Below are 57,671 nucleotides of genomic sequence, written 5' to 3' on the forward strand. Positions count from 1 at the left end.
TCGATCAGAACCATTGCCGGCAGCTCACCGCCGGAAAGGACGTAATCCCCGATCGACCACTCTTCATCAACATGCGTTTCTATAAACCGCTCATCGATGCCTTCATATCGTCCGGCAATGAGGATCAAGGTCTCCTCTTTTGCCAGTTCTCGCACAGCTGACTGAGTCAACTGGCGGCCTTGCGGCGACAGGTAAATCACCTTCGCCTGCGCTCCGGCGGCCTGCTTGGCATCAGCCAAGGCGCCTTCCAGAGGCTTGATCTTCATCACCATGCCGGGGCCACCGCCGAAAGGCCGATCATCCACGGTTTGGTGGCGATCTTCGGTGTAGCTTCGTGGGTTCCAACAGGTGAGCTGTAAAAGCCCCTGTTTCACCGCTCGGCTGGTAATGCCGTATTCGCTGATGGCAGCAAACATTTCAGGGAACAAACTGATGACTTCAACACGCAGGCTAGCCATATCTCTACTAACCGTTGCTTAGAAGTCCGCATCCCAGTCAACCCGCATTTCACCGGCTGCCAAGTCGACCGAGAGAACGCAATGCGCCGTGTAAGGCAGCAAACGCTCGCGATCATCCAGGCTGCCCGCGCAGGGCTTGACCACCATCACATCGTTAGCACCGGTCTCAAGCAGGTGGTCGATAACACCGAGCAGTTGCCCGAGTTGGTCGATCACGTTCAAACCTTTGAGCTGGTACCAGTAGTACTCGCCATCGGTCAGATCTGGGAGCAGGCTGCGGGCAACACAAATGTCGAAACCCGCGAGAAGGCGAGCTTCTTCACGGTCGTCGAGACCCTTCAGCTTTGCTACGAGGACCTTGTTTTGCATGCGGCCCTGGGCTAACTCAACCTGTCGTACATCACCGTCGCGTTTGAGCGTCCAGTGTTTGTAGTCCAGCAGGTTGTCAATCGGATCGGTAAAGGAGAAGACCTTCACCTCGCCGCGAACACCATGCACCGAAACAATCTTACCAATGACGATCAGGTCATCAGCAGGAGCGGGCGTCGCGTTCATGCGGCTTAGGCTGCTGCCTTAGCGGCATCCTTGAGCAGCTGAGCAACGCGCTCAGACGGCTGTGCACCCTGGCCAAGCCAGTAAGTAGCACGCTCTTGGTCTACGGACAGACGAATCTCTGCACCGGAAGCGATTGGGTTGAAGAAACCAATACGCTCAACAAAACGACCGTCGCGCGCATTGCGGCTGTCGGTCACGGTGAGGTGGTAAAACGGGCGCTTCTTGGAGCCGCCACGGGCAAGACGGATGGTTACCATGTGAACATCGTTCCTGTAGTCGGTGCTGCAAAACTAAAATTACATGCCAGGCACTAGGCCCGAAAGGCCGCATATTCTAAGGATTATCGGGATTTTTGCAAATCTCTTTTTGCCCTGCCCCGATCACAACCGCTACGCCCCCCGCCCAATGTCGCTTTAGAGCGTAGCGAGCGAAGGACTGGCAAGGCAAAAACACGCGAAAAAGCGGAGTTGGCTTAAGGCCAATGAGCATTTTGAGCGTGTTTTTAAAGCCGCAAGACCGAGCGCAGTAGCTATAAAGCTACATCTTCGGCATACCACCGCCGCCGGGGAACATGCCGCCCATGCCGCGCATCATCTTCGCCATACCGCCTTTTGCAGTGACTTTTTTCATCATCTTCTGCATTTGCTTGTGCTGTTTGATCAGCCGGCCGATGTCTTGCACCTGAGTGCCGGAGCCCATGGCGATGCGACGTTTGCGCGAACCGCTGATTACGTCCGGGTCGCGGCGCTCTTGAGGCGTCATGGAATTGATGATCGCCTCCATCTGCTTGAACTGCTTCTCGGCCGCGCCCTGGGCGTTGCCCATCTGCGACAGGTTCATGCCGCCAATGTTGGGCAGTTTGTCCATCAAGCCGCCAAGGCCGCCCATGTTCTTCATCTGTTGCAGCTGATCTCGGAAGTCTTCGAGGTCGAAGCCCTTACCCTTTTTCAGCTTTTTCGCGAGCTTGTCGGCCTTGTCGCGGTCGAGGGTTTGCTCGGCCTGTTCGATCAGGCTGAGCACGTCGCCCATGCCCAGAATGCGCGAGGCGATGCGGTCCGGGTGGAACGGTTCGAGCGCTTCGCTCTTCTCGCCCATACCGATGAATTTGATCGGCTTGCCGGTAATGGCGCGCACCGACAGCGCCGCACCGCCACGAGCATCACCGTCAACTTTGGTCAACACAACGCCGGTAAGCGGCAGCGCATCGCCGAACGCTTTGGCGGTGTTGGCGGCGTCCTGACCGGTCATGGCGTCAACCACGAACAGCGTTTCCACCGGGTTGATAGCGGCGTGAACGGCCTTGATCTCGGCCATCATTTCTTCGTCGATGTGCAAACGACCGGCGGTGTCGACGATCACTACATCGATGAATTTGATCTTGGCTTCGCGGATAGCTGCGGTGGCGATATCCACCGGTTTTTGGCTGATATCCGATGGAAAGAACGTCACGCCAATGTCATTGGCCAACGTTTCCAACTGCTTGATTGCCGCCGGACGATAAACGTCGGCCGACACCACCATCACGGTTTTCTTTTTGCGTTCTTTCAGGAAGCGCGCCAGCTTGCCGGCCGTGGTGGTTTTACCCGCGCCCTGCAAGCCTGCCATCAGCACTACGGCCGGTGGTGTGGCGTTCAAGGCCAGGTCTTCGTTGGCGGCGCCCATCAACTCTTCGAGTTCGAGACGCACGATTTTCACGAACGCCTGACCCGGCGTCAGGCTTTTGGAAACCTCGGTGCCGACGGCGCGTTCTTTGACTTTATTGACAAAGTCTTTCACCACCGGCAGCGCGACGTCGGCTTCCAGCAAGGCCATGCGTACTTCGCGCAGGGTGTCCTTGATGTTGTCCTCGGTCAGCTTGGCCTTGCCGGTGACGTGGCGCAGGGTCTGCGAGAGGCGGTCGGTTAGATTTTCGAACATGCGCGTTCCTTTCAGGCGATCTGGCGCCGGGTTGAGCTTGCGGCAAGGGCGCGATTATAACCAAGACGCCTGGATGCCGACACCGCTGCCGGTCTTTCGTGAAACGCGCGTTTTATGCCACACTCTCGCCCTTTCGGGCTCGCCTTACACGGACTTATGCACCCTCTGCTGCCAAGCCTCGCCGCTGCCTTTCTTTATATAGGCGCTACTGCTTACCAAGGCCTGCGCCTTTCCCAGCGCGCACTGCCTTCCAAACGCGTGCTCGCCCCGCTGGTGTTGCTGGCGTTGTTCTTCCACGGCGGTACGCTGTTCGCGCAGCTGAATGCCGAAGCCGGCCTGGCGCTAGACTTCTTCAATGCCGCCAGCCTGATTGCCTACGCCGCCATCTTGCTGACCATCGTCGCCAGCGCGCGCATTCCGGTGCTCAACCTGCTGCTGCTGTTTTTGCCCCTGGGTTGCTTAACGGTGCTGCTCGCGCAATTCGTGCCCGCTGGCACCGTGCCGGTGATCAACGAAAAACCGGGCATTCTGGCGCACATTCTGTTGTCGATTCTGGCCTACGGCATGCTCACCATCGCCGCGTTCCAAGCGCTGCTGCTGTTGGTGCAAGACCACCAACTCAAGCACAAGCACCCGTCCGGTCTGATCAAGAATTTCCCGCCGCTGCAAACCATGGAAAGCCTGTTGTTCGGTTTTCTCTGGGCTGGCTGGGCGCTGTTAAGCCTGTCGTTGATTTCCGGCTGGCTGTTTCTCGACAACCTGTTCGCCCAACACCTGGTGCACAAAACCTTCCTGGCCTGCGTGGCCTGGCTGATTTTCGCCGTGCTGCTGTGGGGCCGCCATCAGCGTGGCTGGCGCGGACACAAGGCCATTCGCTGGACCCTGGCCGGCTTCTGCCTGCTGATGCTGGCGTACTTCGGCAGCAAACTGGTACGTGAATTCATCCTGCATATCTAGGCCGCGCCGTGTCTGAGTTGAATCCGCAGTACCTGCTGGGCTTGCTGGCGTTGCTGGTCGTTTTATCGGCGTTTTTTGCCAGCGCCGAAACCAGCCTGCTAAGCCTCAATCGCTACCGCCTGCGCTATTTGGCCAAACAAGGCCGCCGTGGCGCCAAGCGCGCCAGCACCCTGCTCAACCGCCCCCAGCTGCTGCTTGGCGTGCTGCACTTCTGCAACACGCTGGTGACGGTGCTCGCCGCCACCGTCGCCGCCCTGCTGGCCACGTCGTTGTGGGGCGATCTGGGCCTGATTCTCTCCACCCTCGGCCTCACCCTCGCGCTGCTGTTATTCGCCGACATCACGCCAAGAACCCTCGCCGTGCTGCGCCCCGAAGGCTTCGCGTTTCCCTTCAGCGCGCCGCTGCGTTTGTTGGTCGAACTGCTGGAGCCTCTGGTGTGGCTGCTTAATGCGGTAAGCAATGGCCTGCTGCGCCTGTGCGGCATCGACCCCACGCGCAAACGCAAAGACGGCCTGAGCCCGGAAGAATTGCGCAACGTGGTGCGCGAAGCGACGCACGAGCTGCCAGAGAATCGCCAGAGCATGCTGCTGAGCATTCTCGACCTGGAAACCGTGACCGTTAACGACATCATGATTCCGCGCAATGAGGTCACGGGCATCAACCTCGACGACCCGCTGGAAGACATCATTACCCAGCTGCGCACCACCTCGCACACGCGCCTGCCGGTGTTTCGTAGCGACCTCAATCAGGTTGAAGGCGTGGTGCATATGCGCCAGATCGCTCGTTTGCTGAGCCACGATCAACTGACCATCGAGGCACTCAGCGCAGCGGCGCACGAGCCTTACTTCGTGCCAGAAAGCACGCCACTGTCGACCCAGTTGCTGAACTTCCAGAAGCAGAAACGCCGCATCGGCATCGTCGTCGACGAGTACGGCGATGTGCAGGGCATCGTCACGTTGGAAGACATTCTTGAGGAAATCGTCGGCGACTTCAGTAATCAGGACGCCCTGCGCAGCCCCGACATTCACCCGCAGGAAGACGGCACCCAGGTGATCGACGGCGCCGCGTATATCCGCGAAGTGAACAAGGCGCTGGGCTGGAGCCTGCCGTGCGACGGACCGAAAACCCTCAACGGACTCATCACCGAAGCGCTGGAGAATATTCCCGACAGTGCCGTATGCCTGAAGATCGGCCCGTATCGCCTGGAAATTCTGCAATCCACCGATAACCGTGTGAAAAGCGTGCGCGTCTGGCGCCCTGCCCCGCGCGTGGCGCCGAGCGAAAACGCCCAATAGGCGCGCCACTGGCGAAAAGTGTAATTGTCAGCGCCTGCACCGCGCTTTTATAGTCGTCGTACCTCTCGCCCGCCTGCCATCCGCAGACCGGCCCGTGCCGCACCGAAGGCCCCACAAAGTCCCCTTCCCAAGCCGCACACCGCCAGCGTTTTACCCCCATGCGCTACCACAATAATTCGCTTCGGCCATGGCCTCGCCCATGGAACCGAGCCCTGCCCCGTGAAGGCTCAGCATGACCAGCGCTCTCGCAACTCCCGCCCGCGACGACAGCAAGCCGGTGAACTCCACCACGCGCGTCGCCACCGCCAGTTTTATTGGCACCGCCATCGAGTTTTATGATTTCTACGTGTACGCCACCGCCGCCGCGCTGGTGATCGGCCCGGTGTTTTTTCCTGCCGAATCGACCACGGCGCAAACCCTGGCGGCGTTTCTGAGTTTTGGCATCGCCTTCCTCGCCCGCCCACTCGGCTCGGCGCTGTTCGGCCATTTCGGCGACCGCGTCGGCCGCAAGTCCACACTGGTTGCCTCACTGTTGCTGATGGGCGTGTGCACCACGCTAATCGGCGTGCTGCCCGGCTACAGCAGCATCGGCGCCTGGGCGCCCATTCTGTTGTGCCTGCTGCGCTTTGGTCAGGGCTTAGGCCTTGGCGGCGAATGGGGTGGCGCCGCCTTGCTCGCCACCGAAAACGCACCGGCGGGCAAACGCGGCTGGTTTGGCATGTTCCCGCAGCTTGGCCCGTCGATCGGCTTCCTGGCCGCCAACGGATTGTTCCTCAGCCTCGCCATGACCTTGACCGACGAACAGTTCCGCGAATGGGGCTGGCGCATTCCGTTCCTGCTCAGCGCCGTGCTGGTGATGGTCGGCCTGTACGTTCGCCTGAAGCTGGAAGAAACCCCGGTATTCGCCAACGCCGTGGCCCGGCATGAACGGGTGAAAGTGCCGCTGTTCGAGCTCTTTGGCCAGTACTGGGCGCCGATGCTGCTGGGCGCTGGCGCGATGGTGGTGTGCTACGCGCTCTTCTACATCTCCACGGTGTTTTCTCTGAGCTATGGCGTGGCCAGCCTGGGTTACACGCGGGAAACCTTCCTCGGCCTGCTGTGTTTTGCCGTGGTGTTTATGGCATTGGCCACGCCGCTGTCGGCCTGGGCGAGCGACCGTTACGGGCGCAAACCGGTGCTGATCGTGGGTGGCGTGCTGGCCATTGTGTCGGGCTTCTTGATGGAACCGCTGCTCACCCATGGCTCAACCTGGGCGGTGGCGCTGTTCTTGAGCATCGAGCTGTTTCTGATGGGCGTGACCTTCGCCCCCATGGGCGCCCTGCTGCCGGAACTGTTCCCCACACGTGTGCGCTACACCGGCGCGTCGGCGGCCTACAACCTGGGCGGCATCGTCGGCGCCTCAGCGGCTCCGTTCTTCGCGCAGAAGTTAGTGGCGTTGGGCGGATTGAGCTGGGTGGGCGGGTATGTGTCGGCGGCAGCGTTGCTGAGCTTGCTGGCGGTGCTGTGCCTGAAAGAGACCAGTAAGGCGGACCTGCAGAAAATTGCGTAACGGTCTGCTGCGCGTCGGCCAGGCTGCGTTGAATCAGATGCCCGGAATGCTCATTGACTACAGTCAACTCCGCTTCCGGTCACCTGATTCGCCTGGCCTGGCTCTAGCTCGCGAGACCGCTTAGATACGTCCCTGTGGGAGCGAGCTTGCCCGCGAAAGCTCTTTAATCAAAAGCTTCGCGAGCAAGCTCGCTCCTACGGGTCACGCGTTAGAGCTCGACCACAACGGCCTGCGCTGCACGGGTGGCTTTAGCGCGGGCGGCATCGGTGGACTCATCACGCGCCAGGGCAACGCCCATGCGGCGTTGGCCGTTAACTTCCGGCTTGCCGAACAGACGCAGCGCGGTATCCGGCTCGCTCAAGGCGGCGCCCAGATTGCTGAATGCGGTTTGCGTGGAGCTGCCTTCTACCAGCACCACCGCCGAGGCCGATGGGCCGAGTTGGCGAATGGCCGGAATTGGCAGGCCGAGAATGGCGCGCGCATGCAGGGCGAATTCCGACAGGTCTTGGGAAATCAGGGTGACCAGACCGGTGTCATGCGGGCGCGGCGAAATTTCGCAGAACCACACCTGATCGCCCTTCACGAACAATTCCACGCCAAACAGACCACGACCACCCAGCGAACCGGTAACGGCCAGGGCGATGCGCTCGGCTTCGGCGCGGGCTTTGTCGCTCATCACCTGCGGCTGCCACGATTCCTGGTAATCGCCTTTGACCTGACGATGGCCGACCGGCTGGCAGAACGTGGTGCCGCCGACATGGCGCACGGTCAGCAGGGCGATTTCGTAGTCGAAGTCGATAAACCCTTCAACAATCACACGACCTTTGCCGGCACGGCCACCGGCTTGGGCGTAGTCCCAGGCGGTTTGCAGGTCGGCCGCGCTTTTCAGCACGGACTGGCCTTTGCCCGACGAACTCATGATCGGTTTGATCAGGCACGGAAAGCCCACGGCTTCGGTCGCCGCCTTGGCTTCTTCGAAGGTGTCGGCGAAGCGGTACGGCGAGGTTGGCAAGCCCAGCTCTTCGGCAGCCAGGCGGCGGATGCCTTCGCGGTTCATGGTCAATTGCGCCGCACGCGCAGTCGGAATCACGGTGAAGCCTTCGTTCTCCAGCTCGGCCAGGGTGGCGGTGGCGATGGCTTCGATTTCCGGCACGATGTAGTGCGGCTTTTCCAGTTCGATGACGGCGCGCAGGGCGGCGCCGTCAAGCATGTCAACCACGTGGCTGCGGTGCGCCACTTGCATCGCCGGGGCATTCGGGTAGCGGTCTACGGCAATCACTTCAACGCCCAGGCGCTGCAGTTCGATAACCACTTCTTTGCCCAACTCACCCGAGCCGCACAGCAAGACGCGCGTCGCGCTGGGCGACAAGGGGGTTCCGATACGAGGCATGAGGCTTTCCTTCACGTTGCAGTTTGAAAATAGAGGGTGATTAAACAGGTTTGCTGGTTTCAGTCAGCAGGCCGCTGGCGCGCGCGCGTTGCAGGCAATAACCGAGCACCAGGCGGCGCTCGGCATTGTCCATTCGGCCCCAGCGGGTAATTTCGTCGGCGGTGCGCTGACAGCCAGTGCAGACGTCATCGTCATCCAGCGCGCACACGCTCACACAGGGGGAGCGCACCGGGCGTTCGGCGTCCATCAGTCGTCCTGCTCCGCCAGGTCGCGGGCGTAGCGCTGCGAATTATGAACGTAGTGGGCGGCGCTGGCTTCGAGCATTTTCTTCTGCGCGTCGTTGAGTTCGCGCACCACTTTGCCGGGCGAGCCCATGACCAGCGAGCCATCGGGAATTTCCTTGCCTTCGCCAATCAGCGAGTTGGCGCCGATGATGCAGTACTTGCCGATTTTGGCGCCGTTGAGAATCACCGCGTTAATGCCGATCAGGCTGTAATCGCCCACGGTGCAGCCGTGCAACATGGCGTTGTGGCCGATGGTGACGCCGGTGCCGATGTTCAGCGGAAAACCCATATCGGTGTGCATCACGGTGCCGTCTTGCACGTTGCTGTTCTGGCCGATGTGAATCAACTCGTTGTCGCCGCGCAGCACGGCGTTGAACCACACGCTGGCGCCGGGCTCCAGTTTTACCTTGCCCACCAACGTTGCGTTGGGCGCAACCCAGCTTTCGGGGTGGGTTTCGACACTCGACTGTCCCAAGCGGTATTTCATAAACGGTTCCTCACGGCGGCTTGTATAACGAGCGGCTCAGCTCAGGCTGATGTAATGCTCTGGCGGTTGGTGCAGGGAAATATCGGCGTCGTACAGCAGGTTGACCAGCTCGACCACCATGATCGCCGTCAGCCCCCAGATTTTGTATTCGCCGTAGCGGTAGCTCGGCACGTACCAGTCCCGGCCGCGGTAGTCGATGCGGTGGGTGACTTCACGGGGATCGCTGCGGAAAAACTCCAACGGCACGCTAAACACCGAGGCGATTTCGCCATCGTTGGCCTGGTACTCGACGAAGTCCGGCACCACGCCCACATACGGCGTGACCTGAATGCCGTGGCGCGAAACCAGGCTACTCAGGGGGCCGATAATTTCGACCAGACCCGGCGGCAGGCCGATTTCCTCTTGCGCTTCGCGCAGGGCGGTGGCGACCAGGTCGGCGTCTTCAGGATCACGACGGCCGCCCGGAAAGGCCACTTCGCCGCCGTGGGTCGACAGCCCACTGGCGCGCAGGGTGAGCACCAATTCGGGGGCATCGCTGCGGGTGATCGGCACCAGAACGGCGGCTTCAGGAAAGCTTCGGTCGGTGCCCAGAACGACTGGCTGGTAGTCGCGAACGCGCTGGAGCAACTCATCGAGCATGGGGAATTCTCGGTCTTTTGTTCTGCGGGGCATGATGGCATGAAAGCGTAAAGCTGCCCAAGCCCCGCACCGCCGACTGCTTGGCTTTGGCGGCCATGCCTTGCTCCTGACTGCCGGGCACGCGAAGATGCGCGACACCGCCGCAACCACGCCCAGGAGCCGGGATGAAATTTTGCAGCCAGTGCGGCAACAGCGTGTCGCAACGAATTCCAGAGGGTGACGGCCGCATGCGTTACGTGTGCGACACCTGCAACACCATCCATTACCAAAACCCGCGCATCGTCGCCGGCTGCGTGCCGGTGTGGGGCGATCAGGTGTTGCTGTGCCGCCGCGCCATTGAGCCGCGCCGTGGCTTCTGGACGCTACCGGCCGGCTTTATGGAAAACAGCGAAACCATGGCCGAAGCCGCCATGCGCGAAACTGAAGAAGAAGCCTGCGCCCGCGTGCGCGACCTGCATTTGTATGCGCTGTACGACCTGCCGCACATCAGCCAGGTGTACGTTTTTTTCCGTGCCGAACTGGCCGATCTGGACTTCGCCGTGGGCGAGGAAAGCCTCGAAGTAAAACTGTTTGATGAGGCTGACATCCCTTGGTCCGAGCTGGCTTTCCCGACCGTAGGCCGTACCTTAGAATGCTTTTTCGCCGACCGGGTCGCCCAACACTTCCCGGTGCGCAATGAGCCACTAGAAGCTCTGCGCCCACACTTCGTCTCTGGTAAACAGAGCAGCGTCTGAACACACAACATCCGAGCCGCGCCACGCGGTTCAACACCTGGAAACTGCACCAATGCGCTGGTTGTTAGCTGCCGTCTGCCTGTCGTTTGCGATGCTCTCGCATGCCTCCACCACCGTAACCCTCGACGGTAAAACCGTGGACAAGGTGCTGGTGATGAAAGCCGAACACAAACTTGTATTGATGAACCGCGGCGAAACGCTGAAGAGCTACCGCATCTCGCTGGGGAAAGCGCCCAAAGGTGCGAAGCAACGCGAAGGCGACCACAAAACCCCCGAAGGCTATTACTGGATCGACTGGCGCAAGCCCAGCGACAAGTACAACCTCTCCATGCACATTTCCTACCCCAACATCAAAGACCAGGCCAACGCCCGGCAGGCAGGCGTAGCTCCTGGCGGCATGATCATGATTCATGGCACGCCCATCGATGACGAGTTTCCGGAGTGGTATTTCCATACCCTCGACTGGACCGAGGGCTGCATCGCCATGAAGAACGATGACATGCGTGAGGTGTGGAATCTGGTGAAAGACGGGACGTTAATCGAGATTCGACCCTAATTCGCTGTACTGCTTCCTGTAGGAGCGGCTTTAGCCGCGATGCTTGGGGGGATAAAAGCATCGCGGCTAGAGCCGCTCCTACAGGGTTAGGCCCCACACCAAGAACAAAAAGGCGCCCGAGGGCGCCTTTTTGTAGTTAGAAAACCAGGTCTGACAATCGCCACACCTCGAACGCCGGCGTCTCGTACGGATGCGCTTGGCGCAGTGCTTTCACCGCGTCGTGTATCAGCTCATCCGCCACCACCATCTCCACCTTCCATTCGGCCACGTGCTCCAGCACGCCGGTTTGCCCGATAAAGGCATTGCTGCCGGGCAGCGGGCGGAACTGTCCTTGGCCCAGGCCCTGCCAGCAGCAACTGTCGTAATTCCCTATGCGTCCTGCACCCGCTCCAAACACAGCATTCTTGACGACGTCCAGATGGCTTTCCGGAACGTAAAAACACAGCTTGTACATCGAGGTCTCCACGGAGCATTTACATGCTTTACCAATGCAGGAACCTGGCGCCAATTTCTCAACGCACAGTGATGGCATATTGCCTTATTCCCGCGTAAAGGTGCAATTTCGCAATGCTTGTTGGAGTGCCCAGAAGCGCCAAGTGTTCAGGCGGCGTGAGCCAACTCGTTCATAAACCCGACCAGAAGCGCCGCCATTTCGCTCGCCACGACGGCGCCGGCGGCGCATGACTGCCATCGCAAAACGGCAATTGACGGGACCGCCCGCAGCGGCAAAGCAGCAAGCGTTGCTCACGCTTGGCAGTGAAGACCAGCGCGCGTTCGCACGTGGAGGAGCACTCAGGAAGCTGGGCTGATTGGCCACAGGTGCACAACCGCAAGGTGGCGCCGGCCTGAACCAGGCGCACCTCGGGAAGGGACGGGGATTTTTCGTTAGTGCCGGAAGCAGGATTGCCCTGCTCCCGTTGTTCGCTCACGGCGGCGAACCTATCAGTTCACCCAGACGCGGGCGTTGCGGAACATGCGCATCCAGGCGCCGTCTTCGTCCCACTCTTCGGGCTTCCACGAGTTCTGCACCGCGCGGAACACGCGCTCCGGGTGCGGCATCATGATGGTCACGCGGCCGTCGCGGCTGGTGAGGCCGGTGATGCCACGCGGCGAACCGTTGGGGTTGGCCGGGTAGCTTTCGGTGACCTTGCCGTGGTTGTCGATAAAGCGCAGCGACACGCAGCCCGACAGATCCGATTCCAGCAACGCCTCTTCGCTTTCGAATTCGGCATGGCCTTCACCGTGGGCGATGGCGATTGGCATACGCGAACCGGCCATGTCACGCAGGAAGATGGAGGCCGAATCCTGCACCTGCACCATCGCCACGCGCGCTTCGAATTGCTCCGAGCGGTTGCGCACGAAGTGCGGCCAGAACTCGCTGCCGGGCACCAGTTCGCGCAGGTTGGACATCATCTGGCAACCGTTGCACACGCCGAGGGTGAAGCTGTCTTTGCGCTCGAAGAAGGCGCTGAAGGCATCACGGGCGCGGTTGTTGAACAGCACCGATTTGGCCCAGCCTTCGCCAGCACCCAGCACGTCGCCATAGGAGAAACCGCCGCAGGCCACCAGGCCTTTGAACTCTTCCAAGCTGACGCGACCGGCGAGAATATCGCTCATGTGTACGTCAATGGCATTGAAGCCGGCGCGGTCGAAGGCAGCCGCCATTTCAACCTGACCGTTAACGCCCTGCTCGCGCAGCACCGCCACTTGCGGACGCACATTCTTTTTGATGTACGGCGCGGCGATGTCCTGGTTCACGTCGAAGCCCAGCTTCACGCTCAGGCCCGGGTTGGCTTCGTCCAGCAGCACGTCGTATTCCTGCTCGGCGCATTCGACGTTGTCGCGCAGGCGCTGCACCTGATAACTGGTCGCTGCCCACTCACGCTGCAACATGCGGCGCTCGCCGGTGAACACCGACTCACCGTTAAAGCTGATGTTCACTTCGGCATTGTTCAACGGCTGACCGACCACGGCCACGCAGTCGCCCAAACCGGCAGCGCTGAATTGCGCCAGCACTTCCGGGGTGGCGTCCTGGCGAACCTGAATCACCGCACCCAGTTCTTCGTTGAACAGCACGGCGGCGAGTTCTTCGCGGTTGTGCGCCACGGTGTCGAGCACGATGTTCAAGCCGCAGTGCCCGGCGAAGGCCATTTCCAGCACGCTCACCAACAGACCACCGTCGGAACGGTCGTGGTAGGCGAGCAAGCTGCCGTCGGCGTTCAGGCCCTGGATCACGGCGAAGAAGGCTTTGAGGTCTTCGGCGTCATCCACATCCGGCGCCTGACGCGCCAATTGGCCGTATACCTGGGCAAGAATCGAGGCGCCCATGCGGTTCTGGCCGCGACCGAGGTCGATCAGAATCAGGTCGGTTTCGCCCTTGTCCATGCGCAGCTGCGGGGTCAGGGTTTTGCGAATATCCAGCACCGGCGCGAAGCCCGACACGATCAGCGACAGCGGCGAGGTCACGCTCTTGTCGGCGCCCTCTTCGCTCCAGCGGGTTTTCATCGACATCGAGTCTTTGCCCACCGGAATGGTGATGCCCAGCTCCGGGCACAACTCCATGCCGACCGCTTTCACGGTGTCGTACAGACGGGCGTCTTCGCCGGGGTGGCCGGCAGCGGACATCCAGTTGGCCGACAGTTTGATGTCGGACAGCTTACCGATGCGCGCGGCCGCCAGGTTGGTCAGGGTTTCACCAATGGCCATGCGGCCCGAGGCCGGCGCGTTGAGCAGGGCCAGCGGCGTGCGCTCGCCCATGGCCATGGCTTCACCGCTGTACACGTCGAAGCTAGTGGCGGTAACGGCGCAGTCGGCCACCGGCACTTGCCACGGGCCGACCATCTGGTCGCGGGCAACCAGACCGGTAATGGTGCGGTCGCCGATGGTGATCAGGAAGCTTTTGCTGGCAACGGCCGGGTGATGCAGCACGCGCTCCACGGCTTCGCTGAGCTTGAGGCGGGCGGCGTTGAAATCGTCGCCCAGCTCGGCTTCACGGGTGGCCGAACGGTGCATACGCGGGGCTTTGCCCAGCAGCACTTCGAGTGGCATGTCGACGGCGTTGTTGCCGAAGTGGCTGTCGGCAACGGTCAGTTGCGGTTCGGCCAGGGCCTCGCCGACTACGGCAAACGGGCAGCGCTCGCGCTCGCAGATGGCTTTGAAAGTTTCAAAGTCGGCGGCGTCAACGGCCAGCACGTAGCGTTCTTGCGATTCGTTGCACCAGATCTCGTGCGGGGCCATGCCCGGCTCGTCGTTCGGTACGGCGCGCAATTCGAATCGACCACCACGGCCGCCATCGTTCACCAGCTCGGGGAAGGCGTTGGACAAACCGCCCGCGCCCACGTCGTGAATAAAGCTGATGGGGTTCTTGTCGCCCAACTGCCAGCAGCGGTCGATCACTTCCTGGCAACGGCGCTCCATTTCCGGGTTTTCCCGTTGCACGGAGGCGAAGTCCAGGTCCGCCGAACTGGCGCCAGTGGCCATCGACGAAGCCGCGCCGCCGCCCAGACCGATCAGCATGGCGGGGCCGCCGAGCACGATCAGTTTCGAGCCAACGGTAATTTCAGCTTTCTGTACGTGTTCAGCACGGATATTGCCCATGCCGCCGGCAAGCATGATCGGCTTGTGATAGCCGCGCACTTCTTCGCCGCGTGGCGTGGTGATGCTTTGTTCGAAGGTACGGAAATAACCGGTGAGTGCCGGACGACCGAATTCGTTGTTGAATGCAGCGCCGCCCAGCGGGCCTTCGATCATGATGTCCAGCGCGGTAACGATGCGCTCAGGCTTGCCGTATGGGGCTTCCCACGGCTGCTCGAAACCTGGAATTTGCAGGTTGGACACGGTGAAACCGGTGAGGCCCGCTTTCGGTTTGGCGCCACGGCCGGTGGCGCCTTCGTCGCGAATTTCACCGCCCGAGCCGGTAGAGGCACCCGGGAACGGCGCGATGGCGGTCGGGTGGTTGTGGGTTTCCACCTTCATCAGAATATGCACCGGCTCCTGCACCGCGCCGTATTGGCGGGTTTCAGGATTCGGGAAGAAACGCCCGGCTACCGAGCCTTCGATAACGGCGGCGTTGTCTTTATAAGCAGAAAGAACGCCTTCGCCGTGCATCTGGAAGGTGTTTTTGATCATGCCGAACAGGCTTTTTTCCTGGCTTTCGCCGTCGATATCCCAACTGGCGTTGAAGATTTTGTGACGGCAATGTTCGGAGTTGGCCTGGGCAAACATCATCAGTTCGATGTCGTGCGGGTTGCGACCCAGCTTTACAAACGCGTCGACTAGATAGTCGATTTCGTCGTCGGCCAGGGCCAAACCGAGGTCACTGTTGGCTTTTTCCAGCGCGGCGCGGCCACCGTTCAAGATGTCGACGGCGGTGAGCGGCTTGGGCTCGGCGTGGCTGAACAGACCGGCGGCCTGTTCCAGATTGCCGAGTACCAGTTGGGTCATGCGGTCGTGCAAGGACGCGGCGATCAGCTCGGCTTCGGCGTCGCTGAATTGGCCGGCTACGTAGTAGGCGATGCCGCGTTCCAGGCGCTGGATTTTCGCCAGGCCGCAGTTGCGTGCGATGTCGCTGGCTTTACTGGACCACGGGGAAATGGTGCCGAAACGCGGCAGCACCAGGAACAGACGGCCGCTTGGCTCTTGCACCGGCACACTGGGTCCGTACTTGAGCAAGCGGGCGAGCACTTTCTCTTCGTCGCCGGTCAGCAGACCGGTCACCTCGGCAAAGTGGGCAAACTCGGCGTACACCGCAGTAACAGCGGGGACTTTGGCAGTCAGTTGGTCGAGTAACTTGCCGTGGCGGAAGGCAGAAAGGGCTGGAGCGCCGCGCAGGATCAACATCTCGGGGAAAGCCTCGGGAAGGGGGATGCTTTGAGGCCGTGCATTCTAACGCAAACCTCCCGCCAAGGCACTCGCGACGGGGACCCAGTCGACAGTTTTGCGCTAGCAGAAGAGCGGCCCGGCTGTCGAGATATGGCGTCTTCAGCGCTTTGCGTATACTCCGCCGATGCCTGCACACACCCCGCTGCACAAACGCCCCCATAAATGGTTGGCGGCAGCCACACTCCTGCTGTTGCTCTGCGGCTGCAGTGAGCCTCAGCCGACAGCCCTCGAGCGCATCCAAAAGGATGGCGTGCTGCGTGTGCTCACCCGTAACAGCCCCGCGACTTACTTTCAGGACCGCAACGGCGAGACCGGTTTCGAGTACGAACTGGTCAAGCGTTTCGCCGACGATCTGGGCGTTGAACTGAAGATCGAGACCGCCGACAACCTCGATGAAATCTTCACCCGCCTCAACCAGGAAAACGGTCCAGCACTGGCGGCGGCCGGTTTGGTCAGCAGCAAGGGCCGGATGAATCAGGCGCGCTTTTCTCAGTCGTACCTCGAAGTCACCCCGCAGATCATCTACCGCAACGGCGAGAACCGGCCGACCCGCCCGGAAGATTTACTCAACAAACGCATCATGGTGCTTAAAGGCAGCAGCCACGCCGAGCAGCTCGCCATCCTCAAAGGCCAGTACCCCGACCTGAACTACGAAGAGTCGGACGCCGTGGAAATTGTCGACCTGCTGCGCATGGTCGACGAAGGCCAAATCGACCTGACGCTGGTGGACTCCAACGAGCTGGCGATGAACCAGGTTTACTTCCCCAACGTGCGCGTGGCCTTCGATTTCGGCGATGCCAACACGTTGGGCTGGGCGTTACCGCCCGGCACCGACGACAGCTTGCTCAAGGAAGTGAATGCCTTTCTTGAACGGGTAAAAATCAACGGCGTGCTGCAGCGTTTGAAAGACCGCTACTACGGGCACGTGGATGTGCTGGGCTACGTCGGCGCCTATACCTTCGCCAAGCACCTGCAACAACGGTTACCGCGCTACGAGCAGCACTTCCGCCAGAACGGCAAAACTTATGAACTGGACTGGCGCTTGCTCGCCGCCATCGGCTATCAGGAATCGTTGTGGCAACCCAACGCGACCTCGAAAACCGGCGTGCGTGGCCTGATGATGCTGACGCAAAACACCGCCGAGGCCATGGGCGTGTCCAACCGCCTGGACCCGAAACAGAGCATCAACGGCGGCAGCAAATATTTTGCCTCGATTCTGGAAAACCTGGCGCCCGAACTGACCGAGCCGGACCGCACCTGGTTTGCCCTGGCGGCCTATAACATCGGCATTGCCCACCTCGGCGACGCGCGCAAGCTGGCCGAAGCCGAGGGGCTGGACCCGAATAAGTGGCTGAACGTGAAAACCATGCTGCCGCGTTTGTCGCAAAAGCAGTGGTACAGCAAAACCAAATACGGCTATGCCCGTGGCGGTGAGACGGTGCACTTCGTGCAGAACATTCGCCGCTACTACGACATCCTCACCTGGGTGACCCAACCGCAACTGGAAGGCGGGCAGATGGCCGAAGGCAATCTGCATATTCCCAGCATTGAAAAGCCCAAGCAGGACGGTAACGGGCCGGCGGCGCTATAAACATTGTGCTTCGGGAATGCCGTCATCCTCGCGAACGCGGGGATCCAGACTTTTCGTTATGACTCACATTCTGGATCCCCGCGTTCGCGAGGATGACGGACGACGGATGGTTGTTTTAAAGAGTTATTCGGCCTTCGCCCGCCGCTGTTTGAAAAACTCACTCAACACCGCACTGCACTCCTCCGCCAACACCCCGCCCTCCACCATCACCCGATGGTTCAGAAAGATCTGGTCGAAGAATTTGCCCCGGCTCTGCACGGCGCCGGCTTTCGGTTCGGTGGCGCCGAACACCACGCGGTGGATGCGCGCGTGCACCAGCAAACCCGCACACATGCTGCACGGCTCAAGGGTCACGTACAGCGTGCTGCCCGGCAGCCGGTAGTTTTCCACGGCGGCCGAGGCAGCGCGAATGGCGACCATTTCGGCATGGGCGCTGGGGTCATGGGTGGTGATCGGGCAGTTGAAGCCGCGCCCGATCACTTCACCGTCCTGCACCAGCACCGCGCCCACCGGCACCTCGCGAAGGCTCGCGCCCTGCGCGGCGAGCGCCAGGGCCTCGCGCATAAAATGCGTGTCCTGGCTGCGGTCGATGATTTGCACTTTTCTCATGCCGTACCTGATCCGTTTACTCGACGAGGATGGAAGCCATCAACCCGGTTTCCATATGGTCGATCACGTGACAGTGGAACATCCACACGCCTGGATTATCGGCGACCAACGCCACCCGCGCATTTTCGTTCTTGCCGAGCAGATAGGTGTCGGTGAAGTACGGGATAATTTTCTTGCGGTCCGAACTCAACACTTTGAAGCTCATGCCGTGCAGGTGAATCGGGTGCTGGTACTGGGCCATGTTGCGAAATTCGAGGATGTACGTCTGCCCCAGCTTCATTTTGGCGATGGGCCGGTCGGCGCAGGTTTTGTCGTTGATGTCCCAGGCCTTGCCGTTGATTTGCCAGAACGCCGGCGCGCGGCCGTTGGTGGTGACCGACACGGCGCCCACCCACTCGAACTTGAAGTCGAGCACTTCAGCGTTGTGCAAATCCGGTTCCGGAATCGGGTTGGCCGGCAGTTGCGGCGGCCAGTCGCCAGCCACTTCGTCGCTCGGCACCGAGCGGAACGTGGCCAGGCGCACCGGGCCGTTGCGCAGCGGCAACTCAACGCCCGCCTCGGGCACTTTCAACGCCAGGCATACGCGCATACCTGGGCCGATCCAGTATTCCTTGCCGAACGGGCGCGGCTCGATCGGGTTGCCGTCCAACGCATACAAACGTGCGTCGGCGCCTGGCAAGTTGAGGCGGTAGGTCACGGTGTTGTCGAGATTGAAAATGCGCAACCGCACGATCTGCCCAGCCGGCAAATCGATAGTCGGCAAGTGCTCGGCATTGATCGTCGAGTAGCTGCCCGCCGTACCGCCGCGCGCTGCTTCGCGGGGAATGCTGAACGGGGTGAACGCGCCTTCGGCATCGATGTGCCAGGTTTTCAGACTGAGCGAGCGTTCGTGCTTGAAGCCCGTCGGCTCGCGCTCTTCCACCACCAGCGGCCCGACCAGGCCGTGGCCCAATTGTTGGCTGCTTAGCACGTGGGGGTGGTACCAGAAATTGCCGGCGTCCTGGGTGCGGAATTGGTAGTCGAAGTACTCGCCCGGCAACACCGGCAATTGCGACACATAGGGCACGCCGTCCATTTCCAACGGCAAGCGGATGCCATGCCAGTGGATGGTGGTGGGTTCGCTGAGTTTGTTGATAAAGCGCACGCGCAACCAATCGCCCTGACGGCTGCGCAGCTCAACCCCAGGCGCCGAACCGTTATAGGCCCAAGCCGGGGTTTTGTGACCGGCCACCAGTTCCAGATCCATGGGCGCGGCGATCAATTCGTAATCATGGGTAGTGCTGCCCAGCGGCCGTCCAAGCCAATAACGAACTCCTCCGGCACCAAGGCCAACGGCGGTCAAACCGAGCAGGCCACCGAGAATTTGTCGACGTGTAAAAGACATGGGTACAGACACCTTTTGACGATAAGGGACTTCGCTGGCCCATCAGGAATTCAGGTAGTGGCCGGTCTCTGGTGGACCGGCTTCGAGAAGCGGATTGGCACGTAAGGCCGCCGCGCATTATGACGAACAGCCGTCCATCTTGCATGCCTGCGGTCAACCCGCAGCGGCCACGAGCGGCCGTTCAAAGATACGGCGGGCCAGCGAAGGCGCGCCGTACGTGAGGCGTGCCGGCAGCGACGCTGCCGACGAGGGCTTACCAGTTGTAGCTGAGCTTGGCCGTGATTTCGCGGCCTGGGTTGTAGTAGTTGGCGGTGCCGGAGCCGACGACGTGCTGCTCGTCTAGCAGGTTGCTTACGTTAAGCGCCAGGTCGGTGCCTTTGTAGAGTTTGTAGTTGAGGGCGGCGTCGAAGAGGGTTTCGCCGTCGCTTTTGCCGGTGTTGGCGGCATCGTAGTAGTACGAACCTACGTAACGCGCACCCAAGCCGACGCTTACGTCCGTCGCCGGAATGTCGTAGTAAGTCCATAGCGAAGCCGAGTGCTTGGGCGTGGCGACGAACTGGTTGCCCTTGATCGAGCTGCCGTCGTAGGAGGTGCCGCGAACCACTTCCGAATCTGTGTAGGAATAGCCGCCAAGCACGCTGACGTTTTCAGTGATTTCGGCTTTTGCTTCCAGGTCAACGCCGCGAGCGCGTGACTCCCCAATAACTCGTTGCTGAATACCCGCGCCCGGCACCACCACGGAGATGGTGACGTTTTCCTGGGTCAGGTCATAAACGGCTGCCGAGAAGATTGCGTTCATGCCCATCGGCGCGTACTTGGCGCCTACTTCGTACTGGTTACCGGTCTTCGGTGTAACGCCCACTTCAGGCGGCGCGACCGATTCCACATAGCTGATGTAGGTTGAAATTTCGTCCGTGACGATAAAAGTCAGCGCCCCGCGATACGACGTCTCAGCGAAGTTATCCGATTCTTTTGCATCGCTGATATCGGTCACCGACAAATCCATAAAGTCGCGACGGGCGCCGGCGGTGAGGATGACGCGCTCGTAAAACGACAGGTTCTGCTGAGCGAACAGCGACTTGTTTTTTGCGTCGGTCTTGTCGTCGGCATACGGGGCAACGCCCCGAGCCACGCCGGTGTAGACCGGACGGGAAAGATCAATCGGCGAGGCACCGGTGTACACCGACTTCTCCGTTTTCGAAGAGTCGAGGTACTCGATTCCGGCCACCGAGCTGCTGTCGATATTCTCGAAGCGGTGATCGTATTGCAGCATCACGTTGCCGTTGAACTGATGAGCCTCGGTGTCCGTGCCGAATTGATCGCGCGCCACAACGGAGCCGGTACGTGTGGACGAGTCGTTGACGTACACGTAGCCGAAGTCATCGTTCACTTCGCTGTAACGCAGATTGCTGCGCAGCGTGAAGCCGTTATCGAAGTCATGGGACACATTGCCGCTGAGACTGGTGCGCTCAACGTGGTGGAAGTTGTAGCTGGGCTCACCGTAAAAGTCGTCGCGGTCGTATTCCTTGTCCAACGGATAGCCGCCGCTGTTGGGCGTGCTGTCAGTTTTCAGGTAATCGAGAACCACGGTGGCTTTGGTGAAATCCGTGGGTGCCCAGGTCAAACCGCCCATGGCAAACCGGTTGTCGTCCTGCGAGTGGTCGTATTCGCGATCACTGTTTTGCATCTTGGCCGTAAAGCGGCCGGCGACGGTCTTTTGATCGTTCAACGCGTCGCCCACGTCAATGCCGGTTTCCTTATGGTTGTAAGAACCGTAGGTCACATAGCCTTGGCCGAAGCTGTTGAAGCGCGGCTGCTTGGTGACGAAGTTGACCGAACCACCTGGATCGGCCGGCCCAAACAGCGTGGAGTTGGCGCCACGCAGGATTTCGATACGCTCGTAGGCGAATGGTTCTTCACGAACGCCGCGCATGGAGCTCAGCGTCAAACCGTCCCGGTACGTGGTGGCCTGAAAGCCGCGAATCTGGAAGTAATCGTTACGGTCATCGGAGCCGTAATAGTCGGTAATCACACCCGGCGTGTACTGCAGCGCCTCTTCGGTGGTACTAACGCTGCGCTGTTCCATTTCCTTCTGCGTAACCACAGAAACAGAAGCCGGCGTGTTGAGGATACTGGTCGCAACTTTGCCCCCTACCCACAACTCTTGCGCCACCACGGTTTGGGAGTCGTCACCGCTGTCGGCACTGGCATCGACAATAATCGGCGCAAGACGGTAAGCGCCGTCTTCGGTCGCCGCCGCCTCTTCGGCTTTCACACCGATAGGCGCTCCGGCCAATGGCACACAGAGCATCACGGCAGCCGCCGTGCGCTGCTTGGCCGAACGGCCGTTAACAAACCCGGTTTTGTTTTTGCGCATGCTTGCGATCCTTGATCTTCAACAACGTCAGCCGTAGGAACCCACTGCACCGCCAGCGATGCGATGCCATCCCATTTCGGAAAAGATTGTATTCGAAAATAAGTCGCAATTGATAAAGCTACGCAAACACAAACGAGAAAATATTTTCGCCCGCGAATACCCGTTTCGCGCCCAAAAAAAAGCCCGCAGTTACGCGGGCCTTTCGCCGACCGTCCTTGGTCGGCACATAACCGAGGGAACCGTTATTCCCACTCAATCGTCGCAGGCGGCTTGCTCGACACGTCGTAGGTAACGCGCGAAATGCCTTCGATCTCGTTGATGATCCGGCCGCTCACCGTTTCAAGCAGTTCGTAGGGCAGGTGCGCCCAGCGGGCGGTCATGAAGTCGATGGTTTCCACAGCGCGCAACGCCACAACCCAGGCGTAACGGCGACCATCACCGACCACGCCGACCGATTTCACCGGCTGGAATACAACGAAGGCTTGGCTGACTTTGTGGTACCAGTCGGCTTTGCGCAGTTCTTCGATAAAGATGTGGTCGGCGCGGCGCAGCAGGTCGGCGTATTCCTTTTTCACTTCGCCGAGAATGCGCACGCCCAAACCCGGGCCAGGGAATGGGTGGCGGTAGACCATGTCGTAGGGCAGGCCGAGTTCCAGGCCCAGGCGACGCACTTCGTCTTTGAACAGCTCGCGCAGCGGCTCGACCAGTTTCAGGTTCATTTCTTCCGGCAGGCCGCCCACGTTGTGGTGCGACTTGATCACGTGGGCCTTGCCGCTTTTGGCGCCAGCCGATTCGATCACGTCCGGGTAAATGGTGCCCTGGGCGAGGTACTTGATGTTATCGAGCTTGTTGGACTCGGCATCGAATACGTCGATAAAGGTGCGGCCGATGATTTTGCGTTTTTTCTCGGGGTCCGCTTCGCCGGCCAGGTTGTTGAGGAACTGCTCTTCGGCGTTGGCGCGAATCACTTTGACGCCCATGTTTTCAGCAAACATGGCCATCACTTGCTCGCCTTCATGCAGACGCAGCAGACCGTTGTCGACAAATACGCACGTCAGCTGGTCGCCAATGGCTTTGTGCAGCAGGGCAGCTACAACCGACGAATCCACACCGCCAGACAAGCCGAGCAGCACGTTGTCGGTGCCGACCTGAGCACGAACCTGAGCGATGGCGTCTTCAGCGATTTTCGACGGCGTCCACAGCGCTTCGCACTCGCAGATGTCAAGGATAAAGCGCGACAGAATGCGGCCGCCTTGCTTGGTGTGGGTCACTTCCGGGTGGAACTGCACGCCGTAGTAACGGCGCTCGTCGCTGAACATGCCGGCAATCGGGCAGCTCGGGGTGCTGGCCAGGACGTGGAAGTCTTCGGGCATCTTGGTGACTTTGTCACCGTGGCTCATCCACACATCGAGACCGAACACGCCGTCGGCGTCCACATGGTCTTCGATTCCATCGAGCAGGCGGCTTTTGCCGACCACGTCGACACGGGCGTAACCGAATTCACGTAGCTCGGAACCTTCAACCTTGCCGCCCAACTGCTCGGCCATGGTTTGCATGCCGTAGCAAATACCGAAAACCGGCACGCCAAGATCGAACACCGCTTGCGGGCAACGTGGGCTGTTGGCGACGTGCACCGACTCCGGGCCGCCCGCGAGAATCACGCCCTTGGGCGCGAATTCGCGGATCGCGTCTTCGTCCATATCGAACGGGTGCAATTCGCAGTACACGCCAATCTCGCGCACACGGCGGGCGATCAGTTGGGTGTACTGAGAGCCGAAATCGAGGATCAGGATGCGGTGGGCGTGAATATCGAGGGCCATGATTCAGTCTCGTCTAATCAATCGGTAACAGTCGTGGTTCAGAAACAACTCGGGGCTGAATAGAACAGCCCCGGTTGCTTAACGATTTGCTTGAAGGCTCAACCTACGCGGTAGTTCGGCGCCTCTTTCGTGATCTGCACATCGTGCACGTGCGACTCGGCCATGCCCGCGCCGGTGATGCGCACAAACTCAGGCTCAGTACGCATCTGCTCGATGGTGGCGCAACCGGTGTAGCCCATGGAGGCGCGCAGCCCACCCATCAGTTGATGGATGATGGCGGCCAGCGGGCCTTTGTAAGGCACGCGGCCTTCGATGCCTTCAGGCACCAGCTTTTCAGCACCGGCAGCGGAGTCCTGGAAGTAGCGGTCAGACGAGCCCTGGGTCTGCGCCATGGCGCCCAACGAGCCCATGCCACGGTAGGCCTTGTAGGAACGACCCTGGAACAGTTCGACTTCGCCCGGCGCTTCTTCAGTACCGGCGAACATCGAGCCCATCATTACGCAGGAGGCACCAGCAACGATGGCCTTGGACAAGTCACCGGAGAAGCGGATGCCACCGTCGGCAATCAACGGCACGCCGGTGCCTTCAAGGGCAGCAGCAACGTTGGAGACGGCGGAAATTTGCGGAACGCCAACACCGGCGACGATGCGGGTGGTGCAGATCGAGCCTGGGCCAATACCGACTTTCACCGCATCAGCGCCGGCTTCAGCCAGGGCCTTGGCGGCGGCGCCGGTGGCGATGTTGCCGCCAATAACCTGCACGTCCGGGAAGTTCTGTTTAACCCAGCGCACGCGGTCGATCACACCTTTGGAGTGACCGTGGGCGGTGTCGACCACCACCACGTCAACACCGGCAGCGACCAGCGCGGTCACGCGGTCAGCGGTGTCGGCGCCAGTGCCGACCGCCGCGCCAACGCGCAGACGACCTTGGTCATCTTTGCTGGCGAAGGGGTAAGCCTTGGCTTTTTCGATGTCGTTGACGGTCATCATGCCTTTGAGGTTGAAGGCTTCGTCGACGATCAGAACGCGTTCGATGCGGTGCTTGTGCAGCAGCTCGCGCGCTTCCTGTTTGTCGGCGCCTTCACGCACGGTGACCAAACGCTCTTTGGGCGTCATCACGTCGCGGACCTTGGCGTCCAGACGGCTTTCGAAGCGCACGTCACGGGAGGTGACGATGCCGACCAAGTCGCCGTTGTGCAGCACGGGCACACCGGAGATGTTGTTCTGGCGGGTGAGGTCGAACAGATCACGCACGGTGGCGTCGGCTTCAATGGTGATTGGATCTTTCACCACGCCGCTTTCGAAGCGCTTCACTTTGCGCACTTCGGCAGCTTGCTGCTCGATGGTCATGTTCTTGTGGATGATGCCGATGCCGCCTTCCTGCGCCATGGCAATGGCCAGACGGGACTCGGTAACGGTATCCATCGCTGCGGAAATCAGCGGAATGTTCAGTTCAATACCACGGGTCAGTCGAGTTTTGAGGCTGACGTCTTTAGGCAGAACTTCGGAATAACCTGGAATAAGAAGGACGTCGTCGAAGGTTAGAGCTTCTTGACTGATACGCAGCATGGCGGGGGCTCCCGGACGGGAAAATGGAAGCGCGCCATTATACCCACGCGGGTAGCTTGGCTCAATGCAAAAGGTGAATTAGATGAAGTGGGCTTTTCCAAAACAAACTCAACTGCTCTGCTCCCCTCTCCCGCGTGCGGGAGAGGGGCCGGGGGTGAGGGCCAGCCGTCACGCAGATCAAAAACAAAAGCCCCTCACCCTCGCCCTCTCCCTAAGGGAGAGGGGACTGACCGAGTAAGCCTCGCTTACTCCCAATCAACCACCACTTCCCGCACCCCAAACCGCAACCGCTCGCCAAACTCTTCTATAAAGGAAGGCTTGAACCCCGCCTCGCCCCAGTTATTGAAAATAAACCCCAGGTTGGAAAACCCGCACGGCTGCAAAAACAAAAACCCATTGATGTCATCTTCGAACCCGCACAGCGGGCAGGTGAAGTTGTCGCTCAGCTTGGGCATCCACTCATCCAGGCTGTCGAACAGCGCTTCGCCCACTTCCTTGCGGCACTGCGGGCAGCCGGCCTCTTCGAGGAAATTCTTCGTCGGCGTATAGATGCAGCGCTTGGTCACCACCTCCAAGCCATTCACCGGCTGGCCAAACGGCAATCGCTCGGGATGCAAAACAATGCGCTTGGCGCCCGGGGCAATGGCATGGGCCATGCGATTGCCGCTGCGCCCGCAGGTGCTCAGTTCGGGCTCGACAATGTTGCGCTGCACCAGCCAACGCAGCATCAGCCGCGCCCGCGCCTCGTGGTTGGGAAAGGTGGAAATCTGTGGCACCAGAATGCGTTGTTGCTCAGCCATGCTCGGCCCCGAAATCAAAACAGCGCGCAGTTTAACAGCCCGCGCCTTTGGCTCACGGCGCGTAAGCCTCTATCATGCCCGCCATGATTAAAGACCCGTTCCAACGCCTCGGCCTTGACCGCGAAGTGCTCACCGTCAGCCAACTCAACGGCCGCGCCCGCGTGTTGCTGGAAGACGTGTTCAGCAATATCTGGGTTGAAGGTGAAATATCCAACCTGGCCAAGCCCGCCTCCGGCCATGTGTATTTCACCCTTAAAGACAGCAACGCCCAGGTGCGTTGCGCGCTGTTCCGGCAGAATGCCGCCCGCGTACGCCAGGCCTTACGCGACGGCTTGGCCGTCAAGGTACGCGGCAAGGTTTCGCTGTTCGAAGGCCGCGGTGATTACCAACTGATTCTCGACAGCGTAGAGCCGGCCGGCGACGGCGCGCTGCGTCTGGCCTTTGAGGCATTGAAAGAAAAGCTCAGCAGCGAAGGCCTGTTCTCCGCCGAGAACAAAGTGCCCCTGCCCGCTCACCCGCAACGCATCGGCATCGTCAGTTCGCCGACCGGCGCGGTTATCCGCGACATCATCAGCGTGTTCAGCCGCCGCGCGCCGCACATTCAACTGACGCTGATCCCCACCGCCGTGCAGGGCCGCGAAGCCACCGGGCAAATTGTTCGTGCCTTGCAGCTCGCCGACCGGCGCGGCTTCGACGCTTTGATCCTGGCCCGAGGCGGCGGCTCGCTCGAAGACCTCTGGTGCTTCAACGAAGAAGTGGTAGCCCGCGCCATTGCCGCCTGCGAAACGCCGATCATCAGCGCCGTTGGCCATGAAACGGATGTATCGATCAGCGACTTCGTCGCCGACGTTCGCGCGCCCACGCCATCGGCCGCTGCGGAATTGCTGGCGCCCGACGCCAACGAGTTGGTGCAACGGCTGACCAGCCTGCACCGCCGCCTGGTGATGCGCATGCACAACCGCATCGAGCGCGAACGCCTGCGCCTGGACGGCATCAGCCGCCGCCTGCGCCACCCCGGCGAGCGCCTGCGCCAGCAAGCACAACGGCTGGACGACCTGGACATGCGCCTGCGCCGAGCCTTCGTCACCCATCGGCAAAATTGCCAGGACCGCCTAATCCGCCTCGACATGCGCCTGGCCGCGCAGCACCCCGGCCGCGCCCTGGCCTTATTGCGCCAACGCCTCGACGGCCTCAACGAACGGTTGCCACGCGCCATGCGTGAGGCGCTGAAAGACCGGCGCCAGCAGTTGCGCAGCCAAGCGCAAACACTCAACGCCATCAGCCCGCTGGCAACACTCGGCCGTGGCTACAGCATTTTGCTCGACGACAAAGGCCACGCCATTCGCAACGCCGCACAAACCAAACCCGGCCAGCGCCTCAAGGCACGCCTGGGCGAAGGCGAACTGGACGTGCGCGTCGAAGACAACCATCTGACCCCGGTGACCCTGTCACTGCTGGACTGACTTCCCACTCTTTATTCAGGCTTGCCCATGCGCGCTGTGCTGTTCTGCTTGTTTTGCCTTGCCCTCCCCGCCCACGCCGACAGCTACATCACACGCCTGCTGAACAAGCCGGTGCCCGGCGGCGTGGCGGTTGTCGACCTGGGCGCTGGCAACGGCACGCGAAGCGCTACTTACCAAGGCAAGCCGGTGCTGGTGGTGAATGAACAAGGGCAGCGCTGGCTGGCCATTGTGGGCGTGCCGCTGACCAGCAAAGCCGGCGCGCAGAATGTGGTCGTCAAAGATGCCAGCGGCAGCCGCACGCTGAGTTTCAGCGTTGGCAGCAAGCGCTACGCCGAACAACGCATCACCTTGAAGAACCAGCGCCAGGTCAACCCGAACCCGGCGGACCTCAAGCGCATCGAGCTTGAACTGGCCGAACAAACCCGCGCCTACCAGACCTTCAGCCCCGGCACGCCCAGCAACCTGCTGCTCGACAAACCGGTCAATGGCCCGCTCTCGAGCCGCTTTGGCGTGCGGCGTTTCTTCAATGGCGAAGAACGCAACCCGCACTCCGGCCTCGACTTCGCGGTGGGCGCCGGCACGCCGATCAAAACCCCGGCGGCGGGCAAGGTCATTCTCATCGGCAACTATTTCTTTAACGGCAATACGGTATTTGTCGACCACGGCCAGGGCTTTATCAGCATGTTCTGCCATATGTCGAAAATCGACGTGAAGCTCGGCCAGGTGCTGGCGCGCGGCGGCGTGGTGGGCAAGGTCGGCGCCACCGGCCGGGCAACCGGGCCGCATATGCACTGGAATGTCAGCTTGAATGATGTACGCGTCGACCCCGCCATTTTCATCGGCAAGTTCGAGCCGTAAGCCCAACCCAACGCCTGCACAGGACGATGCACATGCAACAGCACTACGAAAACGCCGTGCAGTGGCTGGAACGCTTTCCCTATCTGTACAACCTGCTGGCCTTGGTGCTGCTGTTGTTTGCCGCCTGGTTCGCGAACTGGCTAATCAAACGCGTACTGGTGCGCGGCTTTTATCGAATGCTGCGCGCCACCCATTTGGGACAAGACAAAGCCCTGGCGCGCTCGCACATCATTTCCCGTCTGGCCAACGTGGTGCCGGCGCTGATTCTGGCCAGCGGCATTGAGCTGATTCCCGACTTGCCCAAAGGCGTCATCACCGTTACCCGCAACGTGTGCGGCGCTTTTATTGTGCTGACCCTGGCGCTGGCCGTGAGCGGCGCGCTGACGCTGGCCAACTCGTTTTACGAGCGCCGCCCGGACGCGCATTTGCGGCCGATCAAGGGTTACTTCCAGATCGTCAAAATCGCCATCTACGTGATCGCCACCGTGCTGATGATCGCCACGCTGGTCGACCGCTCGCCGCTGATTCTGCTCTCCGGCCTGGGCGCCATGGCCGCCGTGCTGATTCTGATATTCCAGGACACCCTGCTCTCGCTGGTGGCCAGCGTGCAGATTTCCTCGAACGACATCGTGCGCGTCGGCGACTGGATCGAGATGCCGCAACTGAACGCCGACGGCGACGTGATCGATATCGCCCTGCACACCATCAAGGTGCAGAACTGGGATAAAACCATCACCACGATTCCCACCAAACGCTTTATCACCGACTCGTTCAAAAACTGGCGCGGCATGCAGGAAGCCGGCGGCCGGCGGATTAAACGCAGCCTGCACTTGGACCAGAACAGCGTGCACTTCCTCAGCCCCGAGGAAATCGCCCATCTGCGTCAGTTCAAACTGCTCGCGCCGTACCTGAAGAGCAAAGAAAGCGAGCTGATGAGCTGGAACAGTCAGCTGGAGGAACCGCTGCGCGTGGCGGTGAACACCCGGCGCGTGACCAACATCGGCACCTTCCGTGCCTATGTGGAAAATTACCTGCGCCAGCACCAAGGCATCCGCCAGGACATGACCCTGTTGGTGCGTCAAATGGCTCCACTCGCCGACGGCCTGCCGCTGGAGCTTTATTGCTTCACCAACACGACCGCCTGGGTGGCGTACGAGGCGATTCAATCGGACATCTTCGACCACATGCTGGCGATCCTTCCGGAGTTTGGCTTACGCGTGTTCCAGCACCCGAGCGGCGCGGATATGCGCGCGTACCAGGCCACCATTAGCGAGCGGCCTGCGTCGTTGTAGCTGCCCTGGCCCGCGACCGTTAAGCCCCAGGCGAACGCGGCGATGTACTCGCGCAATATTTGCCAAACAAGGGTTCGTGTCGCACAACTTTATTTCGCCAATTGGCGCGCTGCGCTACAAATCACCAAATTTTTCGCACCGGTTGCCATATTCAACCTAAGTGAATAGGGTTAACGGCATGAAAACGCCCCATACCCTTATTCTGCTGCGCCAACACGCCTGCCTGTGCCTGGTCAGTCCGCGACTGCAAAGCTGACTGCTCGCCTCGCCGCGCTACGCTGTTATAGAAATCAACTATCCCGGTCGGCCACCTTCATCTGGCCACGCTTCATAAAGGAATTCGCCATGAGCATGCTCAAAGACCCGTCGCATAAATACCGTGCCTTCACACCGATCAACATTCCCGACCGTACCTGGCCGAGCAAAGTGATCGACAAGGCGCCGATCTGGCTGAGCACCGACCTGCGTGATGGCAACCAGTCGCTTATCGAGCCGATGGATGCCGACAAGAAAATGCGCTTCTTCAAAACCCTGCTGGCGGTGGGCTTGAAGGAGATTGAAGTGGGCTTTCCGTCCGCTTCGCAAACCGATTTCGACTTCGTGCGTGAGTTGATCGAAGGCGGCCACATTCCGGACGACGTGACCATTCAGGTACTGACCCAGGCCCGCGAAGACCTGATCGAACGCACCTTCGAATCGCTCAAAGGCGCCAAGAAAGCCATCGTTCACTACTACAACGCTTGCGCGCCGAGCTTTCGCCGCATCGTTTTCAACCAGGACAAGAACGGCGTAAAAGAAATTGCCGTGAACGCCGGCCAGATCATCAAGCGCCTGGCCGACGCAGCGCCTAAGACCCAGTGGGGTTTTGAGTACTCGCCGGAAGTGTTCAGCTCTACTGAAATCGATTTCTCGGTCGAGGTGTGCAACGCGGTAATCGCCGTGTTCCAGCCAACCCCGGCCAAGCCGCTGATTCTCAACCTGCCGGCAACCATCGAAAACGCCACGCCGAACAACTACGCCGACCAGATTGAATGGTTCTGCCGCCATGTGGATCGCCGCGACAGCGTGTTGATCAGCCTGCACACCCACAACGACCGTGGCACCGGCGTGGCCGCCACCGAGTTGGGCTTGATGGCTGGCGCCGACCGCGTGGAAGGCTGCCTGTTTGGCAACGGCGAGCGCACCGGCAACGTGTGCCTGGTGACTGTGGCGCTGAACCTCTACACCCAGGGCATCGATCCGCAGCTGGACTTCTCCGACATCGACACCGTGCGCAAGGTGGTTGAAGACTGCAACCAACTGCCCGTGCACCCGCGCCATCCGTACGTGGGCGACCTCGTGCACACTGCGTTCTCGGGCTCGCACCAGGACGCCATTCGTAAAGGTTTCGCCCAGCAGAAAGAAGACGGCGTGTGGGAAGTGCCGTACTTGCCAATCGACCCGGCCGACATCGGTCGCAGCTACGAAGCGGTGATTCGCGTCAACAGCCAGTCGGGCAAAGGCGGCATCACCTTCCTGCTCGAACAGGAATACGGCATCAGCTTGCCGCGCCGTATGCAGATTGAATTCAGCCAGGTTGTGCAGAAAGAAACCGACCGCCTCGGCCTGGAAATGACGGCCGAGCAGATTTACAGCCTGTTGCAGAACGAATACCTGCAAGCCGCCAGCCCGTACGCCCTGAAAAGCCATCGTTTGCAGGAAGAAAACGGCATCTGCAACGTCGATGTTGACGTCAGTGTCAGCGGCGAACTGCGCCGCAAACACGGCACCGGCAAAGGGCCGCTGGAAGCACTGGTCGCTGCCTTGCCGCAGAACCTGGAAATCATCGACTACCACGAACACGCCATCGGCGCGGGCGCCAACGCCAAAGCGGCGGCGTATATCGAAGTGCGACTGAACGGCGGGCGCCCGGTGTTTGGGGTTGGTATTGATGAGAACATCACCACGGCCAGTTTTCGGGCCTTATTTAGCGCGCTGAATCGGGCGTTGAAGCAGGCCGAGGAAAGTACGCAGGCGGCGTGAGTGGGTTGCGGTAGTAGGGAAAGGGGCGCCTGGTGGGCGCCCTTTTTTATGGCTGCAAGGAACCGCGGAAGTTTGGTTGGCGAAGGTGCTCCGCCCCACCACCGTCACCCCCGCGAAGGCGGCGGTCCGACGATTCGGGGTCCAGTATCGGTCAGGAGACCGGCGATCCATCCGAGAAACTGGATCCCCGCGTGCGCGAGGATGACGGTGGGTGCAGCCGGGAGGTGCGTCCCTGACTTGAGGAGCTCCTCGCCCACACCACCGTCACCCTCGCGAAAGCCGGGGTCCAGTATCGTTCAGGCGAACGGTGATCGATCCGAAAGCCTGGATCCCGAATCGTCGGACCGCCGCGTGCGCGAGGATGACGGTGGTTTGAGCCAGGTCTATCGCCAGCCAACAAAAAGCCCCGCATTCAGCGGGGCTCGTCTGATCCAGCAAAACGCCCTTACTGCCGCGCATTCAACTGCTGTTGCAGATTCTGCACCTGCGCCTGCAGCGTGCTGATGTTGCGGGTCATCTGCGCACGGAAGGCGTCGAACTCGCTGGTGTTGGCACTCGCCGCAGCCGGGCGGTTTTCCTGTTCACTTTTTAGCACCAGCAAATCCTGCTCAAGCCGGCCAATCGCGACATTCGGGTTGCCCTGTTTTTTCAACGCGTCGATGTCAGCGCCAAGGCTCTTAAGCTGGGCGTCGATCTTGCTGGTGTCGCCCTGCGCCGCTTTCAGCGCGGCCTGATCACTGGCCACGGTTTTCAGTTTGCTGTCGAACTGCGCGCTGGCGTCTTGTTGGGTTTTCAGGTCGGCGGCTACTTGCTCCACCCGTTTGCTCTGGTCGCCCTGCTTGCTGTTCAAAGTTTGCAGTTGTTTGGTCAGGTCGGCGACTTTGCTTTCCAGTCCTTTCACCTGCAAGCGCAAGGCTTCGCTGCCGCTGGTGACGTTGGATTCAGTGGCCACCACCTTGCCGGAAATATCCTGAATACGCCCGGCGGCATCTTCGCTGATGCGAGCGAAGCTTTCTTGCGTGGCAACCAGTTGCTGGCTCATCAGCTCGATTTGCTGATGACTCCACCAGCCCAAACCGCCAAACGCGATCATCAGGGCGGCGACCAATGTCCACAGCGGCGCCGTGCTAGGGCCTTTGGTTTTGGCGGGCGGGCTTACATAACCACGGTCCAGCGGCGCGTGGCGGGCGTGGTCGTGGTGGTCGGTGGCAAAGTCGTGGTCGCGTGCGTCAGTGGTCAGGCTGGGAACGTTGTCCAGTTCATCGAGAGCGTCGTTACGCATGGGTCAACCTTTTGGGCACGCAGTGAATAATTGGAGCGACAGGGCGCGCAGTATACCGAGCGCAGCGGTGGTGCCCAATGGGGCATAACGCACCGCCGCCGCGCATGTAAAGCGCCTGAGACACCCATCGACCGCCTGCGGAGCACGCAGTTCCTGGTTCTGTGAACTGGTACAGCATTTGCTATGACCCTAATGCTCGCCAACGAGCGGCGAACAACCACGCGCCAGATCGGCCCAAGCCGGCAAAAGTGCGGGTTATTCAGTCCGGAAAACACTGCCCGACCAGCACACGTTTTCACACCCAGGCTCCGCTTCGGCCTTGGGTTAACGGGGGAGAAATCGAATGGAACTGACCAAATCTGTACTCGATTGCATGCAAACACTGCGGCGCCGACTGCGTCAGGAACAACAGGTGGACGTCCGCCTCAGCCAGCCCGACGCCATCATGTGCATGCTGGTGGCCTGCGCGGCGTCCGATAACGAACAAACCCGCGAGATGGGCCACACGCTCAGTGAACTGACTGACATTCGTCTGGCGCCGCCGGCACTCAGCGAAGCCGAATTAATCGCCAAGTACACGCGCTACGCCGGCCCGCTACGGGGCTAACGGGCAGGCTCAGCGGGCGCCTTCGCCGACCACTTTCCACCACGTGCAGAACTCGTCCAGCGCGGTCCACACCGACGTTTGCGGCGCGTAGTCGAGTTCGCGCTGGGCGCGGCTGATGTCCAGGGAAAAGTCTTTCGACATCACCGCCACGCCCAGGCGAAACAGGTTCGGCTGCGGCCGACCGGGCAGCAGTTTGCACACGGTTTCATTCAACGTAGCGGCGGCGTAGGCCAGGCCAACGGGCACGTGTTTGGTCACCGGCGGCAGGTCGAGTTGGCGCAGCACGTAATTGACCACATCCCACAGCGGCACCGGCGCGCCGTTGCTGATGTTGTACACCTTACCCAACGCCGGCCCGCCGGCCAGCAAGCTGCTGAACAGGGCGTCGTTGAGGTTTTGCATGCTGGTGAAGTCGACGCGGTTGAGGCCGTTGCCGATGATCGCCAGGCGGCCCTTGCGCTGCATCTCGATTAAGCGGGGAAAGATGCTGGTGTCGCCCGCGCCGGTGACGAAGCGTGGACGCAGGGCGATCACTTCCAGACCGAATTCCTGCGCCGCCATCACTTCTTGCTCGGCGATGAATTTGGTCTCCCCGTAATGGTCGACGAACTTCTTCGGCACCTGCTCTTCGGTCAGGCCGACATGGGCCTTGCCGTCGAAGTACACCGAGGGTGAAGACAGATGCACCAGGCGCCGCACCTTCTGGCCGAGGCAGGCTTCGATCACGTTCTGGGTCAGCACCACGTTGCCGTTATAAAAATGCTCGCGCTTGCCCCAGGTGCCGACGGCGCCGGCGCAATGCACCACCATTTCCACGTCATGGCAGAGGGTGCGGGCGAGGCTCGAATCGCCGAGGTCGCCCTGAACGAATTCGGCGCCGCGCTTGATCAGATGCTCTACCGCTTCGGGGCGTCGGCCGTTGATACGCACCGCCAGGCCCTGTTCCAGCGCAAAGCGGGCAAACCGTCCGCCAATAAACCCGCTTGCCCCGGTCACCAGAATCTTCATCGCCCACCGCCCTGTTTTTTGTAATGGCCGTGACTGTAGCAAGCCGAGTGCGCCGGCGCTGTGACGCGCTGAGCCAAGATTCTGACCTGACGCCCGGGCAGCGCACCTGCTCGCACTGGCGCTGCGGATACCGATGCACTCCATCGCCCCTGAGTCGTGACGAAAGAGGCAGCGTTCCAATTGCTCTAGCGGAACGCTCAGACGCTGCAAACCGACTCGGGCGATAGAAGCGGCAGCCCCTCTACGGCCATTGTTTGCGCTGCGGTAAACCACTTAATCAAGGAAAGGACAGGAACTATGAATCAGATCACCACCCCCATCGTCGATGAAAAAGTGATGACTCGAGGCACCACCGGCAAGGCCATTTATGGTGAGCTTCTGCAATTTATCAGCGCCCCGGCAGTGCTGACTTTCGATGGCAAACCGTATGACAACAGCCAGGCCGAGGTTGAATATTCATTCATCGTTGTAGACGGCCGGGTCTGGGGGCTTATGGAGGAGCCCACCTCAGGTTTCAACACAACCTGGTTCCTACCCGATGACGACAGCCCCGTTTTTTCGAGCGACATCATTGCGCAAGCCAAAAATATTAACGTCACCAGCATGACCGACTGACCCCCCGCTCCAGACCGGCCCAAGTGGGCCGGTTACACGGAACTACCGGGTAGGCGCGCAAAACGCTTGCCCGTTCAGCGCGTTCTAAATCTGAACCAGAATCTTGGCAGTGGCTTTGTGCAAATGCCGAGTCAACTCGCCGAGCAATTCACCGCCGTTGCGCCAGTGATGCCAATACAGCGGTACATCAATGGCCCTTTCTGGCTGCAGCTCCCGCAACGCCCCGCGCGCCAGCAATTCACCCACTTGCAACTCCGGCACCAGGCCCCACCCCAGGCCTGCTTCGGTCAGGCGAATAAACCCCTCCGATGAGGGGCATAGGTGATAGGCAAACGCGCCCTCCACGCCCAGGCTCGCCAGGTAACGATGCTGCAGAAAATCGTCTGGCCCGAACACAATGGCCGGCGCCCGCGCCAGGCTTTGCGCCGTGACCCCGCCGCCGAAATGCCGGGCGATGAATGCGGGGCTGGCCAAGGCGCGATAACGCATGGCGCCGAGAGCCACGCTGCGCGCGCCAGCAACCGGTTTGTCGGTCGCGCACACGCACGCCGCCACATCGCCGCCACGCATGCGTTTAAGGCCAACTTCCTGGTCTTCCACCACCAGCTCCAGCAGCACCCGGTACTCGGCACAGAAAGCCGCTACCGCTTGCGCCCACCAGGTAGCGAGGCTGTCAGCGTTAATGGCAATGCGCAGCCGCTCGGGCGCGGCGCCTTCGTCCAGCGCCGGCACCTGGCCGGACAGGTCGCGCTCGAGCAAGCGCACCTGCTGCACATGGTTGAGCAGGCGGCGGCCGATGTCGGTCGGCGCGGGCGGCGTGCCGCGCACCAGCACCGGTTGCCCGACGCGCGCTTCCAGCAGTTTGATGCGCTGCGAGACCGCCGACTGCGACAACCCCAACACCTGCGCGGCGCGCTCAAAGCCGGCTTGCTCGACCACGGCGGCCAAGGCGGCAAGAAGCTTGTAATCGAACATATCGATTTCCCTAATAGGCGATCAGCAGGATTCGTTTCTCTTATACCGCCTTGCCCCCCAGACTCGCCACACGATTCAGCATCAGGACTTCTCGTTATGTGGCAGAGCTATCTCAACGGCCTTCTTGTGGCCGCCGGTTTGATCGTGGCGCTGGGTGCGCAGAACGCCTTCGTTCTGGCCCAAAGCCTGCGCCGCGAACACCACTTGCCGGTCGCCGCGCTGTGCGTGTTGTGTGATGCGGTGCTGGTGGTGGCGGGCGTGTTCGGCTTGGCCACGCTGCTGGCGCAGAGCCCGGTGCTGCTGGCTGTGGCGCGCTGGGGTGGCGCGGCGTTTCTACTGTGGTACGGCGTGAAAGCACTGCGCCGCGCCTGCCAACCGCAAGCGTTGAATGAGGCGGCCAATGCCGGACCGCGCTCGCGCAAGGCGGTGCTGATGACGGCGCTGGCGGTGACGCTGCTCAATCCGCATGTGTACTTGGACACCGTGTTGCTGATCGGCTCGCTCGGCGCCCAGCAGGCAGCGCCCGGCGCTTATGCAGCGGGCGCGGCGAGTGCATCGTTGTTGTGGTTTTTCACCTTGGCGTTGGGGGCGGCGTGGCTGGCACCTTGGTTGGCGCGGCCGACAACATGGCGGGTGCTGGATGTATTGGTGGCGATGATGATGTTCGTCGTAGCAGGGCAACTAATAGCCGGTGCGTGAGTCCACCTACAGCGACACCCGCTTGCGCAACTGACGCAGCCGTCTGCAACACAGCTCTGGGCCGGGCTTAACCACACAGTTGCTGCGTGGTTATGCCACAGGCCCGGTGCTATGATCCGACCCCTGCGGCGCAAAGAGTACAAACTCCCCGTCGCATGTTTGGCCGCCCGTGATCGGCCTTGCGCCTATACCGCAACTGACCCTGATTAGGAGAATCACCCATGGCTTTCGAATTGCCTCCGCTGCCGTATGCCCACGACGCATTGCAGCCGCACATCTCCAAGGAAACCTTGGAATACCACCACGACAAACACCACAACACCTATGTCGTGAACCTGAACAACCTGGTGCCAGGCACCGAGTTCGAAGGCAAAACCCTGGAAGAAATCGTCAAGACCTCGTCGGGCGGCATCTTCAACAACGCAGCCCAAGTCTGGAACCACACCTTCTACTGGAACTGCCTGGCACCTAACGCTGGCGGCCAACCGACTGGCGCTCTGGCCGATGCCATCAACGCAGCCTTCGGCTCGTTCGACAAATTCAAAGAAGAATTCAGCAAAACTTCGATCGGCACCTTCGGTTCCGGCTGGGGCTGGCTGGTGAAGAAGCCTGACGGTTCCCTGGCTCTGGCCAGCACCATCGGCGCCGGCTGCCCGATCACCAGCGGCGACACCCCGCTGCTGACCTGCGATGTGTGGGAACACGCTTACTACATCGACTACCGCAACCTGCGTCCAAAATACGTAGAAGCGTTCTGGAACCTGGTTAACTGGGACTTCGTTGCGAAAAACTTCGCCGCCTAAGCCCAGTCCCGTTCTGAAAAAACCCGGCATTTGCCGGGTTTTTTTATTCGTGCTTCACAGCCTGCTTTGGTAGCGGTTTACGAGCGCGGGCCATTTATCGCAATCTCCACCCCTGACGGCGAGAAAAATGCTCAGCGGTCTAAAGTTGTGAAGAGCCCCGACCGACACAGTTCGAGCGCAACCGTGGCAGTTCAGCACCTGGTTTGAAAAAGCGCTGGCCGCGCGACGCGCCTTCTTGATAATTTTTTCACTGTGATGGCCCTTTGACTGCTTCCTCACGATTGCTAATACTCCGTCGGTATGACGCCTGTGGTCTCGAACAAGGAATGGTCATTTGAAGCTGGAACTCAAACACAGCCTGTCGCTGAAACTGCTCCGCGTGGTGCTGTTATCGGCGCTAGTGGTCGGGGTGCTGTTGAGCTGCGCGCAAATCATGTTCGACGTCTACAAGACGCGACAGGCGATCGCCGATGACGCGCACCGCATCCTTGATATGTTTCGCGACCCCTCCACTCAGGCCGTCTACAGCCTGGACCGTGAGATGGGCATGCAGGTCATCGAGGGCCTGTTTCAAAACGAATCCGTACGAGTGGCCTCCATCGGCCATCCCAACGAGCCGATGCTCGCGGAAAAATCGCGCGAGCCAATGGTGCGCTCCACCCGCTGGCTGACCGACCCTATTCTGGGCGACGAAGCCACCTTCACCACTCAATTGGTTGGCCGCGGCCCTTACAGCGAATACTACGGCGACCTCGCCATCACCCTCGACACCGCCCGTTACGGCCAGGATTTCATCACCAGCTCGGTGATCATTTTCGTCTCCGGCGTGCTGCGCGCGCTGGCCATGGGCTTGGTGTTGTACCTGGTCTATCACTGGCTGCTGACCAAGCCGCTGTCAAAAATCATCGAGCACCTCACCAACATCAACCCCGACCGCCCCAGCGAGCACAAGCTGCCGATGCTGCCGGGCAATGAAAAAAACGAGCTGGGGCTGTGGATCAACACGGCCAATCAGTTGCTGTCCTCCATCGAACGCAACACCCATTTACGCCGCGAAGCCGAAGACAGTCTGCTGCGTATGGCGCAATACGACTTCCTCACTGGCCTGCCCAACCGCCAGCAATTGCAAACCCAGCTTGACCAGATTCTCGGCGATGCCGGGCGCCTTCAGCGTCGGGTCGCGGTGTTGTGCGTGGGCCTGGATGATTTCAAAGGCATCAACGAGCAATTCAGCTATCAGACCGGCGACCAATTGCTGCTCGCTTTGTCCGATCGCCTGCGCAGCCACAGCGGCCGCCTTGGCGCCCTCGCCCGCTTAGGCGGCGATCAGTTCGCCCTGGTACAAGCCGACATCGAACAGCCTTACGAAGCCGCCGAACTGGCGCAAAGTGTGCTGGATGACTTGGAAGCGCCGTTCCTGCTCGACCAACAGGAAGTGATGCTGCGCGCCACCATCGGCATCACCCTGTTCCCGGAAGACGGCGACAGCACCGAGAAGCTGCTGCAAAAAGCCGAACAGACCATGACCCTGGCCAAGAGCCGCTCGCGCAACCGCTACCAGTTCTATATCGCCAGCGTCGACAGCGAAATGCGCCGCCGCCGCGAACTGGAAAAGGACCTGCGCGAAGCGCTGACCCAAGGCCAACTGCACCTGGTTTATCAACCGCAAGTGGACTACCGCGACCACCGCATCGTCGGCGTCGAGGCGCTGCTGCGCTGGCAGCACCCGCAGCATGGTTTGGTGCCGCCAGACACGTTCATTCCGCTGGCCGAACAGAACGGCAGCATCATTCCGATTGGCGAATGGATTCTCGACCAAACGTGCCGCCAACTGCGCGAATGGCACGACCAAGGCTTCACCGACTTGCGCATGGCCATCAACCTGTCGACCGTGCAGTTGCACCACGCCGAGTTGCCGCGCGTGGTCAACAACCTGATGCAGATGTACCGCCTGCCGCCGCGCAGTCTGGAATTGGAAGTGACGGAAACCGGCCTGATGGAAGACATCACCACCGCCGCCCAGCACCTGCTCAGCCTGCGCCGCTCCGGCGCGCTGATCGCCATCGACGACTTCGGCACCGGCTATTCCTCGCTGAGCTACTTAAAAAGTCTGCCGCTGGACAAGATCAAAATCGACAAGAGCTTCGTGCAAGACCTGCTCGACGACGAAGACGACGCCACCATCGTGCGCGCCATCATTCAGCTGGGGAAAAGTCTCGGCATGCAGGTGATCGCCGAGGGCGTGGAGACGCTGGAACAAGAGGCGTACATCATTGCCCAGGGCTGCCACGAAGGTCAGGGCTACCTCTACAGCAAACCGCTGCCGGCGCGTGAGTTGACGCTGTTCCTCAAGCAGTCGCGCAGGATTAGTGACGCCAGCATTACGCTTTGATGCGTAGTTGTTTTTTGTTGGGGCCCATCGGCGGATGAATGAATCTCGCAGTCTTCACTCCGTCATTCCCGCGTAGGCGGTGGTCCGACAATTCGGAATCCAGAGTTGTCCGGCGGACGCAGTCACCTGCCAAATTCTGGATCCCCGCCTTCGCGGGGATGACGGGATGACGGGATGACGGGGATTGGCCGTCAGCCCTGATAATTCTGCAACAACCAATTAATCGCCAACGCCCCCGCCAAACACACCACCGCGCCCACTCCCGCCTGCCAATAAAACGTGCGGGCCAATTCATCTTCCCCGGCATTGGAAAGAATGAACGGCTGCGACGTCTCGGGCTGGCCCATGAAATTGGTCGCTGGCCTCGAGCTGGTTTGCCGGTGCCGGTCTTCGGCTTCCAGCTGCGCAGCCAGGCGCACACGGTTCCATTCCTGGTCGTCGAGCTGGCCGTCGGCGTTGCTGTCGAAGCGTTGCAACAGGCCGTTGAAATCTCCTTTCCACTCCCGAATCACCTCGCCCTGCGCGGCGTTCAAGTCCAGGCCCTGGCGTCCGCCACCGGTGGTTTTGAAATCACCGATGGCGTACAGCGGCTGGCCAACGTGCAGGCGTTCCTCGGTGTAGCGGTATTGGTCGCTGTGGCTGAAGAAGGCGAAGAAACCGGCCTTCGCCGGCCCCATCGGATGGCGAGTGCTGCCATACCAGACCTTGCGGGTTGAAGGCCGAACCTGGGCGCCGCTGGGGTCGATCAGGCATTCGCCGGTGCTGTCTGACAGTTGCAGCCAGCCTTCACTGGTGCGGCTGTCGACCACGCTCCAGGAGCGGCTTTTGCCGTTGCTGCGCGACTCTTCCACCTTGATCCGCCACCACAAACACGGCGTGCCGCTGAGTGGCGCAATGGTTTGCGCCATGCCCGGCACCTCCTGCAGCAGGCCATAAAATTCGACATAGCCCTGGGCGGCGGAACGGATTTTCGAGGTTGGTGTGTCGAGCATGTGCCGCGCGGCGCTGAAGCGGCTCATGCACCACCAGGCGCCACCGCCGCACATGGCCACGGCGAAGCACATCAGAAAGCTGAACTGCTGGATGTCCACGATTCAGCGCTTAACCGAACAGCGCTTTGACGTTGACGTCGGCCTTTTCCGCATCGCTGAACACCAGCAAGTCGGCGGGCTTGAAGTTGAAGGCGCGAGCGATGATCACATCGGGAAATTGCTCGACGCGCACGTTGTTGATATTCACCGCCTCGTTGTACAGCTCGCGGCGATCGGCAATGCCGTTTTCCAGGCCGCTGATGCGCTGCTGCAAGAACTGAAAGCTCTCGTTGGCTTTGAGCTGCGGGTAGTTTTCCGCCAGGGCGAACAACTGGCCGAGGCCGGCGCGCAAGCCACTTTCGGCTTGGCCAACGGCGCTCACATCGCCACGCTCACGGGCCGTGCCCACGGCGTTGCGCGCGGTAATCACCTGCTCAAGCGTGGTGCGTTCGTGTTGCATGTATTGCTTGCAGGTTTCCACCAGCTTGGGCAACTCGTCGTGGCGCTGTTTGAGCAACACGTCGATGTTGGACCACGCCTTGGTCACCCCGTGCTTGACCCGCACCAGCGCGTTGTAAATCGATACCGCGTACACCGCGATAAAAAACAGCACCACCAAGGTCACAACGGCCGTCACGCTCATAGCAGGATCTCCCATCCAAGCAGCATTCACGATGCTGGCATTCTAGCTACGAAGCCACCAACAAAGCAGAACTGGCGCACGCGTAAAAACAATAAATCGCGGCACAAGGCTTTGCACAAAATGAAAATCTTTCGCATTATGTGCGCGTTTTGCAGCCCAGACGCGCTGCGCAGTCTCCCACCTCACGATGCAAAGGACCTCGCCATGATTCGTATGCCTCTGGCTACCGCCAGTCTGCTGGCCATCGCTATTTCTCTCGCCGGCTGCGGCGACGACAAGAAAGAGCAAGCCACTCAAGCAGCCGCTCCTGCTGCCAGCACCGCCACCGCTCCTGCTGCCGCCGCTACTGGCAAAGTCGATGAGGCTGCGGCCAAAGCCGTCGTCAACCATTACGCTGACCTGGCATTCGCTGTATTCAGCGACGCTGCCACCACGGGCCACGCGCTGCAAAAAGCCGTAGACGCGTTTATCGCCGCGCCGTCCGCCGCCACCCAGAAAGCTGCTCAAGACGCTTGGCTGGCCGCACGCGTTCCGTACATGCAGAGCGAAGTGTTCCGTTTCGGTAACGCCGTGGTCGATGACTGGGAAGGTCAACTGAACGCCTGGCCGCTGGACGAAGGTCTGATCGACTACGTCGCCGCTGACACCCCGGCCGCTCAAGGCAACCCGGCCGCCACCGCCAACATCATCGCTAACAAGAGCATTCAGGTTGGCGACGACAAAATCGACGTCACCGAAATCACCGGCGAAAAACTGGCCAGCCTGAACGAGCTGGGCGGTTCCGAAGCCAACGTGGCTACCGGCTACCACGCCATCGAATTCCTGCTGTGGGGCCAAGACCTGCACGGCACCGGCCCAGGTGCTGGCGAGCGTCCGGCTACCGACTACGCCACCGGCAAAGATTGCACCCACGGCAACTGCGACCGTCGCGCCGAGTACCTGAAAGCCGCTACCGCGCTGCTGGTTAAAGACCTCGACAGCATGGTTGAGCAGTGGAAAGCCGGCGTTGCCGACAACTACCGCGCCACGCTGGTGGCTGACGCCCCGGAAAACGGCCTGCGCAAAATGCTCTTCGGCATGGGCAGCCTGTCGCTCGGCGAACTGGCTGGCGAGCGTATGAAAGTGGCGCTGGAAGCCAACTCCACCGAAGACGAACACGACTGCTTCAGCGACAACACCCACAACTCGCACTTCTACAACGGCAAAGGCATTCGCAACGTCTACCTGGGCGAGTACAAGAAAGTCGACGGCACCACGCTGACCGGCCCAAGCCTGTCCTCGCTCGTGGCGAAAATCGACGCCGCCACCGACACCACCGCCAAAGACGACCTGGCCGCCACCGAAGCCAAGCTGCAAGTGATGGTCGACAGCGCCAACAAAGGCGTGCACTTCGACCAACTGATCGCCGCCGACAACGCTGCTGGCAACCAGATCGTGCGTGACGCGATTGCTGCTCTGGTGAAACAGACCGGCGCCATCGAGCAAGCGGCTGCCAAGCTGGGCATCAACGACCTCAAGCCTGACACCGCTGATCACACGTTCTAACCGCCACCGATCTGGCGCCTGAACGTCAAACGGATGCGCCCACAAAGCGCATCCGTTTTTTTATGCCTGTCGTTTAACCCCGTGTAATGGCTGGGCGGCACGCTATTTTCGGCATCGGCCAAAAAGCATCGCGGCTAAAGCCGCTCCTACAGAACGCAACACCTGTAGGAGCGGCTTTAGCCGCGATCCCTGCAAACGAAAACGTCCGCAGGTCTTCACATCTTTTTGACGCTGTGACAATTAACCTCCTCGGCAAACGCAAATCCCTCTTATTTGAAGGCGCCCTAGCTGCTAAGCTTGCGCGCTTGTTTTCGTGGTCTGGAACACCCTTTGATGCCTCGCGCGCGCCCTTCCCTGCTGCTTGCCCTGAGCGTGGTCACCTTTTGTGTGGCTGGCCTGAACGCCTGCGATAAGTCGCCGCGCTTTACCCAGGCCGAGCCCGGCGAAGCGCTGTCTGGCGGACAAGCCACGGTCGGCAAGCACAACCGCGATGCCTTTTCCCAGCCCTCCAGCAACCTCACGCCCACCCGGCGTCTGGACTTCGCGGTGGGCAACAGTTTCTTCCGCAACCCGTGGGTGATCGCGCCGTCCACCACCATCGCCCGCGACGGCCTCGGCCCGCTGATGAACACCAACGCCTGTCAGAACTGCCACATCAAAGATGGCCGCGGCCATCCGCCGGTGGGCGACGACGTTAACGCCGTGTCGATGCTGGTGCGCGTGTCGCTGCCACCGAGCGCCGAGCAAGCGGCGCTGATTGAAAAAGTCGGCGTGGTGCCGGAGCCGGTGTACGGCACGCAGCTGCAAGACATGTCGATTCCCGGCGTGGAGCCGGAAGCGCGCATTCGTGTCGACTATCAGACCCACCAGGTCGCGTTCAAAGACGGCACGCAAATCGAGCTGCGCCAACCGCAGCTGCAAATCAGCAACTGGGGCTACGGCCCGATCAGCCCCAACGCGCAGTTTTCCGCGCGCATCGCCCCGCCGATGATTGGCCTGGGCTTGCTCGAAGCGATTCCCGACGACGCCATTCTCGCCGGCGCTGCCGCGCAAAAAACCACGAACAACGGCATCACTGGCACGCCCAACCAAGTGTGGGACGACGTGCAACAGAAAACCGTGCTCGGCCGCTTTGGCTGGAAAGCCGGCCAGCCCACGCTCAACCAACAGAACGTGCATGCGTTCTCCGCCGACATGGGCCTGACCACCACACTGCGCCCGTTCGACGAATGCACGCCGACGCAAACGGCCTGTAAAAAAGCCCCTGATGGCGGCATGCCGGAAGTCAGCGATCATCTGCTCAGTCAGGTGCTGTTCTACACACGCAACCTCGGCGTGCCGGCGCGGCGCCAGGTCAACGACCCGCAGGTGCTGGCCGGCAAAAGCCTGTTCCACCAAGCCGGTTGCCAGCAATGCCACACGCCGCAATTCACCACGCGCAGCGACGCGGCTGAACCGGAGCTGGCCAATCAGGTGATTCGCCCCTACACCGATCTGTTGCTGCATGACATGGGCGCCGGGCTCGCCGACAATCGCCCCGAATTCAACGCCAGCGGCAGCCAGTGGCGCACGCCGCCGCTGTGGGGCATCGGCCTCACGCAAACGGTCAATGGCCACACCCAATTTCTGCACGACGGTCGCGCGCGCAACCTGCTGGAAGCCATTGTCTGGCACGGCGGCGAAGCGCAGGCCGCGCAACAGCAAGTTCTCGCCTACGATGCCGAACAGCGCGCTGCGCTGTTGGCGTTCCTGAATTCTCTGTAAGGAGCTTTTAGCCTCATGTTTGGGAAGAAGACGTTCCGCACTAAATTACTTTTCAGCAGCATTGCCGCCCTCGCCTTGGGCGCCTGCTCGCCGGCCGACCAGCAAGCGCAGATTTCCACCGCGCTGGCCAAGCAAGTAATTCTGCCGACCTACAGCCGCTGGGTTGAAGCCGACCGCGCCCTGGCCGCCAGCGCCCTGGCCTTCTGCTCCGGCAAAGCCGATGTAGAAAAAGCCCGCGCCGATTTTCTTGCTGCGCAAAAAGCCTGGGCTGAATTGCAGCCGCTGATGATCGGCCCGCTGGCCGAAGGCAACCGCGCCTGGCAGGTGCAGTTCTGGCCCGACAAGAAAGACCTGGTCGGCCGTCAGGTTGAGCAGTTGGTCAAAGCCACGCCGAATATCGACGCCGCTGCCCTGGCCAAGTCCAGCGTGGTGGTGCAAGGCCTGTCGGCGTACGAATATATTCTTTACGACAGCAAGCTGGACCTCGCCGACGCCGAAACCAAAGCCCGTTATTGCCCGCTGCTCGAAGCCATCGGCCAACGCCAGCAAACCCTGGCCGAAGAAATTCTCGGCCGTTGGGACAGCAAAGACGGCATGGTCGAGCAACTGAGCAAATTCCCCAACCAGCGCTACGCCGACTCTCACGAAGCCATCGCCGAATTGCTGCGGGTGCAGGTCACCGGCCTCGACATGCTGAAGAAAAAACTCGGCGCGCCGCTGGGCCGGCAGACCAAAAACCTGCCGCAGCCGTTCCAGGCTGAAGGCTGGCGCAGCAATACCTCGCTGAAAAGCATCGCCGCCAGCCTGGCCAGCGCCGAGAACCTCTGGAAAGGCGTCGACAACCACGGCATCCGTGGTCTGCTGCCGGATGAGCAAAAGCCCTTGGCCGAAAAAATCGACGCGGCTTATATAGAAGCGCGCCGCCAACTCGACGCCATGGACCGCCCGCTCACCGAACTGCTCGCCGACGAAGCCGGGCGCAAAGCCCTGAATGACTTCTACGACAGCCTCAACGTGGTTCACCGCCTGCACGAAAGCGAGCTGGCGAAAGCCCTCAACGTTCAACTCGGCTTCAACGCCAACGATGGTGACTAATATGCTCCGCCGCCACGTCCTGGGCCTCGGCAGCCTGCTGCTCGGTGCACTGACACTGGGCGGCTGGACCGTCAGCCGCAAAGGCCAAAACCCGCTGGTGCTGTCGGCGCGCGACGACAGCCACGGCAAGCACTACGCCGTCGGCTATCGCCTCGACGGCACCCAGGTGTTCGCCACCGAAGTGGCGCAGCGCTGTCACGATGTGGTCGAGCACCCAAGCCAGCCGGTCGCCCTGTTCGTGGCGCGCCGGCCGGGCACCGAAAGCTACCTCATCGACCTGCGCGATGGCCGCCTGCTGCAAACCGTGCGCTCGCAACCGGACCGCCATTTCTACGGCCACGGCGTGTTCCATAAAAGTGGCGAGTGGCTGTACACCACCGACAACGACACCACCGATCCGGGTCGCGGCCTGCTCACCGTGTACCGCTACGACAACGGTCAGCTCCACCACAGCGGTGAGCTGAGCACCCACGGCCTGGGGCCGCATCAAGTGTCGTGGATGCCCGACGGTGAAACCTTCGTGATCGCCAACGGTGGCATCCGCACCGAAGCCGAAAGCCGCAAGGAAATGAACCTGCACGCCATGGAGCCCAGCCTGGTTCTGCTCCAGCGCGACGGCACGCTGATTTCCAAAGAAACCCTGAGCCAACAAATGAACAGCGTGCGCCACCTGGCCATTGCCAGCGACGGCACCATCCTGGCCGGCCAGCAATTTATGGGCGATGCCCATGAGCCGGCCGAGCTGCTGGCGATCAAGCGTCCGGGCCAACCGTTCCAGGCCTTTCCCATCGAAGCCGAACAACGCGACGCCATGGCCCAGTACACCGCCAGCGTGGCCGTGCACAGCGACCTGCGCCTGGTGGCACTCACCGCACCGCGCGGCAATCGCTTCTTTATATGGCACCTGGACAGCGGCGCCGTGCGCCTGGATGCGCCCTTGCCCGATTGCGCCGGCGTGGGCGCGGTGCAAGACGGCTTCGTCGTCACCTCCGGTCAGGGCCGCTGCCGCTTCTACGACTGCCGCAGCGCCAGCATCAGCCCGCAAGCGCTGGATTTGCCGGCGGGGCTTTGGGACAACCATCTGCACCTGAAGACGGCCTGATCCTCTTTCGTTTCCAAGAATCGAGGCTAAAGCCTCTCCCACAGATAAAAACCGCTTTCTGTAGGAGAGGCTTTAGCCTCGAGCTTTTAACTGGCAGCCCCGACCGCCCGTCATGGCCATCTGCCAGAATCTTCCTACAGACTTAAGTCCAAACGTCTACAGCCGACTATATTCAAACAACACCTGTGCGCTCTGGGCCACTTAGCTCGGCGGACAGTTTTGGCGTGTCTGTCGTCATGAGCTACAGGGAAGTAAGACGCCTCGCACCTTGAGCGAACCGGTGTATAGCCACCACTTTCCCGAGAGGCGTTTCCGTATGTTTTTACAAAACTCCCTGCGCGCGCAGATTCTTGCCCTATTGGGTGGGAGCCTGCTGCTCACCGTGATCATTGCCCTGGCCTGCTTCAGCTTTCTGTCCGGCGGCATTCAGAACTATCGCGGGCTGCTCGACGGTCCGCTGCAAGAGTCGCAATTGGTCGATCAGGCCAACCTCGAATTCAAATCCCAGGTTCAAGAGTGGAAGAACGTGCTGCTGCGCGGCAAAGACCCAGCCGCACAAGACAAGTACTGGGGCCAGTTCGAGGAGCAGGAACGCAAGGTTCAAAAAATTCTCGGCGACCTGATTGCTGAGGCAGGCGACGACGTTGCGCTAAAAAGCCAAGTCGAAAAACTGCGCAGCGAACACCAGGCTCTCGGTGCCTCGTACCGCAAAGGCAAAGCCGCGTTTGTTGCAGCCGACGCTGACCCGACCGCAGGCGACAAAGCCGTGCAGGGCATCGACCGCGCCACCAGCGATCAAATGGGCGCGCTGGTTACCCAACTGCACCAGCGCAGCGAAGAGCAGGCCGCCGCCATCAGCGCCAGCGCCGAACGCACCGTGTGGCTCGGCACTGCCGTGCTGCTGGGCGCCAGCGTGCTGATCGCCCTGCTCAGCCTGTGGCTGGTCAACCGCAACCTGATCACGCCGATCAAAAGCCTGATCGAACACATCGGCCGGCTCAGCCAAGGCAATTTTGGCCAGCGTGTGGACACCAGTCGCCGCGACGAGCTGGGCAATCTGGCCGTGGCCGCCAACACCCTGCGCGATTTTCTGGCCGACACCTTCACCCGCCTGCAACGCAGCACCAGCGAACTGGACAGCGCCAGCGGCGAGTTGAACGCCATCGCCACGCTCATGGCACAAGGCACCGCCGAACAGTTCTCGCGTACCGATCAGGTGGCCACCGCCATGCACGAGATGTCTGCCACCGCGCAGGAAGTGGCGCGTCACGCCGCCGAAGCCGCAGGCGCGGCCGACGATGCCGATCACTCGGCGCAGCAAGGCAGCACGGTGATGCAATCGACCATTCAGACCATCACCGCCATGAGCGGCGAAATCGCTAATACCGCCGAGGTCATTCGCCGTCTGGAAACCGACAGTGGCCGCATCGGCAAAGTGCTGGAGGTGATTCGGGGCATTGCCGACCAAACCAACCTACTGGCCTTGAACGCCGCTATCGAAGCGGCACGCGCCGGTGAGGCGGGCCGTGGTTTTGCTGTGGTAGCCGACGAGGTACGCACCCTGGCGCAACGCACCGCGCAGTCCACTGCGGAAATTCACCAGATCATCGACACCGTGCAAACCGGCGCGCTGAACGCGGTGAAGGCCATCGAAAACGGCCAGAGCCGCAGTGAAGCCGGCGTGCAGCAAGTGACCGAGGCCGGGCAAATGCTCGACCGCATCACCCAGGCCGTCGAAGCCATTCGCGACATGAACCGCCAGATCGCCACAGCGGCGGAAGAACAGACGTCGGTGGCCGAAGATATCTCGCGCAACCTCACCGAAATCACCGCGATTGCCACCACCAACCAAGAAAACGTCGTGCGCACGGAAGCGGCGAGCGTGAACCTGCGCGGGTTATCGGGGCAGTTGAGTGACGTGACGCAGCGGTTGAGTGCCTGACCAATCGAGGCTAACGCCGCTCGCTTTTGATGGTTGTGGGAGCGGCTTTAGCCGCGATGCTTTTGACCGTAAAGAGCATCGCGGCTAAAGCCGCTCCTACAAAATGTATGTTGCTCCATCCCCCGCAATCATTTGCAAATGCCGGGTTTTGACTTGCCAGCAGCAGTGGGTCTAAGGTACGCGCCTTGCCTATTCCACAGGCCCATTTTCCCTGCCAAGGAACCGGAATATGTTGCTCCGCCGCTTTCTCATCACCCTCGTGGTGATGGCACTGGTTATCGCCGCGCTCGGCTATGGCTGGTGGACTCACCTGCAAACCCAAATCGCCCAATTCACCGCACCCAAACCCGCCATCAGCATCTCCGCCGCTCGCAGCGGTGAGCTGCAATGGCAAAGCCGTCTGCCGGCCATCGGCACGCTCACGGCGCTGCAAGGCGTTGACCTGACGGTCGAGTCCAGCGGCACCGTGCGCGACGTGCTGTTCAAGTCCGGGCAGAAGGTCGAGCTGCACCAGCCCATTATTCAACTCGACAGTGAAGTGGAAACCGCCACGCTCGCTACGTCCGAAGCCGAGCGCGGCCTGGCCCAGGTTGAATTCGAGCGCGCGCGCAGCCTCGTCAGCCGGCAGGCGCTGTCAAAAAGCGAGTACGACCGCCTGGCGGCCGAACTGCAAAAGTCCAACACCCGCGTCGCGCAGCTCAAGGCCATTCTGGCGAAGAAACGCATCGTCGCGCCGTTCGCCGGCACCATCGGTATTCGTCAGGTAGACGTCGGCGACTTCGTCTCCAGCGGCACCATCATTGCCACCCTGCAAGACGTCAGCAGCCTGTATGTCGACTTCTTCCTGCCGGAGCAGTCCATCCCTCAGCTCAAGCTCGGCCAGCGCGTGCGTTTCGTGGTGGCGGCTTACCCGAAGGAAAGCTTCGAAGGCGAAATCAACGCCATCAACCCCAAGGTGGATAACCGCACCCGTAACGTGCAAATCCGCGCGGTGTTGAGCAACCCGGACAGCAAACTGTTGCCCGGCATGTTCGCCAACCTTGAAGTGCTTCTGCCCCAACAGGCCCTGCGCGTAGTGGTGCCGGAAACGGCCATCACTTACACGTTGTATGGCAACTCGGTGTACGTGGTGAATGTGAAGAAGGATGAGCAAGGCCAGGACGTGAAAGACGACAAAGGCCAGCCGTTCCTGCAAGTCGAGCGCCGTTTCGTGGAAACCGGCGAGCGCCGCGATGGCCAGGTGGTGATTCTCAAGGGCCTGCAAAAGGACGAGCAAGTGGTCACCGCCGGCCAGCTCAAGCTGGATAACGGCGCCCACGTGACCATCGTTGACGACCAGGCACTCCTGAACAGCTCAGCCAGCCGCTAAAGCGCCGCTGGTTAAAGGAAGCACTTCATGGCTTTTACCGATCCCTTTATCCGTCGCCCGGTGCTGGCCACCGTGGTGAGTCTGCTGATCATCCTGCTTGGCTTCCAGGCATTCAGCAAACTGACCATCCGCCAGTACCCGAAAATGGAAAACGCCCTGATCCAGGTGACCACCGCCTACCCCGGCGCCAACGCCGAGACGATTCAGGGCTATATCACCCAGCCGTTGCAACAAGCCTTGGCCAGTGCCGAGGGCATCGACTACATGACCTCGGTGAGCCGCCAGAACGTTTCGGTGATCTCGATTTACGCGCGCATCGGCTCCGACAGCGACCGCCTGTTTACCGAGCTGCTGGCCAAAGCCAACGAGGTGAAAAACCAGCTGCCGCAAAATGCCGAAGACCCGGTGTTGAGCAAGGAAGCGGCTGACGCCTCGGCGCTGATGTACGTGAGTTTCTACAGCGATGAGCTGAGCAACCCGCAGATCACCGACTATTTGTCGCGAGTGATTCAGCCCAAGCTCGCCACGTTGCCGGGCATGGCCGAAGCGGAAATTCTCGGCAACCAGGTGTTCGCCATGCGCATCTGGCTGGACCCCGTCCGGCTCGCCGCCTACGGCATCACCACCCAGGAAGTGAACGACGCGGTCCGCAAGAACAACTTCCTTTCCGCCGCCGGTGAAACCAAAGGCGAGTACGTGGTCACCAGCGTTAACGCCACCACCGACCTGAAATCCACCGAGGCCTTCGCCGCCATTCCGGTGAAAACCGTGGGCGACAGCCGCGTGCTGTTGAAAGACATCGCCCGGGTGGAAATGGGCGCGGAAAACTACGACTCCATCAGCTCGTTCGATGGCACGCCGTCGGTGTATATCGGCATCAAGGCCACCCCCAGCGCCAACCCGCTGGAGGTGATCAAGCACGTGCGCGCGGCCATGCCGGAGCTGGAAGCGCAGCTGCCGCCGAACCTGAAAGTGTCTATCGCCTACGACGCCACGCTGTTTATTCAGGCCTCCATCGACGAGGTGGTGAAAACCCTGTTCGAAGCGGTGCTGATCGTGATCGTGGTGGTGTTCCTATTCCTCGGTGCGTTCCGCTCGGTGCTCATTCCGGTGATCACCATCCCGCTGTCGATGATCGGCGTGATGTTCTTTATGCAGCTGATGGGCTACTCCATCAACTTGCTGACCTTGCTGGCGATGGTGCTCGCCATCGGCCTGGTGGTGGACGATGCCATCGTGGTGGTGGAGAACATTCACCGGCATATCGAAGAAGGCAAAACGCCGTACAACGCGGCCATCGATGGCGCCCGTGAAATTGCCGTGCCGGTGATTTCCATGACCATCACCCTGGCTGCCGTGTACGCCCCCATCGGCTTCCTCGATGGCCTGACGGGCGCCCTGTTCAAAGAGTTCGCCCTGACCCTGGCCGGCGCGGTGATTATCTCCGGCATCGTGGCCCTCACCTTGTCGCCGATGATGTGCTCCAAGCTGCTGCGCCACGAAGAAAACCCAAGCGGCCTGGCGCACAAACTCGACAGCATTTTCGACGGCTTGAAAGTGCGCTATCAGCGCGTGCTGCACGGCACGTTGAACACCCGCCCGGTGGTGATTTTTGTTGCCATCGTGGTGCTGTGCCTGATTCCGATCATGCTGAAAATGATCAAGAGCGAACTGGCGCCGGACGAAGACCAAGGCATCGTGTTCATGATGGCCACGGCGCCGCAGCCGACCAACCTCAACTACCTCAACGCCTACACCCAGCAGTTCCCGAAAATCTTCAAGGAGTTCCCCGAGTACTACTCCTCGTTCCAGATCAACGGGATTAATGGCGTGCAAAGCGGCATCGGCGGCTTCCTGCTCAAGCCGTGGAGCGAGCGCTCGCGCACGCAGATGGAGTTGCTGCAAGACGTGCAAGGCAAGCTTGGCGAAATTCCCGGCCTGCAGATTTTCGGTTTCAACCTGCCCTCGTTGCCGGGCACCGGTGAAGGCTTGCCGTTCCAGTTTGTGGTGAACACGCCCAACGACTACGAGTCGCTGTTGCAGGTGACGGAGAAGATCAAAGCGCGCGTGCAGGCATCCGGCAAGTTTGCTTTCCTCGACGTCGACCTGGCCTTCGACAAACCGGAAATCGTGGTGGATATCGACCGCGCCAAGGCGGCGCTGATGGGTGTCGACATGGAAGACCTGGGCGGCACGTTGTCCACCTTGCTCGGCGAAGGCGAAATCAACCGCTTCACCATCGACGGTCGCAGCTACAAGGTGATCGCCCAAGTGGAACGGGCCTACCGCGACAATCCGGGCTGGCTGAACAGCTACTACGTGAAGAATGGCAGCGGCCAGATGGTGCCATTGTCGACCCTGATCACCGTGCACGACCGCGCCCGCCCTACCCAGCTGAACCAGTTCCAGCAGTTGAACTCCGCGATTATTCAGGGCTTTCCAATCGTCAGCATGGGCGAGGCCATCGACACCGTGCGCCAGATTGCCCAAGAAGAAGCGCCACGCGGGTTCGCCTTCGACTTCGCCGGCGCCTCACGGCAATACGTGCAAGAAGGCAGCGCCTTGTACGTAACCTTCGCCCTGGCGTTGGCGCTGATTTTCCTGGTGCTCGCCGCGCAGTTCGAAAGCTTCCGCGACCCGCTGGTGATTATGGTGACGGTGCCGCTGTCGATTTGCGGGGCGTTGATTCCGCTGTTCCTCGGTTACTCAAGCATGAACATCTACACCCAAGTGGGCTTGGTGACGTTGATTGGCCTGATCACCAAACACGGCATCCTGATCGTTGAATTCGCCAATCAACTGCGTCGCGAACAGGGCTTGTCCCGCCGCGCCGCCATTGAGGAAGCGGCGGCGATTCGCTTGCGTCCGGTACTGATGACTACGGCGGCTATGGTGTTCGGCATGGTGCCGCTGATTCTCGCCACCGGCGCCGGCGCGGTCAGCCGCTTCGACATCGGTTTGGTGATCGCCACAGGCATGTCGGTGGGCACGCTGTTTACGCTGTTCGTGTTGCCGTGCGTGTACAGCTTGCTGGCCAAGCCGGATGCCGAGCCGGTGGAAATTGAAGATAGCCGGCCAACCCACCCGGTTATTTCTTAACGTTTTTAAGCCCCGCACCCGCGGGGCTTTTTTTTGGCCGTGTTTACTGCCGCACGCGCGGCGATTTGAACCACCGTCATTCCCCCGAAGGCGGCGGTCCGACGACTCGGAATTCAGAGTTTTTCAAGTTACGGTGTTCGACATGCGAGCCTGGATCCCCGCGTTCGCGAGGATGACGGAGGATTTGGTTTAGCCCACCGTCATTCCCGCGAAGGCGACGGTCCGACGACTCGGAATCCAGAGTTTTTCAAGTTACGGTGCTCGTCATTCTTCCCTGCGTTCTGCGGTTGGGCCACTATCGCCTTCGCGAGCGAGCTCGCTCCTACAGACCAAGAACAACAAAGGAAGCCCCCATGTCCAAAACCGTTTTGATCACCGGCTGCTCCAGCGGCATTGGCCGCGCCCTGGCAGATGCTTTCAAGGCAGCCGGCTTTCGCGTGTGGGCCACGGCGCGCAAGGCAAGCGATCTGGCGGCGTTGAACGCCGCCGGCTTCGATGCGGTGGAATTGGACGTCAACGACAGCGGCGCCGTTGCGCAATTGGCGGCGCGGCTTAGCGATGAGATCGGTGGGCTGGATGTGCTGATCAATAACGCCGGTTATGGCGCCATGGGGCCTCTGCTCGATGGCGGGCGCGATGCCCTGCAACGTCAATTCGATACCAACGTGTTTGCCCTCATCGACGTGACCCGCGCGCTGTTTCCGCTGCTGCGCCGCAGCCGTGGCGTGGTGGTGAACATCAGCAGCGTGTCAGGCGTTCTGGTCACCCCGTTCGCGGCAGCGTACTGCGCCTCGAAGGCGGCGGTGCATGCGTTGAGCAAAGGCTTGCGCATGGAGCTGGCGCCCTTTGGTGTACGGGTGCTGGAGGTGCAGCCGGGCGCCATTGCGTCGAGCTTTGGCGCCAATGCCAGTCGCGAAGCAGAACAGCTGATTGCCGAGGGATCGCCGTGGTGGCCGATTCGCGAGGGCATTCGCGCCCGGGCGCGCGCGTCACAAGACAACCCGACGCCGGCCAGCCACTTTGCCCGCGACGTATTGAGCGCCGTACAGCGCGCGGAACCGCCGCGTTTGTTGCGTTTGGGCAATGGCAGCCGGGCGCTGCCGTTGTTGGCGCTGCTGTTGCCGCAGGGCGTGTTGGAGTGGGTGTTAAAGCGCAAGTTTGGGTTGGCGGGGAAGTTGTAGTTCTGTTGGGCTTCGCTTGCTCAACACCAATTTACGGAGCGACTGGGGCCGTTGCGCCTTGGTACAACTTCACCTGATTGCGCCCGCTGTCCTTGGCCGTGTACATCGCCGCGTCGGCATTTTTGGTGAGCTGCACCTCGTCTTCGCCATGCTCGGGAAACAAAGCAATGCCAGTGCTTGATGACAGGCTCAACGGCTGCCCGCAGCCCAGGTCGAACGGCTGATTCAGCGCTTCGCGAATTTTCTCGGCGACCACTAACGCATCGTTGTCGCCGTCGATCACCGGCAGCAGCACGACGAATTCGTCGCCGCCCATGCGCCCGACAATGTCCGACTCGCGCACGCACTGTTGCAGACGCAGCGCCACCACTTGCAACAGGGCATCGCCAACGTGGTGGCCCAGGGTGTCGTTGATGGGTTTGAAGCGGTCCAGGTCAATAAACATCAGCGCCAGCCGCGTGCGGTTGCGCCGAGCCTGGGCCAAGGCGTGGGTCAGGTGGTCGCTAAACAGCGCGCGGTTGGGCAGGCCGGTTAACGCATCGTGCTCGGCCTGGTGGCGCAGGCGGGTTTCGCTGGCGCGCAGCTCGCGGGTCATTTCCCGCGCCAGGGTCTGCGCGCGGGAATGGCCGGTGGTCAACATCCACGTCAGCACGGTTAGCAGCAGGCTCAGGGCCAGGCCGGCGCCGGCGATCAGCCCGGAGTTGTCTTTGCTGATGGGCCGGTCGCGTTGCTGCTCGCTGAGCATTTCAAGGGTCCAGGTTCGCCCGGCCACTTCCAGATATTCCACCGCATCGCTGGGGCTGCTGGAGCGGCGGGCACTGCCTTCGCTGGAGTCGAACAACAGCGAAGACGGGGTGCGCTTCACGCCCTCGTGAATTTTGATTGCCATGGCGCTGGACTGCGGCCCGTACAAGCTGGCCATCAGCTTGTTGATGCGCAGCGGTGCCACCACCCAGCCGATCAGCGCAGCGCGGCGTTGTGCCTGATTAATGTGGGGTTTGCCTTTGGCGTAGACCGGCAGGAACATCAGAAAGCCGGCCTTGCTCTGTGCATCCGCTCCACCGGGAATCACCAGCTCGACCTTGCCGGTGATTTTTGCGTCGCCTGAATCGCGCGCCTGCTCCATGGCCATACGGCGTTCGGGGTCGGCAAACGGGTCGAGACCCAGCACCAGATGGCTGTTGCCGGTCAGCATTTCCATCTGCACCACCGGCGCGTAGAACTCACGTTCTCCTTCTGGGCGCACCTGAAAGTCCGGCACGCCGCTGGCCCGCTGTTCGGCAATCAGCGCCGGCAAGGCCTCGCGGCTGCTCCATTGCACGAACCCGATGCCCTCCAGGCCGGCGTAGTCAGCGCCCAGCTGCAGCGAGTCGAGGTAGGTTTTGAATTCTTCGCGGCGCACCAGATCCGAGGCGGCGAACAGGCCTTGCACGCCGCGTAACACTTGTTCGTAGGCGGCGATGCGTTGGTCGATGCTGCTGGTGGCTTCGCGCAGGTTGTAATCGGCGGTTTCCAGGCGGTCGAGCTGAGCGTTGCGTAGCTCGTGGTGCCAGAGCCAATAGGTGACGCCCAACGACACCAGCAGAATCAGCGGCGCCAACAATTTATAACGAAGCCCAAGCCGCGACATGCTCAAAAATCAACCAGCGTGTGGGCCAGTTCAGCGGGCAAGTATTTGGCAAAGATGCGCTCCACCGTGCCGTCGGCGCGCATGCCATCGACCAGTGCGCGCCACTGAGCCTGTTCCTCTGGCGACAGCGACTTCTTCGCCATGATTAAGCCGTGGGGCGTGGGTGCGTCGCCGGTTTCCACCACGCGGGTTTGCTGACGGATGTCGTCGTTTTGCACCTGCGGATAGTCGAACGGCTCGATGATCATGCCTTGGATCTGATTAGCCATCAGCACCTCATACAGCGGCTCCAGGCGACTGGCGTGGCGGACGCGGCGCTGTGTGGTGAGCTGGTCAACCAGATGATTGGCCTTGGGGCTGTAGCGAAAACTGCGAATGATGCCGAGCTGCAGAGCGGGGTTGGCAGCGAAATCCGCCAGGGTTTGCACGCCGGCGTCCTGGCGAACCAGCAGGTAAAACTGGTCGGAGAAATACCAAGCGAAACTGGCGAAACGGTTTCGCTCCTCGTTGGCGATGCCCGACAGGCTGAAATCCAGCGCGCCTTGCTCGATCAACTGCCAGATGCGCGCGCGCGGCAGCAGCGACACGGTGACGTTGCAGCCGCTGCGTTTTATCAACTCGTCGGCGAAGTCTTTATCGATGCCCGCATCGGTGTCGGCTGAATACAGCAAGCCATGGTCATGCAGCGCCAGCGTCATGGTACGGGTGCAAGCGATCCCTGGCGCAGCCTGCGCCAGCGTCGAAGCCCCGAAAATGAGTGCACTCAGCACACTAATAAGAAACGGCCGCATCACACCCATAACCCCAGAAAACGGACGACACCATGCGTAAGTTTTTTCCTACTTATACGCCTGCCCGACCAAAAGAATAGGTCAGCCCGGCGTAACGCGTATGGCACGCCGCTGATCGCTGTCCGAAAACGTCGCGAATAGACACGACAACGCCCCGAAATCGGGGCGCTGAATGGCGCGTGGCGCCGTTATTGCTGTGCGGTCTCAAGCTCTTTTGGCGGCTGTTTGGGCTTGATCAGGCTGAAGTCGATCAGCGATTTCTTGCTGCCATACGGGTCGCCAATCATGCGCGGGCGTTCTTTGAACTGCGCGCTGACCAGGCTTTTGCTGGCGTCGAACTCATCAAAACTGAGGCCGGCCAGGTCCGCCCAGGTGTGAATCAGCTGCGAGCTGCTGTAAGGCCGCTTGGTGTCGGCGATAAAGCTCCACTCATGCCCTTCGCGCCATTTTGGCGAGGCCCAGACCATAAAGGGAATGGTGTACATCGGCGCGGTCGGCTTCGCCTCGTTACGCCCCAGCACGTTGCCGGTGGGCGAGTCGAACACGTCTTCACCGTGGTCGGAGAGGTACAGCAGGAAGCCGTTGTCGTTTTTCTTGGCGTACTCACCGATC

General features: G+C 61.0%; 48 protein-coding genes (2 of these 48 cut by a window edge). 23 read left to right on the forward strand and 25 right to left on the reverse strand.

Features of this window, described 5'->3' with window-relative positions; translation table 11 throughout:
* From trmD to ffh, 4 genes are all read right to left on the reverse strand, one after another.
* Positions 1-458: the 5' portion of a tRNA (guanosine(37)-N1)-methyltransferase TrmD gene (gene trmD, locus ACZZ0Q_RS18225; RefSeq protein ID WP_122492762.1), read on the reverse strand. The gene continues 295 nt to the left of window position 1, outside the view; the window shows 458 of its 753 coding nt (coding positions 1-458); it begins with the start codon at positions 456-458; the stop codon falls past the left edge of the window.
* 18 nt (positions 459-476) lie between these two features.
* Positions 477-1,013 (reverse strand): ribosome maturation factor RimM, encoded by a 537-nt coding sequence (rimM, locus tag ACZZ0Q_RS18230; RefSeq protein ID WP_463541304.1) that lies wholly within the window; start codon positions 1,011-1,013, stop codon positions 477-479.
* A gap of 5 nt (positions 1,014-1,018) precedes the next feature.
* Complete coding sequence (gene rpsP, locus ACZZ0Q_RS18235; protein WP_108095776.1) at positions 1,019-1,270, reverse strand: 30S ribosomal protein S16; 252 nt, start codon at positions 1,268-1,270, stop codon at positions 1,019-1,021.
* 280 nt (positions 1,271-1,550) lie between these two features.
* Complete coding sequence (gene ffh, locus ACZZ0Q_RS18240; RefSeq protein WP_463541303.1) at positions 1,551-2,930, reverse strand: signal recognition particle protein; 1,380 nt, start codon at positions 2,928-2,930, stop codon at positions 1,551-1,553.
* 156 nt (positions 2,931-3,086) lie between these two features.
* Between ffh and ACZZ0Q_RS18245 the strand changes: the two genes are divergently transcribed.
* The 3 genes from ACZZ0Q_RS18245 to ACZZ0Q_RS18255 all read left to right on the forward strand — a co-directional run bounded on the left by ACZZ0Q_RS18245 (position 3,087) and on the right by ACZZ0Q_RS18255 (position 6,731).
* Positions 3,087-3,887 (forward strand): cytochrome C assembly family protein, encoded by an 801-nt coding sequence (locus ACZZ0Q_RS18245; RefSeq protein WP_463541302.1) that lies wholly within the window; start codon positions 3,087-3,089, stop codon positions 3,885-3,887.
* An 8-nt stretch (positions 3,888-3,895) separates the two neighbouring features.
* The gene (locus ACZZ0Q_RS18250; protein ID WP_463541301.1) at positions 3,896-5,182 is read left to right on the forward strand and encodes an HlyC/CorC family transporter; all 1,287 of its coding nucleotides are present in this window, start codon (positions 3,896-3,898) and stop codon (positions 5,180-5,182) included.
* 232 nt (positions 5,183-5,414) lie between these two features.
* Positions 5,415-6,731, forward strand: coding sequence for an MFS transporter (locus ACZZ0Q_RS18255; RefSeq protein WP_463541300.1), 1,317 nt, complete (start codon positions 5,415-5,417; stop codon positions 6,729-6,731).
* 208 nt (positions 6,732-6,939) lie between these two features.
* Here the strand turns inward: ACZZ0Q_RS18255 and purT are convergent, their stop codons facing one another.
* Genes purT through ACZZ0Q_RS18275 form a run of 4 tightly spaced genes read right to left on the reverse strand, consistent with a single transcriptional unit; the run spans position 6,940 to position 9,531 of the window.
* Positions 6,940-8,121 carry a formate-dependent phosphoribosylglycinamide formyltransferase gene (gene purT / locus ACZZ0Q_RS18260; RefSeq protein WP_122492768.1) on the reverse strand — a complete coding sequence of 394 codons (1,182 nt, stop codon included), beginning with the start codon at positions 8,119-8,121 and terminating at the stop codon, positions 6,940-6,942.
* Between the two features lie 40 nt (positions 8,122-8,161).
* Positions 8,162-8,371: a DUF1289 domain-containing protein gene (locus ACZZ0Q_RS18265; protein WP_122492769.1), complete on the reverse strand. Its 210-nt coding sequence runs from the start codon at positions 8,369-8,371 to the stop codon at positions 8,162-8,164.
* Positions 8,368-8,892, reverse strand: coding sequence for a gamma carbonic anhydrase family protein (locus tag ACZZ0Q_RS18270; protein ID WP_463381883.1), 525 nt, complete (start codon positions 8,890-8,892; stop codon positions 8,368-8,370). The genes ACZZ0Q_RS18265 and ACZZ0Q_RS18270 overlap by 4 nt, the downstream gene beginning before the upstream one ends.
* Before the next feature lie 36 nt (positions 8,893-8,928).
* Positions 8,929-9,531 carry a CoA pyrophosphatase gene (locus ACZZ0Q_RS18275; protein WP_463381882.1) on the reverse strand — a complete coding sequence of 201 codons (603 nt, stop codon included), beginning with the start codon at positions 9,529-9,531 and terminating at the stop codon, positions 8,929-8,931.
* A 164-nt stretch (positions 9,532-9,695) separates the two neighbouring features.
* Here ACZZ0Q_RS18275 and ACZZ0Q_RS18280 point away from each other — a divergent pair, with 164 nt between their 5' ends.
* Together ACZZ0Q_RS18280 and ACZZ0Q_RS18285 are read left to right on the forward strand one after the other, a co-directional pair.
* Positions 9,696-10,265, forward strand: coding sequence for an NUDIX hydrolase (locus ACZZ0Q_RS18280; RefSeq protein ID WP_463541299.1), 570 nt, complete (start codon positions 9,696-9,698; stop codon positions 10,263-10,265).
* 52 nt (positions 10,266-10,317) lie between these two features.
* On the forward strand, positions 10,318-10,821 hold the full coding sequence (locus tag ACZZ0Q_RS18285) for a L,D-transpeptidase family protein (RefSeq protein WP_463541298.1): 504 nt from the start codon (positions 10,318-10,320) through the stop codon (positions 10,819-10,821).
* 136 nt (positions 10,822-10,957) lie between these two features.
* Here ACZZ0Q_RS18285 and ACZZ0Q_RS18290 read toward each other — a convergent pair whose 3' ends face one another.
* From ACZZ0Q_RS18290 to purL, 3 genes are all read right to left on the reverse strand, one after another.
* On the reverse strand, positions 10,958-11,275 hold the full coding sequence (locus tag ACZZ0Q_RS18290; protein ID WP_463541297.1) for an NGG1p interacting factor NIF3: 318 nt from the start codon (positions 11,273-11,275) through the stop codon (positions 10,958-10,960).
* A gap of 169 nt (positions 11,276-11,444) precedes the next feature.
* On the reverse strand, positions 11,445-11,750 hold the full coding sequence (locus tag ACZZ0Q_RS18295) for a CDGSH iron-sulfur domain-containing protein (RefSeq protein ID WP_463560824.1): 306 nt from the start codon (positions 11,748-11,750) through the stop codon (positions 11,445-11,447).
* 13 nt (positions 11,751-11,763) lie between these two features.
* Entirely contained in the window at positions 11,764-15,660 is a 3,897-nt protein-coding gene (gene purL, locus ACZZ0Q_RS18300) for a phosphoribosylformylglycinamidine synthase (RefSeq protein ID WP_463541296.1), read from the reverse strand.
* Between the two features lie 166 nt (positions 15,661-15,826).
* Here purL and mltF point away from each other — a divergent pair, with 166 nt between their 5' ends.
* A complete protein-coding gene (gene mltF / locus ACZZ0Q_RS18305; protein WP_463541295.1) occupies positions 15,827-17,293 on the forward strand; it encodes a membrane-bound lytic murein transglycosylase MltF in 1,467 nt (488 codons plus the stop codon).
* Between the two features lie 123 nt (positions 17,294-17,416).
* On the opposite strand, the gene tadA is transcribed toward mltF, so the two are convergent.
* The 6 genes from tadA to ACZZ0Q_RS18335 all read right to left on the reverse strand — a co-directional run bounded on the left by tadA (position 17,417) and on the right by ACZZ0Q_RS18335 (position 25,851).
* Positions 17,417-17,902 (reverse strand): tRNA adenosine(34) deaminase TadA, encoded by a 486-nt coding sequence (tadA, locus tag ACZZ0Q_RS18310; protein ID WP_463541294.1) that lies wholly within the window; start codon positions 17,900-17,902, stop codon positions 17,417-17,419.
* Positions 17,903-17,918: 16 nt separating this feature from the next.
* Positions 17,919-19,286, reverse strand: a complete 1,368-nt coding sequence (locus ACZZ0Q_RS18315; RefSeq protein WP_463541293.1) for a multicopper oxidase family protein — start codon at positions 19,284-19,286, stop codon at positions 17,919-17,921.
* A gap of 253 nt (positions 19,287-19,539) precedes the next feature.
* Positions 19,540-21,597, reverse strand: coding sequence for a TonB-dependent siderophore receptor (locus tag ACZZ0Q_RS18320; RefSeq protein WP_463542295.1), 2,058 nt, complete (start codon positions 21,595-21,597; stop codon positions 19,540-19,542).
* Between the two features lie 308 nt (positions 21,598-21,905).
* On the reverse strand, positions 21,906-23,483 hold the full coding sequence (gene guaA, locus ACZZ0Q_RS18325) for a glutamine-hydrolyzing GMP synthase (RefSeq protein WP_463541292.1): 1,578 nt from the start codon (positions 23,481-23,483) through the stop codon (positions 21,906-21,908).
* A gap of 98 nt (positions 23,484-23,581) precedes the next feature.
* The gene (gene guaB / locus ACZZ0Q_RS18330) at positions 23,582-25,051 is read right to left on the reverse strand and encodes an IMP dehydrogenase (RefSeq protein ID WP_463381875.1); all 1,470 of its coding nucleotides are present in this window, start codon (positions 25,049-25,051) and stop codon (positions 23,582-23,584) included.
* A 245-nt stretch (positions 25,052-25,296) separates the two neighbouring features.
* A complete protein-coding gene (locus ACZZ0Q_RS18335) occupies positions 25,297-25,851 on the reverse strand; it encodes a sugar ABC transporter ATPase (RefSeq protein ID WP_463541291.1) in 555 nt (184 codons plus the stop codon).
* Between the two features lie 83 nt (positions 25,852-25,934).
* Here ACZZ0Q_RS18335 and xseA point away from each other — a divergent pair, with 83 nt between their 5' ends.
* The 4 genes from xseA to leuA all read left to right on the forward strand — a co-directional run bounded on the left by xseA (position 25,935) and on the right by leuA (position 31,486).
* Positions 25,935-27,314, forward strand: coding sequence for an exodeoxyribonuclease VII large subunit (gene xseA / locus ACZZ0Q_RS18340; protein WP_463542294.1), 1,380 nt, complete (start codon positions 25,935-25,937; stop codon positions 27,312-27,314).
* 27 nt (positions 27,315-27,341) lie between these two features.
* On the forward strand, positions 27,342-28,172 hold the full coding sequence (locus tag ACZZ0Q_RS18345; protein WP_463541290.1) for a peptidoglycan DD-metalloendopeptidase family protein: 831 nt from the start codon (positions 27,342-27,344) through the stop codon (positions 28,170-28,172).
* Between the two features lie 32 nt (positions 28,173-28,204).
* Positions 28,205-29,464 (forward strand): mechanosensitive ion channel family protein, encoded by a 1,260-nt coding sequence (locus tag ACZZ0Q_RS18350; RefSeq protein WP_463541289.1) that lies wholly within the window; start codon positions 28,205-28,207, stop codon positions 29,462-29,464.
* A 345-nt stretch (positions 29,465-29,809) separates the two neighbouring features.
* Positions 29,810-31,486, forward strand: coding sequence for a 2-isopropylmalate synthase (gene leuA / locus ACZZ0Q_RS18355; protein WP_463541288.1), 1,677 nt, complete (start codon positions 29,810-29,812; stop codon positions 31,484-31,486).
* 445 nt (positions 31,487-31,931) lie between these two features.
* Here leuA and ACZZ0Q_RS18360 read toward each other — a convergent pair whose 3' ends face one another.
* Positions 31,932-32,768, reverse strand: coding sequence for an ATPase (locus ACZZ0Q_RS18360; protein ID WP_463541287.1), 837 nt, complete (start codon positions 32,766-32,768; stop codon positions 31,932-31,934).
* Positions 32,769-33,111: 343 nt separating this feature from the next.
* Between ACZZ0Q_RS18360 and ACZZ0Q_RS18365 the strand changes: the two genes are divergently transcribed.
* The gene (locus ACZZ0Q_RS18365; RefSeq protein ID WP_122492787.1) at positions 33,112-33,375 is read left to right on the forward strand and encodes a hypothetical protein; all 264 of its coding nucleotides are present in this window, start codon (positions 33,112-33,114) and stop codon (positions 33,373-33,375) included.
* A 9-nt stretch (positions 33,376-33,384) separates the two neighbouring features.
* On the opposite strand, the gene ACZZ0Q_RS18370 is transcribed toward ACZZ0Q_RS18365, so the two are convergent.
* On the reverse strand, positions 33,385-34,383 hold the full coding sequence (locus tag ACZZ0Q_RS18370; protein ID WP_463541286.1) for an NAD-dependent epimerase/dehydratase family protein: 999 nt from the start codon (positions 34,381-34,383) through the stop codon (positions 33,385-33,387).
* A gap of 297 nt (positions 34,384-34,680) precedes the next feature.
* Here ACZZ0Q_RS18370 and ACZZ0Q_RS18375 point away from each other — a divergent pair, with 297 nt between their 5' ends.
* A complete protein-coding gene (locus ACZZ0Q_RS18375) occupies positions 34,681-34,998 on the forward strand; it encodes a hypothetical protein (RefSeq protein ID WP_463541285.1) in 318 nt (105 codons plus the stop codon).
* A gap of 84 nt (positions 34,999-35,082) precedes the next feature.
* On the opposite strand, the gene ACZZ0Q_RS18380 is transcribed toward ACZZ0Q_RS18375, so the two are convergent.
* Positions 35,083-35,979: a LysR family transcriptional regulator ArgP gene (locus ACZZ0Q_RS18380; protein WP_463542293.1), complete on the reverse strand. Its 897-nt coding sequence runs from the start codon at positions 35,977-35,979 to the stop codon at positions 35,083-35,085.
* 90 nt (positions 35,980-36,069) lie between these two features.
* Here ACZZ0Q_RS18380 and ACZZ0Q_RS18385 point away from each other — a divergent pair, with 90 nt between their 5' ends.
* From ACZZ0Q_RS18385 to ACZZ0Q_RS18395, 3 genes are all read left to right on the forward strand, one after another.
* Entirely contained in the window at positions 36,070-36,672 is a 603-nt protein-coding gene (locus tag ACZZ0Q_RS18385; protein WP_463541284.1) for a LysE/ArgO family amino acid transporter, read from the forward strand.
* A 221-nt stretch (positions 36,673-36,893) separates the two neighbouring features.
* The gene (locus tag ACZZ0Q_RS18390; RefSeq protein ID WP_122452041.1) at positions 36,894-37,475 is read left to right on the forward strand and encodes a Fe-Mn family superoxide dismutase; all 582 of its coding nucleotides are present in this window, start codon (positions 36,894-36,896) and stop codon (positions 37,473-37,475) included.
* 334 nt (positions 37,476-37,809) lie between these two features.
* Complete coding sequence (locus ACZZ0Q_RS18395) at positions 37,810-39,867, forward strand: putative bifunctional diguanylate cyclase/phosphodiesterase (RefSeq protein ID WP_463541283.1); 2,058 nt, start codon at positions 37,810-37,812, stop codon at positions 39,865-39,867.
* Positions 39,868-40,058: 191 nt separating this feature from the next.
* Here the strand turns inward: ACZZ0Q_RS18395 and ACZZ0Q_RS18400 are convergent, their stop codons facing one another.
* A complete protein-coding gene (locus ACZZ0Q_RS18400) occupies positions 40,059-40,931 on the reverse strand; it encodes a GIDE domain-containing protein (RefSeq protein WP_463542292.1) in 873 nt (290 codons plus the stop codon).
* A 37-nt stretch (positions 40,932-40,968) separates the two neighbouring features.
* Complete coding sequence (locus tag ACZZ0Q_RS18405; RefSeq protein ID WP_463541282.1) at positions 40,969-41,541, reverse strand: LemA family protein; 573 nt, start codon at positions 41,539-41,541, stop codon at positions 40,969-40,971.
* 204 nt (positions 41,542-41,745) lie between these two features.
* On the opposite strand from ACZZ0Q_RS18405, the gene ACZZ0Q_RS18410 reads away from it, so the two are divergent.
* The 8 genes from ACZZ0Q_RS18410 (at position 41,746) to ACZZ0Q_RS18445 (ending at position 54,638) form a co-directional block, all read left to right on the forward strand.
* Positions 41,746-43,086, forward strand: coding sequence for an imelysin family protein (locus ACZZ0Q_RS18410; RefSeq protein ID WP_463541281.1), 1,341 nt, complete (start codon positions 41,746-41,748; stop codon positions 43,084-43,086).
* A gap of 333 nt (positions 43,087-43,419) precedes the next feature.
* Entirely contained in the window at positions 43,420-44,850 is a 1,431-nt protein-coding gene (locus ACZZ0Q_RS18415) for a di-heme oxidoreductase family protein (protein WP_463560827.1), read from the forward strand.
* A 15-nt stretch (positions 44,851-44,865) separates the two neighbouring features.
* On the forward strand, positions 44,866-45,945 hold the full coding sequence (locus ACZZ0Q_RS18420; RefSeq protein WP_463560829.1) for an imelysin family protein: 1,080 nt from the start codon (positions 44,866-44,868) through the stop codon (positions 45,943-45,945).
* A 1-nt stretch (position 45,946) separates the two neighbouring features.
* On the forward strand, positions 45,947-47,047 hold the full coding sequence (locus ACZZ0Q_RS18425) for a DUF1513 domain-containing protein (protein WP_463541279.1): 1,101 nt from the start codon (positions 45,947-45,949) through the stop codon (positions 47,045-47,047).
* A gap of 316 nt (positions 47,048-47,363) precedes the next feature.
* Entirely contained in the window at positions 47,364-48,989 is a 1,626-nt protein-coding gene (locus tag ACZZ0Q_RS18430) for a methyl-accepting chemotaxis protein (RefSeq protein WP_463541278.1), read from the forward strand.
* A 229-nt stretch (positions 48,990-49,218) separates the two neighbouring features.
* The gene (locus ACZZ0Q_RS18435) at positions 49,219-50,358 is read left to right on the forward strand and encodes an efflux RND transporter periplasmic adaptor subunit (protein WP_463541277.1); all 1,140 of its coding nucleotides are present in this window, start codon (positions 49,219-49,221) and stop codon (positions 50,356-50,358) included.
* A 27-nt stretch (positions 50,359-50,385) separates the two neighbouring features.
* Positions 50,386-53,457, forward strand: a complete 3,072-nt coding sequence (locus ACZZ0Q_RS18440) for a multidrug efflux RND transporter permease subunit (RefSeq protein ID WP_463541276.1) — start codon at positions 50,386-50,388, stop codon at positions 53,455-53,457.
* 353 nt (positions 53,458-53,810) lie between these two features.
* Positions 53,811-54,638, forward strand: a complete 828-nt coding sequence (locus ACZZ0Q_RS18445; RefSeq protein ID WP_463541275.1) for an SDR family oxidoreductase — start codon at positions 53,811-53,813, stop codon at positions 54,636-54,638.
* Positions 54,639-54,669: 31 nt separating this feature from the next.
* Here ACZZ0Q_RS18445 and ACZZ0Q_RS18450 read toward each other — a convergent pair whose 3' ends face one another.
* The 3 genes from ACZZ0Q_RS18450 to cptA all read right to left on the reverse strand — a co-directional run.
* A complete protein-coding gene (locus tag ACZZ0Q_RS18450) occupies positions 54,670-56,268 on the reverse strand; it encodes a CHASE domain-containing protein (RefSeq protein ID WP_463541274.1) in 1,599 nt (532 codons plus the stop codon).
* A 2-nt stretch (positions 56,269-56,270) separates the two neighbouring features.
* Entirely contained in the window at positions 56,271-56,966 is a 696-nt protein-coding gene (locus ACZZ0Q_RS18455) for a substrate-binding periplasmic protein (protein WP_463541273.1), read from the reverse strand.
* 281 nt (positions 56,967-57,247) lie between these two features.
* On the reverse strand, positions 57,248-57,671 hold the end of the coding sequence (gene cptA, locus ACZZ0Q_RS18460; protein WP_463560831.1) for a phosphoethanolamine transferase CptA. Its footprint extends 1,310 nt past the window's final position; only the last 424 of its 1,734 coding nucleotides appear in the window; the start codon falls outside the window, past its right edge — the gene reads right to left on this strand; its stop codon occupies positions 57,248-57,250.

The organism is Pseudomonas sp. AC070, from assembly GCF_979258635.1.

What these genes read in the sequence shown, in the direction of transcription:
- guaB (WP_463381875.1), bottom strand. Translation starts at nt 25,051, where the DNA reads ATGCTGCGTATCAGTCAAGAAGCTCTAACCTTCGACGACGTCCTTCTT.
- ACZZ0Q_RS18450 (WP_463541274.1), bottom strand. Translation starts at nt 56,268, where the DNA reads ATGTCGCGGCTTGGGCTTCGTTATAAATTGTTGGCGCCGCTGATTCTG.
- ACZZ0Q_RS18420 (WP_463560829.1), top strand. Translation starts at nt 44,866, where the DNA reads ATGTTTGGGAAGAAGACGTTCCGCACTAAATTACTTTTCAGCAGCATT.
- ACZZ0Q_RS18285 (WP_463541298.1), top strand. Translation starts at nt 10,318, where the DNA reads ATGCGCTGGTTGTTAGCTGCCGTCTGCCTGTCGTTTGCGATGCTCTCG.
- ACZZ0Q_RS18375 (WP_463541285.1), top strand. Translation starts at nt 34,681, where the DNA reads ATGAATCAGATCACCACCCCCATCGTCGATGAAAAAGTGATGACTCGA.
- ACZZ0Q_RS18245 (WP_463541302.1), top strand. Translation starts at nt 3,087, where the DNA reads ATGCACCCTCTGCTGCCAAGCCTCGCCGCTGCCTTTCTTTATATAGGC.
- ACZZ0Q_RS18425 (WP_463541279.1), top strand. Translation starts at nt 45,947, where the DNA reads ATGCTCCGCCGCCACGTCCTGGGCCTCGGCAGCCTGCTGCTCGGTGCA.
- ACZZ0Q_RS18445 (WP_463541275.1), top strand. Translation starts at nt 53,811, where the DNA reads ATGTCCAAAACCGTTTTGATCACCGGCTGCTCCAGCGGCATTGGCCGC.
- ACZZ0Q_RS18405 (WP_463541282.1), bottom strand. Translation starts at nt 41,541, where the DNA reads ATGAGCGTGACGGCCGTTGTGACCTTGGTGGTGCTGTTTTTTATCGCG.
- ACZZ0Q_RS18415 (WP_463560827.1), top strand. Translation starts at nt 43,420, where the DNA reads ATGCCTCGCGCGCGCCCTTCCCTGCTGCTTGCCCTGAGCGTGGTCACC.
- rimM (WP_463541304.1), bottom strand. Translation starts at nt 1,013, where the DNA reads ATGAACGCGACGCCCGCTCCTGCTGATGACCTGATCGTCATTGGTAAG.
- purT (WP_122492768.1), bottom strand. Translation starts at nt 8,121, where the DNA reads ATGCCTCGTATCGGAACCCCCTTGTCGCCCAGCGCGACGCGCGTCTTG.
- ACZZ0Q_RS18280 (WP_463541299.1), top strand. Translation starts at nt 9,696, where the DNA reads ATGAAATTTTGCAGCCAGTGCGGCAACAGCGTGTCGCAACGAATTCCA.
- ACZZ0Q_RS18455 (WP_463541273.1), bottom strand. Translation starts at nt 56,966, where the DNA reads ATGACGCTGGCGCTGCATGACCATGGCTTGCTGTATTCAGCCGACACC.
- ACZZ0Q_RS18365 (WP_122492787.1), top strand. Translation starts at nt 33,112, where the DNA reads ATGGAACTGACCAAATCTGTACTCGATTGCATGCAAACACTGCGGCGC.
- ACZZ0Q_RS18370 (WP_463541286.1), bottom strand. Translation starts at nt 34,383, where the DNA reads ATGAAGATTCTGGTGACCGGGGCAAGCGGGTTTATTGGCGGACGGTTT.
- ACZZ0Q_RS18315 (WP_463541293.1), bottom strand. Translation starts at nt 19,286, where the DNA reads ATGTCTTTTACACGTCGACAAATTCTCGGTGGCCTGCTCGGTTTGACC.
- ACZZ0Q_RS18290 (WP_463541297.1), bottom strand. Translation starts at nt 11,275, where the DNA reads ATGTACAAGCTGTGTTTTTACGTTCCGGAAAGCCATCTGGACGTCGTC.
- purL (WP_463541296.1), bottom strand. Translation starts at nt 15,660, where the DNA reads ATGTTGATCCTGCGCGGCGCTCCAGCCCTTTCTGCCTTCCGCCACGGC.
- ACZZ0Q_RS18435 (WP_463541277.1), top strand. Translation starts at nt 49,219, where the DNA reads ATGTTGCTCCGCCGCTTTCTCATCACCCTCGTGGTGATGGCACTGGTT.
- ACZZ0Q_RS18345 (WP_463541290.1), top strand. Translation starts at nt 27,342, where the DNA reads ATGCGCGCTGTGCTGTTCTGCTTGTTTTGCCTTGCCCTCCCCGCCCAC.
- xseA (WP_463542294.1), top strand. Translation starts at nt 25,935, where the DNA reads ATGATTAAAGACCCGTTCCAACGCCTCGGCCTTGACCGCGAAGTGCTC.
- ACZZ0Q_RS18410 (WP_463541281.1), top strand. Translation starts at nt 41,746, where the DNA reads ATGATTCGTATGCCTCTGGCTACCGCCAGTCTGCTGGCCATCGCTATT.
- ACZZ0Q_RS18385 (WP_463541284.1), top strand. Translation starts at nt 36,070, where the DNA reads ATGTGGCAGAGCTATCTCAACGGCCTTCTTGTGGCCGCCGGTTTGATC.
- ACZZ0Q_RS18335 (WP_463541291.1), bottom strand. Translation starts at nt 25,851, where the DNA reads ATGGCTGAGCAACAACGCATTCTGGTGCCACAGATTTCCACCTTTCCC.
- tadA (WP_463541294.1), bottom strand. Translation starts at nt 17,902, where the DNA reads ATGAGAAAAGTGCAAATCATCGACCGCAGCCAGGACACGCATTTTATG.
- ACZZ0Q_RS18360 (WP_463541287.1), bottom strand. Translation starts at nt 32,768, where the DNA reads ATGCGTAACGACGCTCTCGATGAACTGGACAACGTTCCCAGCCTGACC.
- ACZZ0Q_RS18275 (WP_463381882.1), bottom strand. Translation starts at nt 9,531, where the DNA reads ATGCTCGATGAGTTGCTCCAGCGCGTTCGCGACTACCAGCCAGTCGTT.
- ACZZ0Q_RS18320 (WP_463542295.1), bottom strand. Translation starts at nt 21,597, where the DNA reads ATGCTCTGTGTGCCATTGGCCGGAGCGCCTATCGGTGTGAAAGCCGAA.
- rpsP (WP_108095776.1), bottom strand. Translation starts at nt 1,270, where the DNA reads ATGGTAACCATCCGTCTTGCCCGTGGCGGCTCCAAGAAGCGCCCGTTT.
- guaA (WP_463541292.1), bottom strand. Translation starts at nt 23,483, where the DNA reads ATGGCCCTCGATATTCACGCCCACCGCATCCTGATCCTCGATTTCGGC.
- ACZZ0Q_RS18255 (WP_463541300.1), top strand. Translation starts at nt 5,415, where the DNA reads ATGACCAGCGCTCTCGCAACTCCCGCCCGCGACGACAGCAAGCCGGTG.
- ffh (WP_463541303.1), bottom strand. Translation starts at nt 2,930, where the DNA reads ATGTTCGAAAATCTAACCGACCGCCTCTCGCAGACCCTGCGCCACGTC.
- mltF (WP_463541295.1), top strand. Translation starts at nt 15,827, where the DNA reads ATGCCTGCACACACCCCGCTGCACAAACGCCCCCATAAATGGTTGGCG.
- ACZZ0Q_RS18390 (WP_122452041.1), top strand. Translation starts at nt 36,894, where the DNA reads ATGGCTTTCGAATTGCCTCCGCTGCCGTATGCCCACGACGCATTGCAG.
- leuA (WP_463541288.1), top strand. Translation starts at nt 29,810, where the DNA reads ATGAGCATGCTCAAAGACCCGTCGCATAAATACCGTGCCTTCACACCG.
- ACZZ0Q_RS18350 (WP_463541289.1), top strand. Translation starts at nt 28,205, where the DNA reads ATGCAACAGCACTACGAAAACGCCGTGCAGTGGCTGGAACGCTTTCCC.
- ACZZ0Q_RS18270 (WP_463381883.1), bottom strand. Translation starts at nt 8,892, where the DNA reads ATGAAATACCGCTTGGGACAGTCGAGTGTCGAAACCCACCCCGAAAGC.
- ACZZ0Q_RS18440 (WP_463541276.1), top strand. Translation starts at nt 50,386, where the DNA reads ATGGCTTTTACCGATCCCTTTATCCGTCGCCCGGTGCTGGCCACCGTG.
- ACZZ0Q_RS18430 (WP_463541278.1), top strand. Translation starts at nt 47,364, where the DNA reads ATGTTTTTACAAAACTCCCTGCGCGCGCAGATTCTTGCCCTATTGGGT.
- ACZZ0Q_RS18400 (WP_463542292.1), bottom strand. Translation starts at nt 40,931, where the DNA reads ATGTGCTTCGCCGTGGCCATGTGCGGCGGTGGCGCCTGGTGGTGCATG.